Source organism: Thioclava sp. ISO4 (genome assembly GCF_058105145.1).
Genome location: NZ_CM176571.1, coordinates 3,974,805 through 4,020,205, shown reverse-complemented (window position 1 = coordinate 4,020,205; position 45,401 = coordinate 3,974,805). Strand labels below are relative to the sequence as shown.

The 45,401-nt window shown below is 65.1% G+C and carries 46 protein-coding genes (1 of these 46 only partly in view); 30 read left to right on the top strand and 16 right to left on the bottom strand.

Annotation, left to right across the window (positions count from 1 at the left end; genetic code table 11):
* Window positions 1–124 precede the first annotated feature (124 nt).
* The 3 genes from AC2TZ7_RS19565 to AC2TZ7_RS19555 all read left to right on the top strand — a co-directional run bounded on the left by AC2TZ7_RS19565 (window position 125) and on the right by AC2TZ7_RS19555 (window position 4,679).
* Entirely contained in the window at window positions 125–1,771 is a 1,647-nt protein-coding gene (locus tag AC2TZ7_RS19565) for an electron transfer flavoprotein-ubiquinone oxidoreductase (protein ID WP_489865457.1), read from the top strand.
* 165 nt (window positions 1,772–1,936) lie between these two features.
* Window positions 1,937–3,811, top strand: a complete 1,875-nt coding sequence (locus tag AC2TZ7_RS19560) for a tetratricopeptide repeat protein (protein WP_489865456.1) — start codon at window positions 1,937–1,939, stop codon at window positions 3,809–3,811.
* Complete coding sequence (locus AC2TZ7_RS19555; RefSeq protein ID WP_489865455.1) at window positions 3,798–4,679, top strand: 4-(cytidine 5'-diphospho)-2-C-methyl-D-erythritol kinase; 882 nt, start codon at window positions 3,798–3,800, stop codon at window positions 4,677–4,679. The genes AC2TZ7_RS19560 and AC2TZ7_RS19555 overlap by 14 nt, the downstream gene beginning before the upstream one ends.
* Window positions 4,680–4,725: 46 nt before the next feature.
* Here AC2TZ7_RS19555 and AC2TZ7_RS19550 read toward each other — a convergent pair whose 3' ends face one another.
* Window positions 4,726–5,760 carry a polyprenyl synthetase family protein gene (locus tag AC2TZ7_RS19550; RefSeq protein WP_489865454.1) on the bottom strand — a complete coding sequence of 345 codons (1,035 nt, stop codon included), beginning with the start codon at window positions 5,758–5,760 and terminating at the stop codon, window positions 4,726–4,728.
* 36 nt (window positions 5,761–5,796) lie between these two features.
* Here AC2TZ7_RS19550 and AC2TZ7_RS19545 point away from each other — a divergent pair, with 36 nt between their 5' ends.
* The 3 genes from AC2TZ7_RS19545 to AC2TZ7_RS19535 all read left to right on the top strand — a co-directional run bounded on the left by AC2TZ7_RS19545 (window position 5,797) and on the right by AC2TZ7_RS19535 (window position 7,068).
* On the top strand, window positions 5,797–6,009 hold the full coding sequence (locus AC2TZ7_RS19545; protein ID WP_075773958.1) for a putative signal transducing protein: 213 nt from the start codon (window positions 5,797–5,799) through the stop codon (window positions 6,007–6,009).
* Window positions 6,010–6,014: 5 nt separating this feature from the next.
* Complete coding sequence (locus tag AC2TZ7_RS19540) at window positions 6,015–6,782, top strand: tRNA1(Val) (adenine(37)-N6)-methyltransferase (RefSeq protein WP_489865453.1); 768 nt, start codon at window positions 6,015–6,017, stop codon at window positions 6,780–6,782.
* 118 nt (window positions 6,783–6,900) lie between these two features.
* Window positions 6,901–7,068 (top strand): DUF465 domain-containing protein, encoded by a 168-nt coding sequence (locus tag AC2TZ7_RS19535; RefSeq protein WP_134331375.1) that lies wholly within the window; start codon window positions 6,901–6,903, stop codon window positions 7,066–7,068.
* An 82-nt stretch (window positions 7,069–7,150) separates the two neighbouring features.
* On the opposite strand, the gene yddG is transcribed toward AC2TZ7_RS19535, so the two are convergent.
* From yddG to AC2TZ7_RS19515, 4 genes are all read right to left on the bottom strand, one after another.
* The gene (gene yddG / locus AC2TZ7_RS19530) at window positions 7,151–8,071 is read right to left on the bottom strand and encodes an aromatic amino acid exporter YddG (protein ID WP_489865452.1); all 921 of its coding nucleotides are present in this window, start codon (window positions 8,069–8,071) and stop codon (window positions 7,151–7,153) included.
* Window positions 8,072–8,138: 67 nt separating this feature from the next.
* The gene (locus tag AC2TZ7_RS19525) at window positions 8,139–8,861 is read right to left on the bottom strand and encodes a beta-ketoacyl-ACP reductase (protein WP_489865451.1); all 723 of its coding nucleotides are present in this window, start codon (window positions 8,859–8,861) and stop codon (window positions 8,139–8,141) included.
* 105 nt (window positions 8,862–8,966) lie between these two features.
* Window positions 8,967–10,142, bottom strand: coding sequence for an acetyl-CoA C-acetyltransferase (locus AC2TZ7_RS19520; protein ID WP_078548959.1), 1,176 nt, complete (start codon window positions 10,140–10,142; stop codon window positions 8,967–8,969).
* A 142-nt stretch (window positions 10,143–10,284) separates the two neighbouring features.
* Complete coding sequence (locus AC2TZ7_RS19515; RefSeq protein WP_489865450.1) at window positions 10,285–11,127, bottom strand: EAL domain-containing protein; 843 nt, start codon at window positions 11,125–11,127, stop codon at window positions 10,285–10,287.
* A 165-nt stretch (window positions 11,128–11,292) separates the two neighbouring features.
* On the opposite strand from AC2TZ7_RS19515, the gene AC2TZ7_RS19510 reads away from it, so the two are divergent.
* Both AC2TZ7_RS19510 and AC2TZ7_RS19505 read left to right on the top strand, forming a co-directional pair.
* Window positions 11,293–12,147, top strand: coding sequence for a PAS domain-containing protein (locus AC2TZ7_RS19510; RefSeq protein ID WP_489865449.1), 855 nt, complete (start codon window positions 11,293–11,295; stop codon window positions 12,145–12,147).
* Window positions 12,148–12,167: 20 nt separating this feature from the next.
* Window positions 12,168–12,533 (top strand): hypothetical protein, encoded by a 366-nt coding sequence (locus AC2TZ7_RS19505; protein ID WP_489865448.1) that lies wholly within the window; start codon window positions 12,168–12,170, stop codon window positions 12,531–12,533.
* Between the two features lie 225 nt (window positions 12,534–12,758).
* Here AC2TZ7_RS19505 and AC2TZ7_RS19500 read toward each other — a convergent pair whose 3' ends face one another.
* The gene (locus tag AC2TZ7_RS19500) at window positions 12,759–13,307 is read right to left on the bottom strand and encodes a TlpA family protein disulfide reductase (protein ID WP_489865447.1); all 549 of its coding nucleotides are present in this window, start codon (window positions 13,305–13,307) and stop codon (window positions 12,759–12,761) included.
* Between the two features lie 27 nt (window positions 13,308–13,334).
* Here AC2TZ7_RS19500 and argH point away from each other — a divergent pair, with 27 nt between their 5' ends.
* From argH to AC2TZ7_RS19480, 4 genes are all read left to right on the top strand, one after another.
* Window positions 13,335–14,741, top strand: a complete 1,407-nt coding sequence (argH, locus tag AC2TZ7_RS19495; protein WP_489865446.1) for an argininosuccinate lyase — start codon at window positions 13,335–13,337, stop codon at window positions 14,739–14,741.
* On the top strand, window positions 14,738–14,896 hold the full coding sequence (locus AC2TZ7_RS19490) for a hypothetical protein (protein WP_165756994.1): 159 nt from the start codon (window positions 14,738–14,740) through the stop codon (window positions 14,894–14,896). Before argH ends, AC2TZ7_RS19490 begins: the two co-directional genes overlap by 4 nt.
* Before the next feature lie 119 nt (window positions 14,897–15,015).
* A complete protein-coding gene (gene lysA, locus AC2TZ7_RS19485; protein WP_489865445.1) occupies window positions 15,016–16,281 on the top strand; it encodes a diaminopimelate decarboxylase in 1,266 nt (421 codons plus the stop codon).
* 39 nt (window positions 16,282–16,320) lie between these two features.
* Entirely contained in the window at window positions 16,321–19,098 is a 2,778-nt protein-coding gene (locus AC2TZ7_RS19480; RefSeq protein ID WP_489865444.1) for a DUF4175 domain-containing protein, read from the top strand.
* 53 nt (window positions 19,099–19,151) lie between these two features.
* On the opposite strand, the gene AC2TZ7_RS19475 is transcribed toward AC2TZ7_RS19480, so the two are convergent.
* Window positions 19,152–20,303, bottom strand: coding sequence for a zinc-ribbon domain-containing protein (locus AC2TZ7_RS19475; protein WP_489865443.1), 1,152 nt, complete (start codon window positions 20,301–20,303; stop codon window positions 19,152–19,154).
* Window positions 20,304–20,441: 138 nt separating this feature from the next.
* Between AC2TZ7_RS19475 and AC2TZ7_RS19470 the strand changes: the two genes are divergently transcribed.
* From AC2TZ7_RS19470 to AC2TZ7_RS19460, 3 genes are read left to right on the top strand one after another with little or no spacing between them, the layout of a single operon-like run.
* On the top strand, window positions 20,442–21,113 hold the full coding sequence (locus AC2TZ7_RS19470; protein ID WP_078542197.1) for a cell division ATP-binding protein FtsE: 672 nt from the start codon (window positions 20,442–20,444) through the stop codon (window positions 21,111–21,113).
* Window positions 21,114–21,121: 8 nt separating this feature from the next.
* Window positions 21,122–22,006 carry a cell division protein FtsX gene (locus AC2TZ7_RS19465; RefSeq protein ID WP_489866850.1) on the top strand — a complete coding sequence of 295 codons (885 nt, stop codon included), beginning with the start codon at window positions 21,122–21,124 and terminating at the stop codon, window positions 22,004–22,006.
* Window positions 22,006–22,782: a lysophospholipid acyltransferase family protein gene (locus AC2TZ7_RS19460; protein ID WP_489865442.1), complete on the top strand. Its 777-nt coding sequence runs from the start codon at window positions 22,006–22,008 to the stop codon at window positions 22,780–22,782. The genes AC2TZ7_RS19465 and AC2TZ7_RS19460 overlap by 1 nt, the downstream gene beginning before the upstream one ends.
* 100 nt (window positions 22,783–22,882) lie before the next feature.
* Here AC2TZ7_RS19460 and AC2TZ7_RS19455 read toward each other — a convergent pair whose 3' ends face one another.
* On the bottom strand, window positions 22,883–23,215 hold the full coding sequence (locus AC2TZ7_RS19455; RefSeq protein ID WP_078569839.1) for an ArsR/SmtB family transcription factor: 333 nt from the start codon (window positions 23,213–23,215) through the stop codon (window positions 22,883–22,885).
* An 83-nt stretch (window positions 23,216–23,298) separates the two neighbouring features.
* Between AC2TZ7_RS19455 and AC2TZ7_RS19450 the strand changes: the two genes are divergently transcribed.
* Entirely contained in the window at window positions 23,299–24,519 is a 1,221-nt protein-coding gene (locus AC2TZ7_RS19450) for an MFS transporter (RefSeq protein ID WP_489865441.1), read from the top strand.
* Between the two features lie 33 nt (window positions 24,520–24,552).
* Here AC2TZ7_RS19450 and AC2TZ7_RS19445 read toward each other — a convergent pair whose 3' ends face one another.
* Window positions 24,553–25,512, bottom strand: a complete 960-nt coding sequence (locus AC2TZ7_RS19445) for an acetyl-CoA carboxylase carboxyltransferase subunit alpha (protein ID WP_489865440.1) — start codon at window positions 25,510–25,512, stop codon at window positions 24,553–24,555.
* A 183-nt stretch (window positions 25,513–25,695) separates the two neighbouring features.
* Here AC2TZ7_RS19445 and AC2TZ7_RS19440 point away from each other — a divergent pair, with 183 nt between their 5' ends.
* Window positions 25,696–26,163: an AraC family transcriptional regulator gene (locus AC2TZ7_RS19440; RefSeq protein WP_489865439.1), complete on the top strand. Its 468-nt coding sequence runs from the start codon at window positions 25,696–25,698 to the stop codon at window positions 26,161–26,163.
* 197 nt (window positions 26,164–26,360) lie between these two features.
* Here AC2TZ7_RS19440 and AC2TZ7_RS19435 read toward each other — a convergent pair whose 3' ends face one another.
* Window positions 26,361–27,317, bottom strand: coding sequence for an L-malyl-CoA/beta-methylmalyl-CoA lyase (locus tag AC2TZ7_RS19435; protein ID WP_489865438.1), 957 nt, complete (start codon window positions 27,315–27,317; stop codon window positions 26,361–26,363).
* A gap of 289 nt (window positions 27,318–27,606) precedes the next feature.
* On the opposite strand from AC2TZ7_RS19435, the gene dgcN reads away from it, so the two are divergent.
* The 3 genes from dgcN to AC2TZ7_RS19420 all read left to right on the top strand — a co-directional run bounded on the left by dgcN (window position 27,607) and on the right by AC2TZ7_RS19420 (window position 30,521).
* Entirely contained in the window at window positions 27,607–28,608 is a 1,002-nt protein-coding gene (gene dgcN / locus AC2TZ7_RS19430) for an N-acetyltransferase DgcN (RefSeq protein WP_489866849.1), read from the top strand.
* A gap of 70 nt (window positions 28,609–28,678) precedes the next feature.
* A complete protein-coding gene (gene dgcA, locus AC2TZ7_RS19425; RefSeq protein WP_489865437.1) occupies window positions 28,679–29,641 on the top strand; it encodes an N-acetyl-D-Glu racemase DgcA in 963 nt (320 codons plus the stop codon).
* Between the two features lie 19 nt (window positions 29,642–29,660).
* Window positions 29,661–30,521 (top strand): D-amino-acid transaminase, encoded by an 861-nt coding sequence (locus AC2TZ7_RS19420; protein WP_489865436.1) that lies wholly within the window; start codon window positions 29,661–29,663, stop codon window positions 30,519–30,521.
* 91 nt (window positions 30,522–30,612) lie between these two features.
* On the opposite strand, the gene AC2TZ7_RS19415 is transcribed toward AC2TZ7_RS19420, so the two are convergent.
* From AC2TZ7_RS19415 to AC2TZ7_RS19405, 3 genes are all read right to left on the bottom strand, one after another.
* The gene (locus AC2TZ7_RS19415) at window positions 30,613–31,125 is read right to left on the bottom strand and encodes a hypothetical protein (RefSeq protein WP_489865435.1); all 513 of its coding nucleotides are present in this window, start codon (window positions 31,123–31,125) and stop codon (window positions 30,613–30,615) included.
* Window positions 31,126–31,340: 215 nt separating this feature from the next.
* Window positions 31,341–32,279, bottom strand: coding sequence for a calcium-binding protein (locus tag AC2TZ7_RS19410; RefSeq protein ID WP_489865434.1), 939 nt, complete (start codon window positions 32,277–32,279; stop codon window positions 31,341–31,343).
* Window positions 32,280–32,412: 133 nt separating this feature from the next.
* Entirely contained in the window at window positions 32,413–33,159 is a 747-nt protein-coding gene (locus tag AC2TZ7_RS19405) for an N-formylglutamate amidohydrolase (protein WP_489865433.1), read from the bottom strand.
* Between the two features lie 136 nt (window positions 33,160–33,295).
* Between AC2TZ7_RS19405 and pyk the strand changes: the two genes are divergently transcribed.
* The 9 genes from pyk (at window position 33,296) to AC2TZ7_RS19360 (ending at window position 42,966) form a co-directional block, all read left to right on the top strand.
* Complete coding sequence (pyk, locus tag AC2TZ7_RS19400; protein WP_098411958.1) at window positions 33,296–34,741, top strand: pyruvate kinase; 1,446 nt, start codon at window positions 33,296–33,298, stop codon at window positions 34,739–34,741.
* A 37-nt stretch (window positions 34,742–34,778) separates the two neighbouring features.
* Window positions 34,779–35,021, top strand: coding sequence for a hypothetical protein (locus tag AC2TZ7_RS19395; RefSeq protein WP_255266520.1), 243 nt, complete (start codon window positions 34,779–34,781; stop codon window positions 35,019–35,021).
* A 143-nt stretch (window positions 35,022–35,164) separates the two neighbouring features.
* Window positions 35,165–35,365, top strand: coding sequence for a 50S ribosomal protein L35 (rpmI, locus tag AC2TZ7_RS19390; RefSeq protein ID WP_078542184.1), 201 nt, complete (start codon window positions 35,165–35,167; stop codon window positions 35,363–35,365).
* An 18-nt stretch (window positions 35,366–35,383) separates the two neighbouring features.
* Window positions 35,384–35,749 (top strand): 50S ribosomal protein L20, encoded by a 366-nt coding sequence (gene rplT / locus AC2TZ7_RS19385; RefSeq protein ID WP_078522551.1) that lies wholly within the window; start codon window positions 35,384–35,386, stop codon window positions 35,747–35,749.
* Between the two features lie 403 nt (window positions 35,750–36,152).
* Window positions 36,153–37,226, top strand: coding sequence for a phenylalanine--tRNA ligase subunit alpha (gene pheS / locus AC2TZ7_RS19380; protein ID WP_489865432.1), 1,074 nt, complete (start codon window positions 36,153–36,155; stop codon window positions 37,224–37,226).
* A gap of 664 nt (window positions 37,227–37,890) precedes the next feature.
* Complete coding sequence (locus AC2TZ7_RS19375) at window positions 37,891–38,295, top strand: ASCH domain-containing protein (protein ID WP_489865431.1); 405 nt, start codon at window positions 37,891–37,893, stop codon at window positions 38,293–38,295.
* A complete protein-coding gene (locus tag AC2TZ7_RS19370; protein WP_098411955.1) occupies window positions 38,282–38,575 on the top strand; it encodes a YrhK family protein in 294 nt (97 codons plus the stop codon). The genes AC2TZ7_RS19375 and AC2TZ7_RS19370 overlap by 14 nt, the downstream gene beginning before the upstream one ends.
* Before the next feature lie 10 nt (window positions 38,576–38,585).
* Entirely contained in the window at window positions 38,586–40,994 is a 2,409-nt protein-coding gene (gene pheT / locus AC2TZ7_RS19365; RefSeq protein ID WP_489865430.1) for a phenylalanine--tRNA ligase subunit beta, read from the top strand.
* A 349-nt stretch (window positions 40,995–41,343) separates the two neighbouring features.
* Window positions 41,344–42,966 (top strand): GMC family oxidoreductase, encoded by a 1,623-nt coding sequence (locus AC2TZ7_RS19360; RefSeq protein ID WP_489865429.1) that lies wholly within the window; start codon window positions 41,344–41,346, stop codon window positions 42,964–42,966.
* On the opposite strand, the gene AC2TZ7_RS19355 is transcribed toward AC2TZ7_RS19360, so the two are convergent.
* The 3 genes from AC2TZ7_RS19355 to AC2TZ7_RS19345 are packed head-to-tail and all read right to left on the bottom strand — an operon-like array spanning window position 42,942 to window position 44,504.
* Window positions 42,942–43,328 carry a GFA family protein gene (locus tag AC2TZ7_RS19355; RefSeq protein WP_078548890.1) on the bottom strand — a complete coding sequence of 129 codons (387 nt, stop codon included), beginning with the start codon at window positions 43,326–43,328 and terminating at the stop codon, window positions 42,942–42,944. The two genes, AC2TZ7_RS19360 and AC2TZ7_RS19355, sit on opposite strands and share 25 nt — an antisense overlap.
* Window positions 43,328–44,056: a rhomboid family intramembrane serine protease gene (locus tag AC2TZ7_RS19350; protein ID WP_098411952.1), complete on the bottom strand. Its 729-nt coding sequence runs from the start codon at window positions 44,054–44,056 to the stop codon at window positions 43,328–43,330. The genes AC2TZ7_RS19355 and AC2TZ7_RS19350 overlap by 1 nt, the downstream gene beginning before the upstream one ends.
* Before the next feature lie 40 nt (window positions 44,057–44,096).
* Window positions 44,097–44,504, bottom strand: coding sequence for an META domain-containing protein (locus tag AC2TZ7_RS19345; protein WP_165756996.1), 408 nt, complete (start codon window positions 44,502–44,504; stop codon window positions 44,097–44,099).
* Window positions 44,505–44,671: 167 nt separating this feature from the next.
* Between AC2TZ7_RS19345 and AC2TZ7_RS19340 the strand changes: the two genes are divergently transcribed.
* Window positions 44,672–45,401, top strand: the 5' end (the start) of a protein-coding gene (locus AC2TZ7_RS19340; RefSeq protein WP_098411951.1) for a heme lyase CcmF/NrfE family subunit. 1,238 nt of this gene lie beyond the right edge of the window; 730 of the gene's 1,968 nt are visible here — the first part of the coding sequence; the start codon lies at window positions 44,672–44,674; its stop codon lies beyond the right edge, outside the window.

Below are 45,401 nucleotides of genomic sequence, written 5' to 3'. Positions count from 1 at the left end.
TGGGGGAGCGGCTGCAATTTGGCGCAAGATTGTTGCGCGGCATCGCAGCGTAACAATTGCCTCGTTACGCGAGGTAGGCTAGGCAGGACGCCAGCTAGGACGACCAGCAAGGGGTTCGACAGACATGACCGACGTGACGCGCGAGTCGATGGAATATGATGTGGTGATCGTGGGCGCGGGGCCTGCAGGGCTTTCGGCGGCGATCCGTCTCAAGCAGATCGACCCGGAGCTCGAGGTCGTCGTGCTCGAGAAGGGCTCGGAAGTGGGCGCGCATATCCTGTCGGGCGCGGTGCTCGACACCAGCGGTCTGGATCAGCTGATCCCCGACTGGAAGGACAAGGGCGCGCCGATCACCGTGCCGGTCAAGAAGGACAATTTCTACATGCTGGGCGAGGCCGGGGCGATGCGCATCCCGAACTGGCCGATGCCGCCCCTGATGTCGAACCACGGCAAATACATCGTCTCGATGGGCAATGTCTGCCGCTGGATGGCCGAGCAGGCCGAAGGTCTGGGCGTCGAGATTTTCCCTGGCATGGCCGCCTCGGAAATCGTCTGGGACGGCGACCGGGTGGCCGGTGTCGTCGCGGGCGAATTCGGCAAGGAAGCCGATGGCACGGAAGGCCCGGGCTACGAGCCGGGCATGGAGCTGCGCGGCAAATACGTGATGATCGCCGAGGGCGTGCGCGGCTCGCTCGCCAAAGTGGTGATGGAGAAGCACAACCTCTCCGACGGTCACTGCCCGCAGAAATTCGGTCTCGGCATGAAGGAAATCTGGGAGATCGATCCGGAGAAGCACCGCGAAGGCACCGTGACCCACACGATGGGCTGGCCTCTGGGCGGCAATGCTGGCGGCGGGTCGTTCATCTACCACCTCGAGAACAATCAGGTCTATGTCGGCTTCGTGGTGCACCTGAACTACGAGAACCCCCATCTCTATCCCTACATGGAGTTCCAGCGCTTCAAGCATCACCCGATGGTCGCGGAACTGCTCGAAGGCGGCAAGCGCGTGGCTTACGGTGCACGGGCGATTTCGGAGGGCGGCTGGCAGTCGATCCCGAAACTGACCGTGCCGGGCGCGGTGCTGCTGGGCTGCTCGGCGGGGCTCGTGAACGTGCCGCGCATCAAGGGCAACCATAACGCGATGCTGTCGGGTATCGCGGCGGCGGAAGCTGCGGCAGAGGCCATCAAGGGCGGTCGTTCGGGCGATGAGCTGACCGAATACGAGGCCGATCTGCGCTCGGGCCCGATCGCGAACGACCTCAAGAAAGTCCGCAACGTGAAGCCGATGTGGTCGAAATGGGGGATGATCCCCTCGCTCGTCCTCGGCGGGCTCGACATGTGGACCAACGACCTCTTCGGCTTCTCGCTGTTCGGCACGCTCAAGCATGGCAAATCGGATGCGAAATCGACCGGCGAGGCGAGCAAGTTCAAACCGATCGACTACCCCAAACCCGATGGCAAGCTGAGCTTCGACCGCCTGACCAATGTCAGCTTCTCCTTCACCAACCATGAAGAGAGCCAGCCTTGCCACCTGCAGCTGAAGGATCCGTCGGTCCCGATCTCGGTGAACCTGCCGAAATATGACGAGCCCGCGCAGCGCTACTGCCCGGCGGGCGTCTACGAGGTGGTCGGCGAGGGCGACGACGCGAAGTTCCAGATCAACTTCCAGAACTGCGTCCACTGCAAGACCTGCGACATCAAGGACCCGAGCCAGAACATCAACTGGACCACCCCGCAGGGCGGCGACGGGCCGAACTACCCGAACATGTGATCGCGAAAGGGGCCTGCGGGCCCCTTTTTCTTTTTCTCCCTCTCTTTGCGCCCATCACAACGCCGTGTCTGCGCAGGCGGCTTCCCGCGTGCGGTGGTACGGCTCATTGTAATGCCCGCATCGCGCCGTTACGCTCGATTTCAACCCGAATGAGAGGACCGTTTCGTGTCGAGTTTGAAGACCCCGCTGCGCCTTGCGCTCTTCGCCCTCTTGATGGGCTCCACCGCGCCGATGCCGCTGCTGGCACAGGATGCGCCCAAGGCGGGCAGCGCCGAAGATGCGGCGCAGGCCGCCGATGACGCCGCCGCGAAAGGCGATGCTGCCGACACCGCGAATGACCCGAGCCCGGCAGAGGCGGGGGCTTATCTCGCCGCGCGCATCGCGTCGCAGCAATTCGATTTCGCCGAGGCCGCGCATTACTACCGTCAGTTGATGGCCAGCGGCGATACCAGCGGCGCGACCGCGGAAGCGACGCTCGTTTCCGAGATCGCGATCGCCGATTTCGACCGCGCCACGCCGCTTGCGCAGCAGATGGTCGAGGCCGGAACCGGCAGCCAGATCGCGGCGCTCACCGCTTTGGCGGCCGATGCGCATGACAAGAACTGGACCGGGGCGCTCGCGCTTCTCGACAGCGGTGCCGATCCCGGGCCGCTCGTGGGCGGTCTGACCAAGGCCTGGGCGCTGGCGGGCGACGGCAAGATGTCCGACGCCTCCGCCGCCTTCGACGAGGTCGGCAAGCAGCAGGGCCTTGCGGCCTTCGCGGGCTTCCACAAGGCGCTCGCGCTGGCGCTGGTCGGCGATTACGAAGGCGCCGATGCGATCCTGAGCGGCGAGCATGGCGAGAAGATCACCTCGACCCGCCGCGGCGTGCTTGCCCATGTCGAAGTGCTCTCGCAGCTCGAGAAGAACAAAGAGGCGCTGAAGCTGATCGAGGATCGCTTCGGCAAGGATCTCGATCCGCAGCTGAAAGATATCCGCAAGAAGCTGGAGGCGAGCGATACGCTGCCCTTCGACGTCGTGCGCAACGCGTCCGACGGCGTGGCGGAGGTCTATTATTCGGTCGCGCAGGCGCTGATCGGGGATGCGCCCGACACGTTCACGCTGGTGCATTCGCGGCTGGCGAACATGATCCGGCCCGACATGGATGACGCGACGCTGCTGACCGCATCGATGCTCGACCAGCAGGGCCAGTACGATCTGGCTATCGAAGCCTATGCCGACATCAAGCCCGACAGCCCGATCTATCACGCCGCCGAAATCGGACGCGCGGAATCGATGGTGCGCGCGGGCCGCAACGATGCGGCGATCGAAGTGCTCGAGAACCTGTCGCGCAGCCGTCCCAACCTCGTGGGCGTCTGGACCGCGCTCGGCGATACGCTGCGTCGCGAGAGCCGTTTTGCCGAGGCCGCGAGTGCCTATGACAAGGCGATCGACCTGCTCGGCCAGCCCGAGCCGAAGGACTGGTTCGTCTGGTATTCGCGCGCCATCGCGCAGGAACGCTCGGGCAATTGGGACGAGGCCGAGAAGGGCTTCCGCGAGGCGCTGCGCCTTTCGCCCGATCAGCCTTCGGTGCTGAACTATCTGGGCTATTCCTACGTGGACAAGGGCGAGAATCTCGACGAGGCGCTCGACATGATCCGCAAGGCCGCCGCCGAGCGTCCGGATGCGGGCTTCATCATCGACAGTCTCGGCTGGGCGCTGTTCAAGCTTGGCCATTATCAGGAGGCGGCACAAAAGATGGAGCGCGCCGTGGAGCTCGAGCCGCGCGATCCGCTGCTCAACGACCACCTGGGCGATGTGCTCTGGGCCGTGGGCCGTCAGCGCGAGGCGAAATTCCAGTGGCGCCGCGCGTTGTCCTTCGCGACCGACGATGCGGAGACCACCGAGGAGCTCGATCCCGACGCGATCCGCCGAAAGATCGAGGTGGGTCTGGATCAGCTGCGTAAGGAGCAGGGTCTGCCGCCGCTCGAGGATAAGGGCCCGAGCAAGGATACTGCTCAGGCCGCCCCCGAAACGCCCGCGAGCGATGCGAATAATTGACGCCTTCGCGCCGGCGAAGATCAACCTGACGCTTCATGTCACCGGCCAGCGGGCCGATGGCTATCACCTGCTCGACAGCCTCGTGGCCTTCGGGCCGATGGGCGACCGGCTGGTGCTACGCGAGAGCGACGCGCTTTCGCTCAGCGTGGCTGGACCGGAGGCGGCGGGCGTGCCTGCCGATCCATCGAACCTCGCGCTGAAGGCCGCGTCCCTCCTGTCGCGCCCGGCGGGGCAGGGGGCCGAGATCCATCTCGACAAGCATCTGCCGCCCGCCTCGGGCATTGGCGGAGGATCGTCGGACGCGGCGGCTGCGCTGCGCGCGCTGGCTGCGCTTTGGGGCCAGCCCCTTCCGGCAGAGACCGCACAGCTTGGGGCAGACGTGCCGATGTGCCTGACGCCGCAGCCCCAGCGCGTGCGCGGTATCGGCGAGACGCTCGACCCCGTTGCCCTGCCGCCGCTGCCCGCGCTTCTGGTTAATCCGCGCGTGGAGGTGCCGACGCCTGCGATCTTCAAAGGGCTCGATTCGAAGGACAATCCCCCGATGCCGGAAGCGCTTCCGAGCTTCACTGGCGCGCCCGATTGCATCGACTGGCTCGCGACCCAGCGCAATGACCTGCAAGCCCCTGCTATCGCGTCCGCCCCGGTGATCGGGGAGGTTCTCGACGGGCTCATGACGCTGCCCGGCTGCCGCCTCGCGCGGATGTCGGGCTCGGGCGCCACCTGTTTCGCGCTGTTCGAAACGCTGGATGGGGCGCAGGCCGCCGAGGCGATGCTGGCCCAACGTCGCCCCGACTGGTGGCGCGCGTCCGGCATGCTCGGCGATCAGACGCAAAAGGCGCAGCCCCAAAGCCGCGCCTCTTCTTCTTGATCGAAATATCCCGGGGGGAGCCCGCAGGGCGGGGGGCAGAGCCCCCTCAGCGCAGCCGCGCCACCACGTAATCCGCCAGATCGTCGAGCATTTGCCGCAGCTCGCTCTCGGGCAGAACCTTGAGCCGCTCGCGCCCGCGATCGGCCCATTCGAGGGCTGCCGCGCGGGTCTCTTCCAGCGCGCCGGTCGCGTGCAGCAGCTCCAGCGCATGCTCCAGATCGCCCTCGCGCTGGTCGCCCTTGTCGATGGTGCGGGTCCAGAAGGCGCGGGCGTCCGCGTCGGCTTTCGCCAGCGCCTTGATCAGCGGCAGGGTCAGCTTGCGCTCGCGGAAATCGTCGCCCACATTCTTGCCCATCGTCTCGGCATCGCTGAGATAATCCAGCAGATCGTCGACCACCTGGAAGGCAATCCCGAGGCTTTCGCCGTAATCGTGCAGCGCCGCGATCTGATCCTCCGGCGCACCGGCCAGAACCGCGCCCGCCTCGGTCGCCGCCGAGAACAGCGCCGCGGTCTTGCCGCGCACCACCTTGTAATAGGTGTCCTCGGTCGTGTTCAGGTCTTCCGCGGCCGACAGTTGCAGCACCTCGCCCTCGGTGATGACGGCGGAGGCGTTCGACAGAATCGACAGAACCCGCAGGTTGTCAGTATCCGTCATCAGCTGGAACGACCGCGCGAAAAGGTAATCGCCAACGAGCACGCTCGACTTGTTGTCCCAGAGCAGGTTCGCGGTCGGGCGGCCCCGGCGCTGCTTGCTTTCGTCGACCACATCGTCATGCAGCAGCGTCGCGGTATGGATGAACTCGACCGCCGCCGCGAGGTTGTGATGCAGGCTGCCCTCGTAGCCGCACAGCCGCGCCGCCGCGACGGTCAGCATCGGCCGCAGCCGTTTGCCGCCCGCGCCGACCAGATGGGCGGTCACTTCGGGGATACGCGGCGCGTTTTCCGAAGCCATGCGCTCGGCGATCAGCGTATCCACCGCCGCCATGTCGCTGGCCAAGGCTTCCGCGAGCCGGTCATGCGGTTTCGCCGTGTTGTCGGGCTTGTCGTCGAGGCTCATGTTCATCCCTTCGATCTGCCTCATCTCGACAGCCCTCGCAAGGGGCCGTAAGTGAGGGATATGAAAGAGCTACTGCGCAGCACGGACCCGGTGAAACTGGCCATGGCGACCGCCCTTCTCGAGGGCGAGGGTATAAGCACGTTTCAACTCGACGTCCATACGAGCGTGCTGGAAGGCTCGCTCGGAATCCTTCCGCGCCGCCTGATGGTGCGCGACAGCGACATGTTCATGGCGCAGGCGGTTCTGCGCGATAACGAGATAAAATCGGATTGATGCCCATGGATCGGTTCGGGCCCGAGGATCTGACAGTCGATGGCTTTCTCGGCGGGCGGTTGCGCATCGCCCAGCCGCGCGCGGGCTACCGTGCGGCGATGGACCCGGTCCTGCTCGCGGCGGCCTGTCCGGCGCAGGCGGGCCAGTCGGTTCTGGAGCTCGGCTGCGGGGCCGGGGTGGCGAGCCTGTGTCTTGGCTGGCGGGTGTCGGGGCTTGCGCAAAGCGGGTTGGAGCTGCAGCCCGCCTATGCGGATCTCGCGCGGCGCAACGCGGCGGATAACGGGATCGCGCTGGAGGTGATCGAAGGCGATCTGGCGCAGATGCCCGCCGATCTCCGGGCGCGTAGCTTCGATCACGTCATCGCCAACCCCCCCTATTTCGGGCCCGAGGACGGCACGCCCGCCGCCGATCCCGGCCGCGAGCGTGCGCAGCGCGAGGCGACGCCGATCAGCGCATGGCTCGACGCGGGGCTGCGGCGGCTCAAGCCCGAGGGGCGGATCACGCTGATCCAGCAGGCCGACCGTCTGGCGGATCTGCTGGTGGGTCTGCACGGGCGGGCCGGCGCGATCACCGTTCTGCCGATCGCCCCCCGCACAGGGCGCGCGGCGCGGCGGGTGATCGTCACGGCTCGCAAAGGCGCGCGGACGCCGCTGCAGCTTCTGGCGCCGCTGATCCTGCATTCGGCGCCGGTGCATTCACGTGACGCAGAGGATTTGACGGATATTGCGCGCGAAATCCTGCGTGAAGGTCAAAAATTGCCGATTCCGCGTTAACGCTTTCGCAAGATTTCGCGAAAATGCTGGGGATAACCCGTCGCTATACGACATTTCCGTGACACGACTCAAAACCTGTGCTGCAATCGACGGGCTGACAACTGGAGAGGAGACTGCCATGTCGCTTGGTTCGCATATCACCGAACTTCGCAAAAAACATGAGGCTCTGTCGATGGAGGTCGAGCGCGCTGCGCGCAGACCCGGCATCGACGATCTCGAAATCGCTCAGATGAAAAGGCAAAAACTTAGGCTGAAAGAGGAAATCCGCCGCCTCGAAACGGCCTGAGGGCCCTCCCACGAGTTTAACCGGGCCGTCCTTCGGGGCGGCCCGTCTCTTTTTAAAAGGTCCGTTCGAGGAGGGCGCCGACTCAGACCGAACCTTTCCGCGGCAGATCCTGCCCGGTCATATCCGGCGGAGGGGGCGCGGCGCGCCGACGCCGACCGCCAAGCGCCGCAAGCCCCGCGCCCCCGGCGATCATCGCCGCCGCGATCAGTAGGGTAGGCCGCGCACTCGCGATCCCGACCGCGACCAGCACCAGCGTCGAGACCAGCGGGGCCGCATAGGAGGCCGTGCCCAGCAGCTGGATATCGCCGCGCTTCACGCCAAGATCCCATGTGTAGAAGGCAAGCCCGACCGGCCCCAGCCCCAAGCCGATCACCGAGGCCCAGCCGAGCGCGCTTTGTGGCCAGATCGTCGGCTCCAGCGCCAGATGGGCGACGGCCGACAGGGCCGCGCTCGCGAGGCAATAGACTGCGACCGCCGCCGTCGGCACCGCGCCGAAGCGCCGCGACAGCAGCGAGTAGCTCGACCATGTCAGCGCGCAGATCAGCGCCAGCCCATAGCCGGGCAGCGCCGCCGGATCGGCGGAAATCCCGCCCCCGAGGATCAGCGCCGCGCCCCCGAAGGCAAGCACCGCCCCCGCGACATGCCAAAGCGTCAGCCGCTCGCCGGGCAGCAGTCCTGAAAACAGCACGATCAGCAGGGGCCAGAGATAAGCGATCAGCCCGGCCTCGGCCGGGGGCGCAAGGCGCAGCGCCGAGAAATAGAGGAAATGATAGCCGAACAGCCCCGCCGTCCCGGAGAGATAAACCTTCCACGACACGTGCCGCAACTGCCCCAGCGCACCGGTCGCCACCAGCCAGATCACGCCCACCGCGCCGCCCAACGCGAAACAGAGCGCATTCAGCATCAGGGGCGGCACCGGGGCCGATCCCACCGTAAACAGTGCCAGCAGCGCCCAAAGCAATACCGCCGTGAACCCGATCGAAGTGGCCTTGCCGCGTGTCATGCTGTCCCCGCCAAAACAAAGAGGCCCGCAAAATGCGGGCCTCCGTCGAGAATGCCAAGAGGCGAAATCAGATGAAATACTGACCGCCATTCGCGGTGATCGTCGAGCCGGTGATGAAGCCCGCATCGTCGGATGCGAGGAACACCACGCAGCGCGCGATTTCTTCGGGCTCGCCCAGACGCCCGACCGGGATCTGGCCGATGATCGACTCGCGCACCTTCTCTGGCACCGCCATGACCATCTCGGTCGCGATATAGCCGGGGCAGATCGCGTTCACCGTGATGCCCGCGCGTGCGCCTTCCTGCGCCAGCGCCTTGGTGAAGCCCAGATCGCCCGCCTTCGCCGCCGAGTAATTCGCCTGCGCGAACTGACCCTTCTGGCCGTTGATCGAGGAGATGTTCACGACCCGGCCGAACTTGCGCTCGCGCATCTTCGTCCAGAGCGGATGGGTCATGTTGAAGATGCCGCTGAGATTGGTGTCGATCACCTGGGTCCACTGCTCGCGGGTCATCTTGTGGAACGGCGCGTCGCGGGTAATGCCCGCGTTGTTCACCAGAACGTCGATCGGGCCGACCTCGGATTCGATCTGCTCGATCCCCGCCGCGCAGGCGTCGTAATCCGCGACCGACCATTTGTAGGTCTTGATCCCCGTCTCCTCGGTGAACTTGGCCGCAGCCTCGTCATTGCCGGCATAGTTCGCGACGACCGTGTAGCCCGCCGCCTGAAGCGCCTTCGAGATCGCCGCGCCAATGCCGCGCGATCCGCCGGTGACCAATGCAACTCTCGCCATGATTCCTCCTCCAAATGGAATGCTCTTGAAATGCTGTTACCGAAAATGACAAGAGCGCGCAACAAAGTTGCGCGCTCTTTTTGCAGATGCAGCATTTTTTTGCCGTTAGAGGCCTTCAATGCACATTGCGACGCCCATACCGCCACCGATGCAGAGCGTGGCGAGGCCTTTTTTCGAGCCCTGACGCTTCATCTCGAACAGCAGGGTGTTGAGGATTCGCGCGCCGCTGGCGCCGATCGGGTGGCCGATGGCGATGGCGCCGCCATTGACGTTCACCTTGCTGACGTCCCAACCCATGTCCTTGTTCACCGCGCAGGCTTGCGCCGCGAAGGCCTCGTTGGCTTCGATCAGGTCGAGATCGGAGGCTTTCCAGCCAGCCTTCTCAAGCGCCTTGCGCGAGGACGGGATCGGGCCGCAGCCCATGATCGACGGGTCGAGCCCGGCGGTCGCGTAGGAGGCAATGCGGGCCAGCGGCGTGAGCCCGCGCTTCTCGGCCTCTTCCTCCGACATCAGCAGCACCGCGGCCGCACCGTCATTGATGCCGCTCGCGTTGCCCGCGGTCACCGAGCCGTCCTTGGCGAAGGCCGGGCGCAGCTTCTGCATGTTCTCGATCGTCGCGCCGTGGCGGATATATTCGTCCTGATCCACGACCGTGTCGCCCTTGCGCGTCTTCACGGTGAAGGCGGCGATCTCGTCGGCGAATTTGCCGGCCTTCTGCGCGGCCTCAGCCTTGTTCTGCGAAGCCAGCGCGAATTCGTCCTGCATCTCGCGCGAAATCTGCCACTGGGTCGCGACATTCTCGGCGGTCTGGCCCATGTGATAGCCGTTGAACGCGTCCCACAGCCCGTCCTTGATCATCGAGTCGATCATCTTCATGTCGCCCATCTTCTGACCCGCGCGCAGATGCGCGACATGGGGGCTGAGCGACATGCTTTCCTGACCGCCCGCGACGACGATATCGGCATCGCCGCACATGATATGCTGGGCGCCGAGCGCGACCGTGCGCAGGCCCGAACCGCAGACTTGGTTGATCGACCAGGCGGCGCTTTCGATCGGCAGGCCCGCGTTGATATGGGCTTGGCGGGCGGGGTTCTGGCCTTGGCCCGCGGTCAGCACCTGACCGAGGATCGTTTCGGACACATCGGACTTCTCGATCCCGGCGCGGGCGACGACGGCCTCGATCACGGCGGCGCCGAGGTCATGTGCGGGCGTATTGGCAAACGCACCCAAAAACGAGCCAACCGGCGTACGCGCGGCCGAGACGATGACGACATTGGTCATGGGATCCTCCTCATCACTTAAGCGGGCGCGAAAGCGCGTCCGTTCTGCTGCTGCGCAGCATGGCGGAAGGGAACGAGAGGTCAAGCTTAATCCCGTCGCTCGGGAAATTGTTAACGCAACTTTATTGCGCTCTGGCATGGGGTCATGCGCGTCTCCGTTGCGGTTCGCGAGACTCGCTCCACGGGGGGTGGATCGTCGGCGCGCCGAAGCAATAGCCCTGCATGCAATCAACGCCGAGGCTTGCCACATATTCGGCATCCTCCAGCGACTCGACCGCTTCGGCGATTGTGAACATCTCGAAATGGCGCGCCACGTCGAGCAGCGATTTCGTCAGCGCCTGATTGTCCGGATCGTGCGAGATGCCGCGAATGAACTGCCCATCGACCTTGATGATGTCGAAGTAGAAATCCCGCAGATAGCGGAGAGACGTGTAGCCCGCCCCGAAATCGTCGAGCGCGAAACTGACGCCGCGCGCCTGCAAATCCTCCATGAAGACGCTGACCAGCTCGGGAATTTCCATCGCCGAGCTTTCGGTAATCTCCAATATGAGACGCTCGCCGACGGTTTCATCGACCGCGAGGCCGCGATTGAGAACCTTGGTCCAGGGCGCGTAGCCGATCGAGCGCGCCGACATATTGACCGCCAGGCGCAGATCCGGACGCCCGAGGAGCGCTTTCAGCCCCAGTTCAAGCGAGAGGCAATCGAGTTTCCGCCCGACCTCCGTCCGTTCGATCGCATTGATGAATTCCTTCGCGGGAATGATGCGCCCGCGATCGTCGAGAACCCGGATCAGGCCTTCGTAAAACGCGGGTCGGTCGGGGCGACAGGTCTGGATCACGGGCTGATAGGCCAGCATGACGTCATGCCGGTCTATCGCCGCGCGCACCATGGCCAAGGCCTGCCGGCTTTGCTCGGCAGCCGCAAAGCTCAGCGGGCTATCTTCGTCACGATGCACCGGCATGGTCCTCGCGTCTCGATTCGTCATCTGCCCCTCCTTCGCCTTCGAGCCAAGCATCCGCGCAAGCGCCTAAGAAGCGGTAAAGACCGGGAAATACGCCGGACTCGTGGTTAACGGGAAATTCGCATCTGGCGTTAAGTCGATGGTAACCGGCAGGTGCCTAGGGTGGACCTCGATGGAACAGAATGGGCGATGACGAAAATGGGGCAGCCGGGACTGCGCGGCACCAACGAGGTGCCTTTCGCGCTGGAAGAATTGTTCTACTCGCGCACCGATACGCGCGGGGTGATCCAATCGGGCAACGAGATTTTTCGGCGCACCGCGGGGTTCGAGTGGTCCGAGATGATCGGGGCGCCGCATAAGATCGTGCGTCATCCCGATACGCCGCGAGCGGTGTTCAGGGTGCTTTGGGATGCGCTGAAAAAAGGCTATCCCATGGGCGCCTATGTGAAGAACAAGGCGAAAGGCGGCGGGTGGTATTGGGTCTTCGCGGTCGTCATGCCGATCGAGGGGGGCTACCTCTCGGTCCGGCTGAAACCGACGAGCGAGCTGTCCGATGAAATCCACCAGCTCTACCGTGATCTCTCTGCGCGCGAACGGGCGGAGTCACTCGACCCGGAGGAGAGCGCGACGCTGCTGCGTGATTTCGCGGAGCGTGGCGGTTATTCCAGCTACACCGCCTTCATGGCCTATGCGCTGGCGCTTGAGCTTACCGAACGGGATCGCCGCCTCAATCGAAATGCCGATGAGAATACGCGGATGCTGGCCGAATTGAACACCGCGATGGGGCGGCTCACGAAGGAGCAATTCGGACTTCTACGCAGTTTCGAAGCATTACAATCCGTGCCGAACAACATGCGGATCGTCGCCTCGCGGCTCGAGCCGTCCGGTGGGCCGGTGTCTGCGATCTCGGAAAACTACAAAGCCTCCTCCGCTGTGATCTCGGAGCGGCTGCGCAAATTCGTTGCCGGTCGCGGTAATCTCTGCGGTCAGATGGCCTTTCAGGTCGCGCGCGCCGTGTTCCAACTGGGCTGCGGCGCGTCCTAAACGAAATGAGTACCAACTTCATGGGCGAAGAGGTGCAGAATGATCAGCCTCGAGAGGACGAACGCGCTTTGCTGCAGTCGCTCGTCACCAAAGGCACTGCCGATGCGAATGCCGCGATGCGTCAAGCGGCCGAACTCGCCGACGATATGATGAACCAAAGCCGAGACATTCGTCGCCAGTTGCTCGGGCTCGACACGATCCGCGTCCTTGGGCGCGTCGAGTGTGGGCGCATGCGGGATGCAAATGGCGGCCTCGCGGCTACGATCGACCAGCTCGACAGTTTCCATGACGATATCAAAGGGCGTCTTGAGGCCATCCTGGCCCTGTCAGAAGAGATCGAACATTGGCTAGGGCGCTACCTGCGCGCGGGGAGAAGCGCAGCGTGAGGCTTGGCAGACCCGAGCGCCAAGGAAAACAATCTGCGTAGAACCGTGTAGAACATGGTTCGCGCGGGCAGAGACGTGGCTGGAAGTTCAGGTGCAGCCCGGAAGCCGGGCTCTGCAGAATGTTTCGACACGCGGAACCGGTTGCGCGGGATGCGATCGAAGAACGGGCGGCAACGGAAAACCGGCCCGGTGGCAAACGCCCGCGGCAGTCACGCAACTCTGCGCTTACTTCTCGTCGATCAGCGCCTCAATGACCTTCTTCGCCTCGGGCGAATCCCATTCCGCGCCGCCGATCATCCGGCCGACCTCATGGCCGTTCTTGTCGACCAGAATCGAGACCGGAAGCCCAAGAACGCCCATCGCGCGGGCGGCGAAATTGGCGTCGTCGTGGAAGCGGGGCAGGGCGTCGATGCCTTCCTTGTCGAAGAAGGCGGCGACTTTCTCGGGCGAGTTCGAGCCGCCCGTGGCAATCGTCATCACCTGAAACCCATTCTCGCCGAACTCTTTTTGCAGCGCATTCAGCGAGGGCATTTCCTCGCGGCAGGGCGGGCACCACGTCGCCCAGAAGTTGATCAGCACCACCTTGCCTTCGAAATCTTTCATCGAATGCTCTTCGCCGCTTTCATCGGTCACCGTGAAGGGCGGCAGCGGCAGCGGTTCGTCATAGGTGACGAGGGATTCCATCTGCCCCGATTTCACCGCATCTAGATCCGCGGCCTGCGCAACATTTGCACCCAGCGCCAGCGCCGTATAAAGGACGAGAAACCGTAACATATAGCCTCCTAGCAAGGGCCTCAGACCATGACCGATCAGACCGACGAGAACAAGTCCTCCAACGCGATGTGGGGCGGGCGTTTCGCCGCGGGACCTGACGCGATCATGGAGGCGATCAACGCCTCGATCGGGTATGACCAGCGGCTCTACGCGCAGGACATCCGCGGCAGCCGAGCCCACGCCGCGATGCTCGCCGCGCAAGGCATCATTAGTGATAAGGACGCCGAGGTGATCGGAGAAGGTTTGCTCACGGTTTTGTCAGAAATCGAAGCGGGCGGATTTCCCTTCTCGACCGCGCTCGAGGACATCCACATGAATGTCGAGGCGCGGCTGAAGGAAGTCATCGGCGAACCGGCGGGGCGGCTGCACACGGCGCGGTCGCGCAACGATCAGGTCGCGACCGATTTCCGCCTCTGGGTCCGCGAGCAATGCGACGCCGCGATCTCGGGTCTCGACACGCTGATCCGCGCTGCGCTGACCCGGGCCGAAGACGGCGCCGATTGGGTCATGCCCGGCTTCACCCATCTGCAGACCGCGCAGCCGGTGACCTTCGGCCATCACATGATGGCCTATGTCGAGATGTTCGCGCGCGACAAATCCCGCTTTGAAGACGCGCGCAAACGGATGAACGAATGCCCGCTGGGGGCTGCGGCGCTTGCCGGCACGGGATTTCCGATCGACCGCCACGCGACGGCCGAGGCGCTGGGCTTCGACCGGCCGATGGCGAACTCGCTCGACGCGGTGTCGGATCGCGATTTCGCGCTGGAATTCCTCTCGGCCGGGTCGATCTGCGCGGTCCACATGTCGCGCCTCGCCGAAGAGCTGGTGATCTGGTCCTCGGCGCAGTTCCGCTTCGTGGCGATGTCGGACAAGTGGTCGACGGGCTCTTCGATCATGCCGCAAAAGCGCAACCCGGACGCGGCAGAGCTGATCCGCGCCAAGATCGGGCGCATCCTCGGGGCCTCGGTCGCGCTGTTCACCGTGATGAAGGGGCTGCCGCTCGCCTATTCCAAGGACATGCAGGAAGACAAGGAGCAGGTCTTCGACGCCGCCGACAACTTGATGCTCGCGCTTGCCGCGATGGCGGGGATGATCGGCGATATGACGGTGAACGCGGACAAGCTGGAGGCTGCGGCTTCGGGCGGGTTCTCGACCGCGACCGATCTGGCCGACTGGCTGGTGCGCGAGGCGGGGCTGCCCTTCCGCGACGCTCACCACGTCACCGGCTCGCTGGTCGCGATGGCCGAGGAAAAAGGCTGCGATCTCCCCGATCTGAGCCTCGAGCAGATGCAGTCGATCAATCCGGCGATCACCGAGAGCGTCTTCGACGTGCTCGGGGTTCACAACTCGGTCGCCTCGCGCCAATCTTACGGCGGAACCGCGCCCGATCAGGTGCGCGCGCAGATCGCTCGCTGGAAGGAACAGCTTGGATGAAATTCGCGGCTCCGTTCCTGCTGATCGGTCTGCTTGGCGCCTGTGCCGCCGATCCGGAGCTACACACACATGTCGGCATCAACCGTGACGGCATCAAAGTTTATCCCGCCGCGACGGCGCGCGTTGGCATCATGACCCTTTCGGTGACCCCATGACCAAGACCCTGACCCTCGCCCTGACGCTTCTTCTCTCGCTCGCCGCCTGCGGTGTCGACGGCCCGCCCGTCCCGCCGTCCGAGGCGGATGGTAACCAGTCCCAGTAATCGAGACCTCTCATGGATCATTTCCTCTATCGCGACGGCGTCCTTCATGCAGAGGATGTGCCGATCCCCGAGATCGCGGCCGCTATCGGCACGCCTTTCTACGTCTATTCGACCGCGACGCTGGAGCGCCATTTCAAGCTGTTCGAAGAGGCGCTTGGCTGGACCGATCACCTGATCTGCTTCGCGATTAAGTCGAACTCGAACCTCGCGGTGCTGAAAGTTCTGGGCGATATGGGCGCGGGGATGGATGTGGTCTCGGGCGGCGAATATCGCCGGGCGCGGGCGGCTGGCGTGCCGGGGGATCGCGTTGTCTTCTCGGGCGTGGGCAAGACCCGCGAGGAGATCGCTTACGTCCTCGAGAACGGTATCCGCCAGTTCAACGTCGAATCCGAGCCGGAGCTGCTGGCGATCTCGGAAATCGCCGCGTCGATGGGCGTCACCGCGCCGATCGCGCTGCGGGTGAACCCGGATGTGGACGCAAAAACTCATGAGAAAATCGCGACCGGCAAATCCGAGAACAAGTTCGGCATTCCGATCGCCAAGTCCCGCGCGGTCTATGCCGAGGCGGCCCAGTTGCCCGGCATCGAGGTCGTGGGCATCGACGTGCATATCGGCTCGCAGCTGACCGATCTGGAGCCTTTCGAGGCCGCCTTCCTCAAGGTCCGCGAACTGACCGAGGCGCTGCGCGCAGATGGCCACGATATCCGCCGTCTCGACCTTGGCGGCGGTCTTGGCATTCCCTACGAGCGGTCGAACTCCGCCCCGCCGCTGCCCATCGAATACGGGCAGGTGATTCAGCGCACCGTCGGCGATCTGGGCTGCGAGATCGAGATCGAACCGGGCCGCCTGATTTCGGGAAATGCCGGGCTGTTGGTCACCTCGGTGATCTGGCTGAAAGAGGGCGAGGGGCGCGATTTCCTCATTCTCGACGCGGCGATGAACGACCTCGTGCGGCCCTCGATGTATGGCGCGCATCACGACATCGTCCCGGTGATCGAAGCCGCGCCGGGCACCGAATCCGCGCCTTTCGACATCGTCGGCCCGGTTTGCGAGACCGGCGACACCTTCGCCAAGGCGCGCAATCTGACGCCGCTCGGCCCGGGCGATCTGGTCGCCTTCCGCTCGGCGGGGGCCTACGGCGCGGTCATGTCGTCGGAATATAATTCGCGCCCGCTGATCCCCGAGGTTCTGGTGCGCGGCGGCGAATTCGCTCTCATTCGGGCAAGACCGAGCTTTGAGGAAATGCTCTCCCGCGATACGATCCCGGAGTGGCTCTGATCCGTAGGAAGGGAATCGGGGCCGACGGATAGGGAGAGTATGCCGGTCAGGAACTGGTTCAGCAAAGCTTCGCGCGACGCGGCGACGAAGGAGGACGGGCAGGCCGCTCTGGCCCCGCTCTCCCGGCCTATTGCGCTCACTCATGCCGGCATGATCGTCGAGCGGGGGCTGCGCGCCTTCTGGCCGCTTCTCTCCGTTCTCGCGCTGATCGCCACCGCCATCGCCTTCGCGCTGCCCGCCTATCTGGGCCCGGGCGGGCGCTGGTTCTGGCTGGTTGCGCTGATCTCGTCGCTCGCCGCGCTGGCATGGGGCGCGTGGCGGATGCGCTGGCCGCGCCGCACGGATGCGATCGCGCGGCTCGATGCGACGCTGCCGGGCCGCCCGCTTTCCGCGCTGACCGACGAGATGGCGCTGGGGCAGAACGATCCCGCCGCCCGCGCGCTCTGGATGGCGCATCTGCGGCGCATGGCCAAGGCCGCGCAGGCCGCCCGCGCGCCGCGTCCGAAACCCGATCTCGCCCGCCGCGATCCCTACGCGCTGCGTCTGACCGCGCTGACGGCCTTGGTCGTCGCGGTGATCTTCGGCGTGCCGCAGCGGCTCTTGCATCCGACCGAGGGGCTGCCGACGCCGGCGGGCTCTGCCGAGGCCGCGATGGGGCCAAGCTGGGAAGGCTGGGCCGCGCCGCCGCGCTATACCGGCAAGCCGGGGCTCTATCTGAACAAGGTCGAGGGCGACGAGCTGATCGTGCCCGAAGGCACCCGCTTCTCGATCCGGCTGTATGGCGCGTCCGGCGCGATTGGCTTTTCCGAGAGCGTCTCGAACCCGGCCGCGCTGCCCGAACAGGGTGCGGCGCAAACCGCCAGCGGCATCGAGACCCGCGAATTCGAGGCCGTCCGCGACGGGCTTCTGGAGTTCAAAGGCCCCGCCGCGCGGCGCTTCAACGTGGTGGTGCGCCCCGACGAGGCGCCCTCGGTCGCGCTGGCTGGCACGCCGGATCGCCGCGCCGATGGCAAGCTGAGCCTGCCCTTCACTGCGCAGGACGATTATGCCGTGACCAAGGGCCATGCGGTGATTTCGCTCGATCTGGCGAAGGTCGATCGCCGCTACGGTCTGCAAATCCCGCCCGAGCCGCGCGACGATCTGATCTATGATCTGCCGCTGCCGATTTCCGGATCGCGGGCCGATTTCACCGAGAGCCTCGTCGAGGATGCCGCGAAGCATCCTTGGGCGAATCTGCCGGTGAAACTGACGCTGGATGTCGAGGACGGGCGCGGCCAGACCGGCACTTCCGGCACGCAGGAGATCATCCTGCCCGGCAAGCGCTTCTTCGACCCGCTCGCCTCTGCCCTGATCGAAGTGCGTCGGGATCTGCTGTGGTCGCGCGACAATCGCTCCTATGCCGATCAGCTTCTGCGGGCGATCTCGAACCGCCACGAAGGCTTCATCAAGCGCGAGGACGTGTATCTGATGATCCGCCTCGTGATCGGGCGGCTCGACGATCCCGACCTGTCCTCCGAGGCCCGCGACGAGATTGCCGAGGCGCTGTGGAAGATGGCGGAGCTGGTCGAGGATGGCGGCTTGGCGGATGCGCTGGCCGCGATGCAGAAGGCGCAGGAAAAGCTCTCCGAGGCGATCCGCAACGGCGCCTCGAAGGACGAGATCGCCAAGCTCATGCAGGAGCTGAAAGAGGCGACCGACAATTACATCCGGATGCTTGCCGAGCGCTCGCAGGAGCAGGAACAGGGCCCGCAATTCGGTCAGCAGCCGCAGCAGGGCCAGCAGATCACCGGCGACCAGATCCAGCAGATGATGGACCAGATCCAGAAGCTGATGGAGGAGGGCCGGATGGCCGAGGCGCAGGAGCTGCTCGACCAGCTCGCGCGGATGATGGAGAACCTCAAGGTCCAGCAAGGGCAGGGCGGTCAGGGCGACATGCCGGGCGGTCAGGCGATGCGCGACATGCAAGATACGCTGCGCAAGCAGCAGGAGCTGTCCGACGATGCGTTCCGCGACCTGCAGGACCAGTTCATGACCCCGGAGGAGCGCCAGCAGCAGGCCGAGAACGGTCGGCAGGGCCAGCAAGGTCAGCAAGGACAACAGGGCCAGCAGCAGGGTCAGGACGGTCAACAAGGCCAGCAGGGCGAGCAAGGCCAACAAGGTCAGGGCCAGCAGCCCGGCGACCAGCCCGGTCAGGGCCAAGGCCAGGACGGGCAGGCGCAGCGCGACGGTCAGGGGCAGGGCGACCAGCCCGGCGTGAACGGCGGGCAGGGCGGCGTGGATGGTCAAAGCCTCGCGGATCGCCAGCGCGCACTGCGCCGCGAACTCGACCGCCAGCGCGGGCTGCTGCCGGGCTTCGGCAACGAGGCGGGCCAGCAGGCCGAGAAGCGTTTCGACGACGCCGGGCGCGCAATGGATCAGGCCGAGGAAGCGCTGCGCGAGGGCGACAATTCGGCGGCGATCGACCGTCAGGCTGACGCGATCGAGGCGCTGCGCGAAGGGATGCGCGCGTTGGGCGAGGCGATGCGCAACGAACAGGCGCGCCGCGACGGTCAGCAGCCCGGACAGCAGGGCAATCAGCAGGCGGGCCAACCCGGGCAACTGGGCGGGCGCGAGATGCCGCGCGATCCGCTCGGCCGCGCGCAGGGCGAGGGCAACCAGCTTGGCACGGATCGTCAGATGCTCAACGGCGAGGATGTCTATCGCCGGGCGCAGGATCTGCTCGATGAAATCCGCCGCCGCTCGGCCGATCGTCTGCGCCCCGAGGAAGAGCTCGACTACCTCAAGCGGCTGCTCGATCAGTTCTCGAATGCGGGCTGACGCCGCGCGCCCATAAGTTCAACTTATGCGCGGCGGCAGATTATTAGGAAAACTTATTCGGTGAAGCCGTCCGAGGTCGCTTCGGGCGAGAGGCGATGCGTCAGGATCTGCAACTGGTCGTCGAGCCAGATGCGCCCCTCGTCCACCGCGACGACATATTGCGTCAGCGGCGATTTCAGTACCGGGACCTTCGCGGCGATGTCCGGCGCGAAGGCATAGAGCAGCGCCAGTATCGCGGTGATCGCCATCACGAAGATGAAGCCGCGGCTGAAGCCCGAGCGGCGGCGGCGCGCCATCTCCGGCGAGAATTCGGCCACGCTGTCGCCCTCGCGATCCGAGGTCGCGGTGAGGGTCGAATTGATCTCGTCGATGTCGGGCAGCCGTTCGCGCCCGCGCATCGTGTGCATGTCTTCGTCGTCCTCGCCGAGCAGGTCGGCCACGCGATCCTCTTCCGACTCGCTGAGATCGGAGAAGTCCTGCGCGCCCTTGCGGCGGCGCGCCAGATCGGCGGTGGCGGCCTCGGCGGCGCGTTCCGCGTCTTCGCTAGTCTCGCGCTCTTCGAGGTTCAATTCGTCTTGCGTCTCCAGCTCGCTCGAGCCTTCGGCGCGGCGCTGCGCGGCTTCGCGCTCGGCCTCTTCGCGCAGGATCGACAGCAGCCCGTCATCGAGCGGTTTGCGCGGGGTGGCGCCGACACGCGGGGCGGGGCCGAGGCCCGGCTCGTCCTCCTCGTCGTCGTCTTCGCGTTCCTCGGGCTCCGCCGTCGAGACCATCGCCGCAATGGCGGCATCCGTGTCGTCCGTCTCCGGAGGCGTCACGACCGGCTCGGGCTCGGGCAGGGGCGTTGCGGCTTCGGGCTCGGGTTGCTGCTCTGGTTCGGGCAGCGGTTCGGGCTCGGAAACATGTTCGGGTTCGGAGGGTTGCTCGGGTTCGGAAACGGCCTCGGATTCGGTGGGCGTCTCCGCCGTCACCTCTGCCTCAGTCTCCTCAGGCGCAGCCTCTGCCTCGGCCTCCGTCTCGGCGTCGAGATCCCAACCTTCGGGCGGGGGCGCTGCGGTTGTGGTTTCGGGCTCGGCAGAGAGCATATCCTTGCTCGGCTGGAACCAGCCGTGCCCGCAATTGGAGCATTGCACATCCCGTCCGCCATCTGGGATGACAGCGTCATCCACTTCGTATTGCGCACCGCAATTGGGGCAAACCAACCGCATATTGTCCCATCCCTGCCCGTGTTGGCGTTTTGCCGTTCTGGCCAACCACTGTCTTATGTTGTAGCAAGCGCGGGCGGAATGTCCAAATGATTTGGGCCACTTAATTCGCGAAGCGCGCACCAAGTAGAGGGGCTGGCAGTGATCGAGCTGCAAAATGTGGCGATGAGCTATAGCGGGGCGGAGCTCCTTAGCGATATGTCCCTGACGCTTGCCCCTGGGTCATTCCATTTTCTGACCGGACCGTCGGGGGCCGGGAAGACCACATTTCTCAAATTATGCTACGCGGAATTGCTGCCGACGGCGGGGCATTTGTCGCTGTTCGGCAAGGATGTGCGCGAGATGAACCGGGACGAAATCGCCGGGCTGCGCCAGCGCATCGGCGTCGTTCATCAGGACTGCCAGTTCCTCGATCACCTTTCGGTCGAAGAGAACGTGGCGCTGCCGATGACGGTCAATCGCCGTACGCCCGACATGACCCAGCTGCGCGAATTGCTGGCTTGGGTCGGGCTGAAACGGCAGGCGAATGCGCTGCCGCCGCAACTGTCGGGCGGGGAGCGGCAACGCGTCGCTCTGGCCCGCGCGGTCATCATGTCGCCCGATGTGATCCTCGCCGACGAGCCGACCGGGAACCTCGATTGGGAGATGTCGCTGCGGCTGCTGTCGCTGCTGGTCGAGCTGAACAAGATGGGCAAGACGGTGGTGATCGCGACCCACGACCTGAACCTGATCCGGCAGGCGAAGCCGCAGGTTTCGGCGCGGGTTCTGCGCATCGCGAAGCGCCATCTGCATACGGCGGGGGCCGATCTGTGAAGCTGACCATGCTGACATTCGCCTCCGAGACGAACGGACCGGATCGGGTCGTGCCGCCGACCGGGTTCACCGCGCGGTTGACGCTGTTCACCGCGGCCGCGATGGCCTTCCTTGCGGTCTTCGCGCTGGCGCTGTCGCTGGCGACCGGGAGGCTTGCCGATCGCTGGGCGGATAGCCTCGCGCGCTCGGCCACGATCCGCATCTCCGCCCCGCCCGAGCAGATGGATGCGCAGGTCGCCGCCGTGCAGGAAGTGCTGAAGACGACGCCGGGAGTCGCCTCGTCGCGGGTGATGGGCGATGACGAGATGAAGGGGCTGCTGAAGCCGTGGTTCGGCCCCGATCTGCCGGTGGATGCGCTGCCGCTGCCGAAGCTGATCGCGGTGACCGAGACCGGCGCGGGCGTCGATGCCGAGGGGCTGCGGCTGCGGCTGCAGGCCGAAGCGCCCGGCGCGATCTTCGACGACCATACCCGCTGGCGGCGTCCGCTGGTGGCGGCGGCGGAGCGTATCCGCACGCTGGGCCTGCTGTCGCTTCTGCTGATCTTCGGCGCGATGGCAGGGATGATCACGCTGGCCGCACAGGCCGCGCTGGCCGCCAACGGTCAGGTGATCGCGACGCTGCGGCTGGTGGGGGCGAAAGACGCCTTCATCGCGCGGGCCTTCGTGCGCCGCTTCACCACGCGCGGGCTGATCGGCGCGGTGGCGGGCACGGTCTTGGGGATGCTCGCGGTGGCGCTGCTGCCCTCGACCGAGGCTGCGGGCGGCTTCCTCACCGGTTTGGGCTTTTCCGGGGCTGCATGGCTCTGGCCATTGATCATTCCGCCGATCGCCGCGATCGTGGCCTTTGCCGCCACCCGTTTCGCCGCGCTGCGTATGCTCAGGAGACTTCGCTGATGTCCGACCCTTCGCGCCGCCCCGGAAAGGTCACGCCGCTGACCCATGTGATGACCGGGCTTTACTACGTTCACATCTCGATCGCGACGGTGCTGATCGGGGCCTGGGGCCTTGTGTTTCAGGTGCTGCCCAAGGGGCGGGCCGGTGTGCATCGCACCGCCGGAATCTGGACGCAGCATCTGCTGGATATGGCGCGGGTCTATCTGGGGCTGCGCTATGAGCTGCGCGGCACGCCGCCCGAGGGCGACTGCATCGTCGCGGCCAAGCATCAGAGCTTTTTCGACATTCTGATCCTCGCAAATCACCTGCCGCGCCGGGCCTTCGTGATGAAGAAGGCCCTGTTGAACGTGCCGGTCATGGGATGGTTCGCGCATAAGGCGGGCTGCATCCCGATCGACCGTTCCAAGGGGTCGGAGGCGATGAAGGTGATGCTGGGCGCGGTCGAAGAGGCGCGCGCGACGCATGGGCTGGGGCAGCTGATCATCTATCCCGAGGGCACCCGCGTGCCGCCGGGCGAGAGGCGCCGTTACAAGCAGGGCGTGGGCGTGGTGGCGGAGGCCACGAAGCTGCCGGTGGTGCCCGCCGCGACCAATGCGGGCCTGTTCTGGAGCAAGCGCGGCTGGCCGATCCGGTCGGGCGTGGCGGTGACCGAGTTCCTGCCGGTGATCGAAGCGGCGGGCTCCGCCTCCGAGACGCTGGCGGCGGTCGAGGCGGTGGTGGAGCCGCACTCGGATGCGCTGATGGCGGAGGCCGGGTTCGAGCTGCCTAAGCCCTGAGCGGGTCGCGCCGGAGGGTGCCTCCGGCGGGGATATTTTTGCCAAGGCGAAGGGGGGCGGCTGCGCTGATGGACGCGGGCGCGGGAACACGTTGGCGTGATCAGCTCTCGCGCAGATCGGCGTCGAGGATCGGGTCGATCAGGCCGGGGAAGCGCGCTTCGAGGTCGTCCCGGCGCAGGGTGAGCAGGCGGCCGCGGCCGTTCGGGTTCGGTTCGTTCCGGATCACGCCGGATTCCCGCAAAACCTTGAGAATGTGAGATTTCGTCGACTTCGGGACATCCGCGGCAACGGCGCTGCAGGCCGCCGCTTCGAGCGGGCCGTCGCGCAGGTTGCGGGCGATTTCGCGCCGCGCCGGGTCGCTGAGCGCGAAGAGCACCTGCGACAGAGACAGCGAGTCAGCGGGGGGATGCGGGAGTTCGGGGGGCGTGCTCATGGTTCGATAATACTTGAACCATGCGTCCTGTCGAGTATGTGGAGGTTCGACAATTTTCGAACCAATCGCATCAGGAGACAGCGATGACCGACGACACGGATTTTGGCCCGCGCGCCGCATCTCCAAATCCGCCCGCGCGGAGCCCGGCAGGCTTCGTGCTGGCAATCACGGGGCTCGTTCTGATGTTGGCGGGCGCGAGCGCGCCGTCGCCCTTCTACCCGGTCCTGCAGGCGCAGATCGGCTTTTCCTCGGCGATGATGACGGGGATCTTCGCGATCTATGCCGGGGCGCTTCTGATAACCTTGCTGGTCTTCGGGCGGCTCTCCGATCATCTCGGACGGCGGCCCGTCCTGTCGGTGGGCTTCGTGCTGCTTGCGCTCGGGATGCTCGAATTTCTCTGGGCGGATACGGCGATGACGCTGCTGCTGGCACGGGTGTTGCAGGGCATGGCGAGCGGCCTGCTGATCTCGACCCTGAGCGCGAGCTCGACCGATCACGAGCCGCCCGCGCGGCCCGGTCTCGCGGCGGTCTGGAATGCGGTCGCGCCCTTGGCGGGGCTGGCGGCCGGGGCACTTGCGGGCGGGGCGTTGCTGGCCTACGCGCCTGCGCCGCGCGTCGCGACTTTCCTTGGTCTGGCGGTCGTCTATGGCGTGCTGGCCCTGCTGGTCTGGCTGCCGCCGGAAACCGCGCCGCGCCACGCGGGGACGCTGGCCTCGCTGCGCCCGCAGGTTTCTGTGCCGCCCCATATCCGTGCGGCTTTCCGGCGCGGTGCGCCCGCGGTGCTGGCGGGGTGGGGAACCGGCTCGCTGTTCCTGTCGCTGGGGGCGCCGATCGTGGCGCAGGTCTTCGAGGTTCACACCGCGCTGGCGCAGGGTGCGATCGTCGCGCTCCTGTCGGGGACCGGAGCGGCCTCGTGCTATGCGACGCGCAATCTGGCCCCGCGCCGTATCGCGCTTCTGGGGACGGACGGGCTGGTGCTGGGCACGGTGCTGTCGCTCGCGGCGCTCGCGACGGGGAGTTTCGCGCTCTATCTCGCGAGCGTCTTCATCGCGGGGATCGGCTTCGGCACCTGCTTTGCGGGGGTGTTGCGCTCGCTCGCGCCGCTGGCCGCACCGGACGAGCGTGGCGGGCTGTTCGCGGCACTGTTCACGCTGGCTTACTCGGCCTTCGGGGTGCCTGCGGTGCTGGCGGGTCTGGCGGTGCCGGAACTGGGGCTGCGGCTGACCACCGAGATTTACGGCGCGGTCATTATCGCGCTCGCGCTGGGGGCGGGGCTGATGCGCAGGCAGGCGGAACCGGCGTGAAGCCGGTTCGGAATGCGCGGGGGCTTCTTCGGTTTAGGCCGAAAGCCCCTTCGTGCCCATGTCGAGGAACTTCTTGCGGCGTGCCTTGATCAGATCGGCGGGCTTCTGGCCCTCCAGCTCTGCCAGCATCAGCGAGATTTCCGAGCCGACCGAGGCGATGGTCGCCGTGGCGTCGCGCTGTGCGCCGCCCATCGGTTCGGAGATGATACGGTCGATCACGCCGAGCTTCTTGAGGTCCTGCGCGGTCAGGCGCAGCGCCTCGGCGGCTTCGCGCATCTTCTCGGAATCCTTCCACAGGATCGAGGCGCAGCCTTCGGGCGAGATCACCGAATAGACGGAATGTTCCAGCATCGCGACACGGTCGCCGGTGGCGAAGGCCACGGCGCCGCCCGAGCCGCCTTCACCGATGATGACCGAGATCAGCGGCACGCCGATCTGCAGGCATTTCTCGGTCGAGCGGGCGATGGCTTCGGACTGGCCGCGCTCTTCCGCGCCCTTGCCGGGATAGGCGCCGGGGGTGTCGATCAGGGCGACGACCGGCAGGCCGAAGCGGGCGGCCATGTCCATCAGGCGGATCGCCTTGCGGTAGCCCTCGGGGCGGGCCATGCCGAAGTTGCGCTCGATGCGGCTTGCGGTGTCGTTGCCCTTCTCGTGGCCGATCACCATCACCGGCTTGTCGCCGAGACGGGCGAGGCCGCCCATCACCGCGTGATCGTCGGCGAAGTTGCGATCGCCCGCGAGCGGCGTGTACTCGGTGAAGAGCTGGTCGATATAGTCCTTGCAATGCGGACGGTCGGGATGGCGCGCGACCTGACATTTGCGCCAGGGCGACAGGTCTTTGTAGAGGTCGCGCAGCATCGTCTCGGCCTTCTTGTCGAGGGCTGACGCTTCCTTGTCGACATCCATCTCTTCGTTTTGCCGGGCCAGCGCGCGCAGCTCTTCGGCTTTGCCTTCGATCTCTGCCAGCGGCTTTTCGAATTCGAGATAGGTCATGGATCACTCCGCATCCGGAAACTCGCGCCCTTAATGTCTTCAACGCTCGGGAATTGCAACTGGGTGGCGCATGGCGGGCGCGTCCCGATTGCACGAGCGGCGGCGGCTTGCCTCATAGGCGCGGCGGATGGGAGGTGATAGACTGACTGAGGAAACGCGCGCTTTAACCGGATGAGGGTTAATTTGGCGTATGAAGTCGAGATCAAAGAGATGCCAGCGGTGCGGCTTGCCGGGCTGGCACATAAAGGGCCTTACCCGTCGGTGGGCCCGGTCTTTCAGAAACTTGTCTCGCTGATCCCGGAGCCGTCCTGGGCGGAAGTCGAGCACGCGGCGATGATAGGCCACGACAATCCGCGCAAAGTGCCGGCGGAGGAGCTGCGCTCGCATGCCTGTTTCGCGGTGGGCGAGGGGTTCGTGATCTTCCCGCCGCTTGCGGAGATTCGCTATCCGGCCGGAAAATATGCGGTGGTGACGGTGAAGGGGCCCTATGAGCAACTGCCCGAGGCTTATCGCTGGCTGGACGAGGAGTGGTTCCCGGCATCGGGCATGGCGCATCGCGATCTCGTGGCCTACGAGGTCTATCTCAACGATCCGATGAACACGAAGCCGGAAGATTTGCTGACGGAGATCCGATTGCCGCTGCAGGGCTGAGGCGCTGAGATTTGCAGAGCTGTCATCGGGCCGTCGCACAGCGCGGCTAGATGGCGTTTGCGTGGGGTGCCCGGCGCTAGAAAAACGGAAACGCCCCGGCCGTAAGCCAGGGCGCTCCTTTTCCCTCATGCGGCCGGGCCTCCCCTCCCAACCGCTCCGGGATTCGGTAACTGTACCGCGATTCGTTCGCGCGCGGCTTAATCTTTAATCATTTCGGCTTGTCTTACAATCACTTCGGCTTGTTTGATTGACGCAATGTCGACGAGACGGCCTTTGTAGACGGTCGCACCCTCGCCGCGTGCCTTGGCGTCTTCCATCGCAGCGAGGATTTCACGGGCCTCGGTCACGGCCTCATCAGAGGGCGTAAAGACTTCATTTGCAAGGGAAATCTGCTTGGGATGGATGGCCCATTTGCCCACCATGCCGAGCGTCGCCGAGCGCAGCGCCTGCGCGCGGAAGCCGTCATCGTCGGAGAAATCGCCGAACGGGCCATCGACCGGCAGGATGCCATGGGTGCGGCAGGCGGCGACGATCGCGGCCTGCGCCCAGTGCCACGGGTCGGACCAATGCTTCTCGCCATTGCGCAGCATGTAGTAGTTTTCCTGCGTCCCGCCGATGCCGGTGGTCTGCATGCCCATCGAGGCGGCGAAGTCGGCGGCGCCGAGGCTCATCGCCTGCAGGCGCGGAGAAGATGCTGCGATTTCCTCGACATGCGCGAGACCGGCGGCGCTTTCGATGATGACTTCGAGCGAGATTTTCTTGCTGCGGCCCTTCGCGGTTTCGATCGCGGTGACCAGCGCGTCGACGGCATAGACATCCGCCGCGCAGCCGACTTTCGGGATCATGATCTGGTCGATGCGCTCGGAGCCTTCTTCGAGCAGTTCGACCACGTCGCGATACCAATAGGGCGTGTCGAGGCCGTTGATGCGGACCGAGAGGTATTTATTGCCCCAGTCGATCTCGTGGCTGGCCTGAATGATATTGCGCCGCGCCTGCGCCTTGTCGTCGGGGGCGACCGAATCCTCGAGGTCGAGATTGATCACGTCGGCGGCGGAGGCGGCCATTTTCGGGAAGAGCTTGGTGTTCGAGCCGGGGCCGAAAAGCTGGCAGCGGTTCGGGCGGGCAGGGGGCGTGGGTTGAACGCGGAAGCTCATGAAGCGGCCTTTCGCAAGGAAGTTACGTTTTGGGTTGCGGATTGGGTATATTGTTGCGCGGCCTCATGCAAGGCAATTTTGCAAGCGCAGAATCAGGGCCGCGCTGCAGCATTGCTGGCATCTGGAAATCCGGGCGGTGCGCGAAATTGCGGCGAATAGGCGCTTTTGCCGAAGGATCTTCCGTTTTGCCGGAAATGTTGCACGGAAATCCCCAAGAAATTTTTGCGCCGCGCCCTAATATCATCAACAAACAAGACAAAACACAGACCACAGGGAGACACGCATGTCGCTGATCGACACCCCTTATCTACTGTTTCTGGGCGATGCCCCCGATCCCTTGTCCGCGAAGGTCGCGCAGGGGATCAAGGACTGGCGGCCCGAATATGCCGTCGGCCAGTACCGGATGGAGGGATGCCAAGCCGACATGGGCATCCCGGATCTCGATATCAAAGAAGCCGTTGCGAAGGGCTGCAAGACGCTGGTGATCGGCGTCGCGAACCGCGGCGGCGTGATCTCGCAGAGCTGGAAGAAGGTGCTGGTGGAAGCGCTGGAAGAGGGACTCGACCTCGCCTCGGGCCTGCACAACCTGCTGCGCGACGAGCCCGATCTGGTCGCTGTGGCCGAAGCCTGCGGGCGTCAGCTGCATGACGTGCGCATCCCGGCGGTGAAATACCCGATCGCCAATGGCGAGAAGCGCGCGGGCAAGCGCTGCCTTGCCGTGGGCACCGATTGCTCGGCGGGCAAGATGTATACCGCGCTTTGCATGGAGCGCGAGATGCGCGAGCGCGGCATGAAGGCCACGTTCCGCGCGACCGGCCAGACCGGCATCCTGATCACCGGCGACGGGGTGCCGCTCGACGCCGTGATTGCGGATTTCATGGCCGGCTCGATCGAATACCTCACGCCCGACAACGATTCCGACCACTGGGACCTGATCGAGGGGCAGGGCAGCCTGTTCCACGTCTCCTATTCGGGCGTGACGATGGCGCTGATCCATGGCGGTCAGCCCGACGCTCTGATCCTCGCCCATGAGCCGACGCGCACCCATATGCGCGGCCTGCCGGGCTACAAGCTGCCCTCGCTGCAGGAGCTGAGCGACATGGCGCTGGCGCTGGCGAAAGTCGCCAATCCCGCCTGTCAGGTGGTCGGCATCTCGGTCAACACCCAGAAGATGGGCGAGGACGAGGCCAAGGCCTATCTGGCGAAGGTCGAGGAAGAAATGGGCCTGCCCGCCACCGATCCGTTCCGCTTCGGTGCGGGCAAGCTGGTAGACGCGCTCGCCGCGATCTGATTGTCTCGCTTGTGACCCCTGCCGGATGCCTCCGGCGGGGATATTTGCACCAAGTCGAAGGGGGGCGCGGATGATCCGGGTGAGCCATGATACGTTCAAGCTGGCGCAGGTCTTTACCATCGCGCGCGGTTCGCGCACCGAGGCGCATGTGCTGAGCGTGACGCTGGAGCGCGAGGGCGTGACGGGGCGGGGCGAATGCGTGCCCTATGCGCGGTACGGCGAAAGCCTCGACAGCGTCACCGCGCAGATCGAGAGCCTGCCGCAAGGGATTTCCCGCGCCGAGCTGCAAGAGGCGCTGCCTGCAGGCGCCGCCCGCAATGCGGTCGATTGCGCTTTGTGGGATTGGGAAGCGAAGAAGAAGGGCGTTCCGGTCTGGGAGCTTGCCGGGCTGGACAAGCCCGTGAGCCAGGTGACGGCCTATACGCTGTCGCTCGACGAGCCGGAGAAGATGCGCGCGGCGGCCTCTGAGCATGCGCATCGCCCGCTTCTGAAGATCAAGCTCGGCACGCCTGAGGACATGCCGCGTCTGCGCGCGGTGCGCGAGGGCGCGCCGGAGTCGAAGATCATCGTCGACGCGAATGAGGGCTGGGAGATCGAGACTTTCCTCGACATTCAGGCAGAGTTGAAAAAGCTGGGCGTCGCGCTGGTCGAGCAACCTCTGCCCGCGGCAGGGGACGAGGCGCTGTCGGATATCCAGCGGCTGGTGCCGATCTGCGCCGATGAGAGCTGCCATACCCGCGACGGGCTTTTGAACCTGCGCGGCAAATACGACGTCATCAACATCAAGCTGGACAAGACCGGCGGGCTGACCGAGGCCCTGCAGCTGCGCGATCTGGCGCGCGCCGAGGGGTTCGGCGTGATGGTCGGCTGCATGGTGGGGTCGTCTCTGGCGATGGCGCCGGCGATGCTGGTCGCCCAGGGTGCCGATTACGTCGATCTTGACGGCCCGCTGCTTCTGGCCGAAGACCGCGATGTGCCGCTGCGCTACAAGGGCAGCGTGGTGGAGCCGCCGGAGCCTGAGCTTTGGGGCTGAGTTTGCAAGGAGCAAGAATATGAGCCGGATCGTCTATCTCAACGGAGAGTATATTCCCGAGGAAGAGGCCAAGGTCTCCGTCTTCGACCGTGGTTTCGTGATGGGCGATGCGGTCTATGAGGTGACTTCCGTTCTGGACGGCAAGATCCTCGAATTCGAAGGTCACATGAACCGGCTCGACCGCTCGATGGCGGAGCTGGAGATGAGCTGCGATCTGACCCGCGACGAATGGATCGAGATCCACCGCGAACTGGTCAAGCGCAACGACATCGTCGAGGGGCTGATCTACCTTCAGGTCTCGCGCGGCAATGCGGGCGATCGCGATTTCCACTACCCGCCGGAGGGCACGCCCCCGACCGTGGTGCTCTATACCCAGTCGAAGCCGAACCTCGCCGACGATCCGAAGGCGAAACAGGGCATCAAGGTGATCTCGCTGCCCGATCTGCGCTGGCATCGCCGCGACATCAAGACGGTGCAACTGCTCTATCCGTCGATGGCGAAGATGGCGGCCGAGAAGGCGGGCAAGAACGATGCGTGGTTCGTCGAGGATGGCTTCGTGACCGAAGGCTCGTCGAACAACGTCTATATCGTGAAGGGCAACAAGATCATCACGCGGCATCTGAGCGAGGACATCCTGCACGGGATCACCCGTGCCTCGCTGCTGAAATATGCCGCCGAAGCGCAGATGGAGATCGAGGAGCGTCCCTTCACCATCGAAGAGGCGCAAGGCGCGGACGAGGCTTTCTATACCTCGGCGTCGGCCTTCGTGATGCCGGTGGTGGAGATCGACGGCGAGACGGTGGCCGAGGGTGCGGTCGGCCCGGTGGCGGCGCGCCTGCGCGAGATCTATCTCGACGAGAGCCGCAAAGCCGCGATCTGACGCGCGCCGAGGCGCAACATCCAGAATTTAAAAAAGAAAAGACCCCGGCCAGCCCAACCGGGGTCTTTTCCTGTCATGCGGGCGGTGTCTCTCAGGCCGCCGCATGAGCGCGGAATTGGAAGGCATCTGGCGCGATTTGCTCGGGCGCGATGCCAGTGATGACCAGTTCGGCCTGGCCTTCGATCACGACGAGCGTGCCTTCGGCGCAGGTGCGGAAGGTGATGTCGTCGCGGCGCGGCGCAGAGCCGGTGAAATCGAGGGCGATGGCGTCGCCCGGTTCGAACCCGTTGATCCGCGGCAGCGGCTCGGGGCCTGCGGCGGGCGCAGGTGCCGGGGTGTGTTTCGCGCGGGTCTCGGCCTGTTGGTTCGGATGCGCCAGCAGCGCTTCGATGCGCATCATCACGGCGGCGTCGAGGTCGTCCGCGCCGTCCTCCGCATTGGCGGGGCGCGTGTCGAGCGTCTCTTCCAGCGGAGCGCCATGCGACGGCGCCGTGGCGGCCGCCCCGATGTCGGCGGTGGCGCGCGCTTGGCGCTGGCGCGGCAAGCCCTCGGCCCAGCCGAGAAGGCATAACGCGATGGTGGTGGCGATGAACAAGGCGAGCATGGTTTCTCCTGATCTTGCCTTGATCGTCGCGACATTTTGTCGGTTGCGCAAAAGTTTTGTGAGGCCGAAACCGCCCCATTGTTCAGAGGTCGTTAACCATCAGAGAGAATGTCGAGGATTAGTATCGCGATCGGATATGGTCGCGTTTTGGGGGCTTTACCAAAACGGAAGGAGGCCGCGCGATCGGCGGCCTCTCGCTGTGATTCGAGAATGGGTCAGGCGTAGGTCGGGTGTCCGTAATTCGTCCCGTCGGTCGCGTAGATCGCGCTGCCCACCGACTTGAGCGCGGCATATTCGACATTCTTGAGCGTCGCGACGTTCTCACCATTGATCGACACGATGGAGTCCTTGCCGCTTTGCGAGACGGTGAAGTCCGACAGGTGCGAGAGGTCATCCACCTCGATGCCGAGATATTCGCCGGACGCGTTCGGGTCCGGGTTCGGGCCGAGCTGTCCGAAATCAGTCACTGTCACCGGCGCATCGCCTTCGTTCCAGTTGACCGCGAACCAATCCGACCCGGTGCCGCCGGTCATCGTGTCGCCGTCATCGCCGTGGAGGTAGTCGTTATTCGCGCCGCCATCGAGCAGGTCGGGCGCGCCGTCCTGATCGACGGCATGGAGCTCGTCGTCACCATAGCCGCCATAGAGATCGTTCGACCCTTCCGCATCGAAGATATAGTCCGCGCCGAGATTGCCGCGTAGCGTGTCGTCGCCCTGGCTGCCCGTGATCGAGTCGTTGCCCGCGCCTGCATCTATATAGTCGTTGCCCGAGCCGCCGACCGCGCCGAAGACGCCGGACGCCTCGAAGGCGTCGAGGAGGTCGCCAAGGCTCGTCGCCTGATCCATCGCCTGCTGGGCCTCCGGCGAGAGGTCGCCGCCGTCGTTGCCATCGCCGAGATAGATGGTGTCGTCGCCCGCGTTCCCCATAACGGAGTCGGTCCCGTCGGTGCCACGGATCGTGTCGTCGCCCGACGTGCCTTCGGTCACCTGATCGGGCTCCGAGATGTCGATCTCCTCGCCTGCACCGGTGCCGTCTTCTTCCGGGCGCGTCTGGTCCTCTTCGTCACTGTGATCTTTATGGTCGTGGCCGCCGTCGAGGCCGACGCCGACAAGCAGCGCCATCGGCAGGAAGGCGAGTAGAAGAGTCGCAAGCATAGGTAATATCCCCCTGAAATCAGGGCTAGATATCCGATGCTCTTAGGAGGTCGTCAATAGAATGTGGTCAGAATGTGGCGGAAGCTGCGCCGCTTGGAAGCAATCGCGGGACCGGTGGAATTATTGTCGCCAATCAGAGGTCGCTCTGCTCCAGAACCCGCGTTAGAATCGGTGCGAGGCGGTCGGCCCATGCCGCTTGCTGCTCGGGTGTCGCGATCAGATCGTTGCGCAGCTCGAGCAGCACATTCGGGCGACCATCCGCCAGCGCGTGGCGGTCGATCGAGTCGCCTTCCAGATGCCCCAGATAGGGTTGGTTGTCGCCCACGCAGAGATCGCCCTCGGCTTCGAGCGCTGCGATCATCTCATAGGCGAGGCGCGGATCGGCCGGGGCGTGCAGGATGCCGACGTCCCACGGCCGGGGCGGCCGCCCGCGCAGGCGCGGCGTGAAGGAGTGGACCGCGCAGATCACCGTATCGTCGCGCCGGGCCGCGAGCCGGGCATATTCCGCATGATAGGGACGATAGAGCCGGTCCAGCCGCCGCTCGACCTCTGCCGCGTCGGCATGGCGGTTCGCGGGGATGATCGTGCCGTCATAAAGCTTCATCACCAGCGTCGGGTCGTCTTCGCCCCGGTTCGGGTCGATCACGAGGCGCGAAAAATCGCTCGCGATCATCGGCGAGTCGAGCCGCTCCGCCAGTGCTTCCGACAGCCCCAGCGCGCCGACGTCATAGGCGATGTGGCGCGCCATATCCTCGGCCTCGATCCCCAGATCGCCACCACCGACCCATTCGGGCACGGTGTTGCGCGCATGATCGCACGTGACCAGCCAGCGTCCGGTCCGTGCCTCTCCGGTGATCGAAAGGGGCTGTTTTTCGTTCATAGTCTCTTCACGCTTACTCGATATGGCCCAGATAACGGGAAAGATTGCGCCACGCCAGTTGCGGCCCGGGACAAATTGCGCCATACGCTTACTTGGCCCACGAAATGACATCAATTTGAACGGAAAACGAGGACGCATGAGACGCCTTCGCAACGTGAAGATCGTGGCTACGCTGGGCCCTTCTTCCTCGGACTATGACAGCATCAAAGCTCTGTTCGTCGCAGGCGCGGACGTGTTCCGCCTGAACATGAGCCATGGCACCCACGAGGAGCATCGCGCCCGTCACGCCATCATCCGCCAACTCGAAGCCGAATTCGGCCGCCCGATCGCGATCCTCGCGGATCTTCAGGGCCCGAAACTGCGCGTCGGCACCTTCGCCGCGCATGGGGCGGAGCTGGAAGACGGCGACAAGTTCCGCTTCGATCTCGAGGACAAGCCCGGCGCCACGCATCGCGTGTGCCTGCCGCATCCCGAGATTTTCCAGGCGCTCGAGCCGGGCTCGGAACTGCTGGTCAACGACGGCAAGATCCGTCTGGTGGTCGATGACTGCGGCGATGATTTCGCGAATTGCACCGTCACCGTGGGTGGTACGATCTCGGACCGCAAGGGCGTGAACGTCCCCGACGTGGTGCTGCCGCTGGCCGCGCTGTCGGAAAAGGACCGCAAGGATCTGGAATTCGCCTGCGAGATGGGCGTCGACTGGCTCGCGCTGAGCTTCGTGCAGCGTCCCGAGGACGTCGAAGAAGCCCGCGAACTGGCCAAGGGGCGCGCGGCGATCCTGTCGAAGATCGAGAAGCCCTCGGCGGTGCGCAGCTTCGACGAGATTCTTCAGGCTTCGGACGGGATCATGGTCGCCCGCGGCGATCTGGGCGTGGAGCTGCCCGTTCAGGCCGTCCCGCCGATCCAGAAACAGCTGATCCGCAAATGCCGCACCTGGGCAAAGCCCGTGATCGTGGCGACGCAGATGCTGGAATCGATGATCGAGAGCCCGATGCCGACCCGCGCAGAGGTCTCCGATGTCGCCACCGCGATCTACGAGGGCGCCGATGCGGTCATGCTGTCCGCGGAGTCCGCGGCCGGCAACTACCCGGTCGAAGCGGTCGAGACGATGAACAACGTCGCGATTTCGGTCGAGAAGGACCCGACCTATCGCGAAGTGATCGAAGCGTCGCGTTCCGCTGCGCGCCAGACCGTCGCCGACGGGATCGTGGCCGCCGCGCGCGAGATCGCCGAGACCACCGACATCGCAGCGATTTGCGCCTACACCCAATCGGGCAAGACGATCGCGCTCATCGCGCGCGAGCGTCCGCGCGTGCCGATCATCGCGCTCTCGCCGATCGAGGCGACGCTGCGGCGGGTCACGCTGACCTGGGGGGTGCATGCGGTGCCGTCCGGTGAGCTGGAGCGGTTCAAGCAGGCCGTCGTCAACGCCGCCCGCGCGGCGCGCGATTTCGGCTTTGCCGACGAGACGCAGCAGATCGTCGTCACCGCAGGCGTGCCGTTCAACGTGCAGGGCACCACGAACATCCTGCGCGTCGCACCTTGTGATGAGCGATTGATTTACCGCACTGACCCTGAGTAACCTTCCCTATCAGGGATGGTGAAACTGGGGGCAGGCGATGGATCTTTCTTCGATCGATACCGATCTCCTGCTGACGATCGGACTGGGGATCGCGATCTTCGCGATCCCGGCCGCGATCTCCGCCTTCTCCGATGGCCGCCCGCCGCGGGCGGCCACCTTCGGGATCGTCGTGGCGGTGGCCTTGATCCTGCTGGCCTTTCTTGCCCGCCCGGGCGGCTACACGCTCGAGATGGTGCCCGAGGCGGTGGCGCGCGTATTGGCCCGCGTGATCAATTACTAGCGTCCCCCTCCGGAACTGCGGCTGATCCGGACTTTTCCCTTGCCAAACCGCCCTGCGCCGTCTAACAGGCCCACTCTGAACCCGCGCGGCCGGCCGAAGTGGCATGCCGAGTCGCGCTTCCACACCCTGCAAAGGAGCTGTAAATGCCCAAGATGAAGACGAAATCCGCTGCCAAGAAGCGGTTCAAGTTCACCGCGACCGGCAAGGTCAAGGTGGGTCCGGCCGGCAAGCGTCACGGCATGATCAAACGCTCGACGAAATTCATCCGCGAAACCTCGGGCACCATGGTGCTCTGCGAGGCGGATACGAAGATCGTCAAGAAATACATGCCCTACAACCGCTGAACTCGGGAGACTTGAACAATGGCACGCGTCAAATCCGGTAAGGTCACCCACGCCGCGCACAAGAAAGTGCTCAAGAAGGCGAAAGGGTATTATTCCTCGCGCTCGCGCAACTTCCGCACTGCGACCCAGGCGGTCGACAAGGCGAACCAATACGCGACCCGCGACCGTAAAGCCCGTAAGCGTAATTTCCGCGCGCTCTGGATCCAGCGTATCAACGCCGCCGTGCGCGCCGTCGATGCCGATCTGAGCTACTCGAAGTTCATCTTCGGCCTCAACCAGGCTGGCATCGAAGTGGACCGCAAGGTTCTCGCCGATCTCGCCGTGCACGAGCCCGAAGCCTTCGGCGCGATCGTCGAGCAGGCGAAAGCCGCCGCCGCCGCGTAATCGGCTGACGATAGAATTCGGGAAGGGCCGCTCCATCTGGGGCGGCCTTTTTCGTTTCGGATGGGTGGCCTGCCGGGGAGGGGGCTCTGCCCCCGCTCGTTTCACGAGCCCCCCGGGATATTTCCACCAAGAGGAAGAAAAAACGCCCGGCTCGGGCCCATCGTCGGGCAGCTGACCGGGCGCTTCTCCTCGAGCGGTCATCGGCGTCCCCGCCTGTACCGCGTCTCCGAGACAATCCGATTCTGGTTAAGGATGTCTTGCGCGTCTTCTCGAGCGAAATATCCCGGGGGAGGCCGCAAGGCCGGGGGCAGCGCCCCCATCCGCCCTTTGCCTGCAAGCGCGAGGTTGCAAAGGCGCGCCGGCGCGGCTAACCCGTGGGCCAAGCAAATTCCCGGGGAATGATATGCAAGAGCTTCGCGATAAATACCTGAGCGCCGTGGCCGATGTGACCGACGAGGCCGCGCTGGAAGAGATCCGTCTGGCCGCCTTGGGCAAGAAGGGCGAGATCAGCCTGAAGATGCGTGAGCTGGGCAAGATGACCCCGGAGGAGCGCCAGACCACGGGCAAGGCGCTCAACGTGCTGAAGGACGAGATCGACGCGGCGCTGCGCGCGAAGAAGGCGGCGCTGGCGGATGCGGCGCTCGATGCGCGGCTGCGCGAGGAATGGCTCGACGTGACGCTGCCGGGCCGTCCGCACCGCGCTGGCACCATTCACCCGGTCTCTCAGGTGATGGACGAGGTCACCGCGATCTTCGCCGATATGGGCTTTGCGGTCGCCGAAGGCCCGCAGATCGAGGACGACTGGCACAATTTCGACGCGCTTAACATCGCGCCCGAACACCCCGCGCGGCAGGAGCATGACACGTTCTTCATGCATCGCGACGAAGGTGACGAGCGTCCGCCCCATGTGCTGCGCACCCATACCTCGCCGGTGCAGATCCGCGCGATGCTGGAGCAGGGCGCGCCGATCCGCGTGATCGCGCCGGGCCGCGTCTACCGCATGGATATGGACCAGACCCACACGCCGATGTTCCATCAGGTCGAAGGTCTGGCGATCGGCAAAGACATCTCGATGGCGAACCTGAAATGGGTGCTGGAAGAGTTCTGCAAGGCCTTCTTCGAGGTGGACGGCGTCGAGCTGCGCTTCCGCGCCTCGCATTTCCCCTTCACGGAACCGTCGGCCGAGGTCGATATCCGCTGCTCGTGGGAGGGTGGCAGCCTGAAGATCGGCGAGGGCGACGACTGGATGGAAATCCTCGGCTCGGGGATGGTGCATCCGAAAGTGCTCGAATCCGCCGGGATCGACCCGAATGAATGGCAGGGCTTTGCCTTCGGCATCGGGATCGACCGCCTCGCGATGCTGAAATACGGCATCCCGGATCTGCGGGCGTTCTTCGAGAGCGACCTGCGCTGGCTGAAGCATTACGGGTTCAGCGCGCTGGACCTGCCGACGGTGGCTGGTGGGTTGAGTCGGTGACATTTTCCGGCTTGGGCACGACTTTTTTTCTCGTTGCTTTAGTCCTCGAGATCGGCTGTTTGTTTGCGATCAGCGCGACCAACCGTTTTTCATGTCCGAGAACTCGGCATAGGTTCAAAGAGAGAAATGAAGCCTATGCGTTGCTCAAGCCTGACGAGACTTTTTGCGACTATCACGCGAACGCGAAGCTATGCGCTAGGGATCGTTTCGAGCTTAGCCCGGCTGCACATGAGATCTTGCTGGGGACTTTGAAGAAAGTTGAAACAAAAAGCGCGGGTCTAACAGCGATTTTGATTTTCGCGATCAGTGCGTTCATGGCGTATGGCTTTGGAGCAAAAAACTATGTTCTGGGAGTCGGTTTCACAGCTGGTACAATCATTTTGCTGTTGGCTCCGCTCGTTTTGTCTTTTCGAGGAATTTGGCATCTGGACATAATCTCAATCACAAATGTTCAGCCCGATATATCTCGAGAAGGCCTCGCTAAACGGCTTCAAGAAGATCTGATGCGTGACCTCTTCGCGAAGGAGAAGTGGTTCCGTTTCTCCCTCGTTTGTTCCGCGCTAGTAATCTGCTCTGCGCTGCTAATTATTGTCGGCAATGCGTGGCTGTCGCAGTGTTCTGAACTAAACCAATCGAAACCTTATTCAGTCATTAATCGAGCCCCATGCCCGACCCCATCACCTTCACCTTCGGCGACAGCCGCGAACTCTGCGTCCAGCTCCTCGGCCTGATCCGCCAAGGCAAGAAGACCGCCACCTGCGGCGCGCTCACTTACTTCACCGAAGGGGGCGAGGATATGCCGGTGGTGGGGCGGCGCGATATCGCGCTCGACTGGGACGGCAAGCCCGCGGTGTTGATCGAGACCGTCGAGGTCACGATCCGGCGGTTTTGCGATGTCGATGAGGATTTCGCGCTGGCCGAGGGGGAGGACGAGACGCTGGAAGGCTGGCGGCAGGGTCATCAGGCCTATTTCGAGCGTAACGGAGGTTTTACTCCCGAGATGGAACTCGTTTGCGAACGGTTTCGCTTGGTAAAGGATTATCAAGGAGAGACCGATGGCCAAAAGTAACTTCATCTTCGACACCCCATCGCATGAGCAGACCCCCGAGCAGCGCCGCTTCGTCGCGCTCACGGAGATCGCCTATACGGTGGTCGATTTCGGCGCGGCCTTCTGTTTCGTCATCGGCTCGATCTTCTTCTTCTACGAGAGCCTGATGATCCCCGGCACGTGGTTGTTCCTGATCGGGTCGCTCCTTTTCGCCGCAAAACCCTCGATCCGGCTTTGGCGGGAGTTGAAACTCCTTGAGATGGGGGATTACAAGGACCTCGCGCAGCGCAAGCAATCCTGAGGGAAGTCCGATGAAATTCACCCTGTCCTGGCTCAAGGATCATCTCGAGACCGAGGCCACCGTCGATCAGATCGCCGAGGCGCTCACCGATCTCGGGCTTGAAGTCGAGGAAGTCGTCGATCCGGCGGCGAAGCTGGAGACGTTTACGCTCGCGCGTGTGCAGTCCGCCGAGCAGCACCCCGACGCCGATCGTCTGCGGGTCTGCATGGTCGAGACGGATGAGGGTGTGACGCAGATCGTCTGCGGTGCGCCGAATGCGCGGGCCGGGATCACGGTCGTGCTGGCCAAGCCCGGCGATTACGTGCCCGGCATCGACGTGACGCTGTCGGTGGGCAATATCCGCGGGGTGGAGAGCCACGGGATGATGGCCTCCGAGCGCGAGCTGGAACTGTCGGACGAGCATAACGGGATCATCGAACTGCCGTCGGGCGAGGTTGGGCAGAAGTTCACCGACTGGCTGGCTGCGAACCGTCCCGAGGCGGTCGATCCGGTGATCGAGATCGCGATTACGCCGAACCGCCCCGACGCGCTTGGCGTGCGCGGGATTGCGCGCGATCTGGCGGCGCGCGGTCTGGGCAAGCTCAAGCCGCTTGACGTGCCGAAGGTGGAGGCTGCGTTCGAGGCACCGATCTCGGTGACGATCGACCCGGCACTGAAGGACAAGGGCTGCCCGCTCTTTGCTGGTCGCGTGATCCGGGGCGTGAAGAACGGGCCGAGCCCCGAGTGGCTGCAAAAGCGGCTCAAGGCGATCGGTCTGCGTCCGATCTCGACGCTGGTCGATATCACGAACTACTTCACCTATGACCTGAACCGGCCGCTCCACGTCTTCGACATGAAGAAGGTGGCGGGCAATCTGGTGATCAAGCCGGCTGAGGGTGGCGAGGAATTCCTCGCGCTCGACGAGAAGACCTATACCGTGCGCGCAGGCGACATGGTGATCTGCGATGACAAAGGCGTCGAGAGCCTTGCCGGGATCATGGGCGGCGAAGAGTCCGGCGCCGATGAAGACACGGTGGATGTATTCCTCGAGAGCGCCTATTGGGACCCGATCACCATCGCGGCGACGGGCCGTGCGCTGAAGATCAACTCGGATGCGCGCTACCGCTTCGAGCGCGGTGTCGATCCGGCTTTCACGCTGCCGGGGCTCGATTTGGCGGCGAAGATGGTCGTGGATCTCTGCGGTGGCGAAGTGTCGGAGCTGGTGATGGACGGCGCGGTGCCGGATGTCAGCCGCGCTTACAAGCTGGACCCGGCGCGGGTGATCTCGCTCGTCGGCATGGACATTCCCGAGGCCACGCAGCGCGAGACGCTGGAGGCTCTGGGCTTCACGCTCGACGGCGACATGGCGACGCCCCCGACCTGGCGCCCCGACGTGCTGGGCGCGGCCGATCTGGTCGAGGAAGTGGCGCGGATCGCCTCGCTGACGAAGCTGATCGGCAAGCCGATGGGCCGCGAGACGACCGGTGTGCCCGGCGCGATCCTCACCCCGATGCAGCAGCGCGAGCGGATGGCGCGGCGCACGACGGCGGCTTTGGGCTACAATGAATGCGTGACCTACAGCTTCATCGACGAGGCGTCCGCCAAGCTGTTCGGCGGGGGCGCGGATGCGACCAAGCTGGAGAACCCGATCAGCTCGGAGATGACGCATATGCGCCCCGATCTGCTGCCGGGTCTGCTGCAGGCGGCTGCCCGCAATCAGGCACGCGGTTTGAACGATCTGGCGCTGTTCGAGGTCGGCCCTGCGTTCAACGGCGGCGAGCCGGGCGAGCAGGTTCTGCAGGCGACCGGGCTTCTGGTCGGTCACTCCGCGCCGCGCGATCCCTTCGGCTCGCGTCGCCCGGTGGACCTCTATGACGCGAAGGCCGATGCCGAGGCCGTGCTGGCCGCGGTCGGCGCGCCGGCGCGTGCGCAGATCAACCGCAAGCTCGATGCGTGGTGGCATCCGGGCCGGGCGGGCAATGTGGCGCTTGGCCCGAACCTGCTGGCGACCTTTGGCGAAGTGCATCCCAAGGTGCTGCGCGAACTGGGCGTGAAGGGCCCGGCGGTCGCCTTCACGATCCGTCTGGCAAACATCCCCTTCCCGAAGAAGAAGGGCGCGACGCGGCCCGCGCTGCAGATTTCCGACCTGCAGGCGGTCGAGCGCGATTTCGCCTTCGTCGTCGATGCGAATGTCGAGGCGCTGACGGCCGTGAATGCGGCGATGGGCGCCGACAAGAAGCTGATCGAGAGCGTCAACGTCTTCGACCAGTTCACTGGCGCCAAGGCCGAGGAGCAGATGGGCGCGGGCAAGAAGTCGATCGCGCTGACGGTGCGGATGCAGCCTGCCGACAAGACGCTGACCGATGCCGAGATCGAAGCGGTGAGCAAGAAGATCGTCGAGAAGGTGAGCAAAGCCACCGGCGGCACGCTGCGCAGCTAAGGTTGCCCGCGAGAGAGTTTGGAGCGCCCGGTCGGAGAGACCGGGCGTTTTCTTTTGCGTGCAGCGGAGGGCGGGGCCCGACCGCCGGGTGGGCGCGCCGCCCTCTGAGGTTGGCGCTTTATCTTCGTCACGTCCGGGCGACCTCGGCCCGCGCGCTGCCGTCACAAAAGCGCCCGCCCGAGGGGGCGGTCGGGCGCTGCCCGGGCCGCTCCGCGGCTGATCCGGGCAATCAATTCCAGTCGTTGTCACCCAAGGCTCGGGCACGTCCCTGACCCGTCCGACCCAGCGTAATCCTTCCTTATCTTCCGAAACCCGTTAGGCTTTTCGCGAACGAGGGAAGGAGGAGCCCTTGCGTTTCGATTATCTCATTCTGGGCGGCGGCTCGGCGGGCTCGGTGCTGGCGGCGCGGCTGTCGGAGGACCCGGCCGTGACCGTCTGCCTCGTCGAGGCGGGCCGCGAGGCGCGCGACATCTTCGTGCGTGCGCCTGCGCTGGTCGCCACGATGGTCGCCGGGCGACCGCCGATCCACAACTGGGCGCTGCGCACCGTGCCGCAGCCGGGGTTGAACGGGCGGCGCGGATTCCAGCCGCGAGGTAGGGGGCTTGGCGGCTCCTCGGCGATCAACGCGATGCTCTATGCGCGCGGCCAGCCCGAGGATTACGACGGCTGGGCCGAGGCGGGCGCCGAGGGCTGGGACTGGGAGGCCGTGAAGCCGTGGTTCCTCGCCTCCGAGCGCAATGCCCGCGGAGCGTCGGACTGGCATGGCGCGGCGGGGCCGTTGCAGGTCGGCGATCAGCGGCGGCCACGGGCGATCAGCCGCGCTTTCATCGAGGCCTGCGCGGCCGTGCAATGCCCGCCGAACGAGGATTTCAACGGGCCACGACAGGAGGGGGCGGGGCTCTATCAGGTCACGCAATTCTGGGACGGTCCGCGCAAGGGCGAGCGCTGTTCGGCGGCGGCGGCTTATCTGCATCCGGTGATGGCGCGGCCCAATCTGACCGTGCTGACGCGCGCGCGCGCCGAGAAGATCGAGATCGCGGAGGGGCGCGCGACGGGGGCAATCGTCCGGCAAGGCCGCAAGCGGATGAAGATCGAGGCGGCGCGTGAAGTCATCGTCTCGGCGGGGGCGTTCGGCTCGCCGCAGCTGCTGATGCTGTCAGGGATCGGGCCTGTGGATCATCTGCGCGAGGTCGGGATCGAACCGCGTCTCGATCTGCCGGGTGTGGGCGCGAACCTGCAGGACCATCTGGATTACGTCATCAGCTACACGTCGCCCCGGCGCGACGTGGTGGGGCTGAACCCGCGCGGGCTGATGCGGCTGGCGCGGGCGGCGGGCGCGTGGCGCAAGCATGGCGAGGGGCTGTTCGCCTCGCCCATGGCCGAGGGCGGGGCGTTCCTGCGAAGCGATCCGAGCCTTACCCGACCCGATCTGCAAATCCATTTCGTCGTGGGCATCGTCGACCAGCATATGCGCAAGCCGCATCTGGCCGATGGCTGGTCCGCTCATATCTGTCCGCTGCGGCCTCAGTCACGCGGGACGCTGCGGCTGGCCTCGAGCGATCCGCGCGCGGCACCCTTGATCGACCCCGAATACCTGTCCGATCCGCGCGATGCAGAGCTGCTGCTGAAAGGCGCGCGGCTTCTGGACCGGATCGCCGAGGCGGAGCCGCTTCGCCCATGGCGGGGGCGCAGGTTCTATCCGCATGACGGGACGGATGAGGGGCTGATGGCCGATATCCGGGCGCGGGCCGATACGATCTATCATCCGGTCGGCACCTGCGCGATGGGGCAGGGCGACATGTCGGTGGTCGATCCTCAGCTGCGGCTGCGTGGGATCGACGGGCTGCGCGTTGTCGATGCCTCGGTGATGCCGCGTCTGATTTCGGGCAATACGAACGCGCCGACGATCATGATCGCCGAGCGCGCCGCCGCGTTCATTCGAGAGGATCAGTCGGCGCGATCGGTCGGGTGATTGACGCCGTCATTCCACGGCACCGGATCGAGATCGCGCGGGTTCACCCCTTCCAGACAGGCGGCGTTCACACCGTATTGGTTCGGGTTCGAGCGGCGCTGGTGATGGGTGTAGATGCCGCAGGTTTTGCAGAAGTAATGCTTCGCGGTCATCGTGCCGAATTGGTAGAGCGTCAGGTTGTCCTCGCCCTTCACGATGCGGATGCCCGAGAGCGGGGCCGAGACCGCCACCGCGCCGCGCCGACGGCAGAAAGAGCAGTCGCAGCGCCGCTTGGTGTTGAGCCCGTCGGAGAGGGTCACCTCCATCTCCACCGCGCCGCAATGGCAGGTCAGGCGGTGGGGCGATTGAATCTCGGGCAGCATCAGCGTCTCCGTGTGACTGTGGGAATGTTGGTCTGGCGCTCGCGGGCCTCGGGGAAGGGCGGGTGGCCATGGGTGAGCCGCCAGAAGAGCGGCCCGCCAAGGCGATACCACAGCGGCAGCGTCAGAAGCGCGCCCGCCACGAAGCCGCCGATATGGGCCATATGTGCCACCCCGCCTGCCGTGCCGCTAGTGACTTCATTGAACAGCTGAATCACGAACCAGAGACCGAGAACCAGCCACGCAGGCGTGGCCCAGATCTTGAAGAAGACGAGGAAGTAGAACAGCACGTCGATCCGCGCTTTCGGATAGAGCAGCAGATAGCCCCCCATCACGCCTGCGATCGCCCCCGAGGCGCCCACCATCGGCACGGTCGCATTCGGGTTCGCGGCGATCTGCGCGAAGGCGGCGGCCAGCCCGCAGGCGAGATAGAAGATCAGGAACAGGCCACGCCCCATCCGGTCTTCGAGATTGTCGCCGAAGACCCATAGAAACAGCATGTTGCCCGCCAGATGCAGGATGCCCGCATGCAGGAACATATGGGTGAAAAGCCCGTGCCACGCGACGCCATGCGTGATCGCAGCAGGCCAGAGCGCGTTGTCGAGCCAGAGCTCCCGCATATCGCCGCCCCAGGGCGCGGTCATCACATAGACCACGATATTGATCGCGATCAGCGTCCATGTGACCCATGGGGTGCTGTAAGAGGGGTTGTGATCGCGGATCGGGAACATCGCCCGAGAGGGCCACGCCCCGCATCGCCGGTCAAGGCGCTTATTGCGTGGCTTCAATCACCGTGTCGCCCTGCGAGATCAGCTCCAGCCGGTCCTGCGACAGTTTCACCGTATCGACGCGGGCCATGGCCGAGTGGAAGGCCTTCTCGACGCCCATTGCGGGCTCGGGGCACATCATGCGCGTTCCGGCCAGCTCGCCGACGCGCACCCGGCCATCCTTCTCCGAGATCCGGCCGTTATAGTGATTGCAGCCCGCCTTGCCCGCGATCAGGCCCTTTTCGGGATGGGTCAGCGTGACCTCCACGCCGTCGGGCAGGGGCTTGCCGTCGATCGACACCACTTCCCAGATCGCGTTCGGCGCGATGGCCTCGAGAGGGTCGCCCGGCTCCGACTGGCATCCTGCCACAAGGCCCAAGGCCAGCAGCGGCCCGATCACGATCGCACGCATTTTCAGCATCCCTTCTGGTCTCACGCGCCTTGCTTAGACCTTGAGAATGGGCTGTGCCATTCACGCCCCCGTGAGCGGCTGTCGGAAAGTTGCGACATCGGCGCGCATCCTCCTTGGCCCGAAGGCCGTATATCTCTATGCTCTCGCCCCGCGACAGGAGGAGTCCCATGATCAACGAACTCGGGCATTTTGCCCTGATTCTCGCCTTTGCGGTGGCCATCGTGCAGGCCATCGTGCCCATCGTCGGCGCGCAAAAAGGCTGGCGCGGCTGGATGGCGGTCGGCGAACCCGCCGCAACAGCGCAGTTTTTGCTCATCGCGGTGAGCTTCGCGGCGCTGACCCACGCCTTCGTCGTATCGGACTTCTCGCTGAAGCTGGTCTGGGCGAATTCCCATACCGACAAGCCGATGCTCTACAAGATCACCGGCGTGTGGGGGAATCACGAAGGCTCGATGCTTCTGTGGGTGTTGATCCTGTCGCTCTTCGGGGCGGCGGCGGCCGTGTTCGGTGGCGCTCTGCCGCCGCGGCTGCGCGCCCGCGTGCTGAGCGTTCAGGCCTGGATCGGCGTGGCCTTCCTCGGCTTCATCATCTTCACCTCCAACCCGTTCCTGCGTCTCGCGGAGCCGCCGTTCAACGGTGAGGGGATGAACCCGCTGCTGCAGGATCCGGGGCTCGCCTTCCACCCGCCCTTCCTCTATCTCGGCTATGTCGGCCTCTCGATGTCGTTCTCCTTCGCGGTGGCGGCGCTGATCGAGGGCCGGGTCGACGCGACCTGGGCGCGCTGGGTGCGCCCGTGGACGCTGGCGGCCTGGATCTTCCTGACCATCGGCATCGCGCTGGGCTCTTGGTGGGCCTATTACGAGCTTGGCTGGGGCGGTTTCTGGTTCTGGGACCCGG

What these genes read in the sequence shown, in the direction of transcription:
- AC2TZ7_RS19565 (WP_489865457.1), top strand. Translation starts at nt 125, where the DNA reads ATGACCGACGTGACGCGCGAGTCGATGGAATATGATGTGGTGATCGTG.
- AC2TZ7_RS19555 (WP_489865455.1), top strand. Translation starts at nt 3,798, where the DNA reads ATGCGAATAATTGACGCCTTCGCGCCGGCGAAGATCAACCTGACGCTT.
- AC2TZ7_RS19550 (WP_489865454.1), bottom strand. Translation starts at nt 5,760, where the DNA reads ATGAGGCAGATCGAAGGGATGAACATGAGCCTCGACGACAAGCCCGAC.
- AC2TZ7_RS19545 (WP_075773958.1), top strand. Translation starts at nt 5,797, where the DNA reads ATGAAAGAGCTACTGCGCAGCACGGACCCGGTGAAACTGGCCATGGCG.
- AC2TZ7_RS19540 (WP_489865453.1), top strand. Translation starts at nt 6,015, where the DNA reads ATGGATCGGTTCGGGCCCGAGGATCTGACAGTCGATGGCTTTCTCGGC.
- AC2TZ7_RS19535 (WP_134331375.1), top strand. Translation starts at nt 6,901, where the DNA reads ATGTCGCTTGGTTCGCATATCACCGAACTTCGCAAAAAACATGAGGCT.
- yddG (WP_489865452.1), bottom strand. Translation starts at nt 8,071, where the DNA reads ATGACACGCGGCAAGGCCACTTCGATCGGGTTCACGGCGGTATTGCTT.
- AC2TZ7_RS19525 (WP_489865451.1), bottom strand. Translation starts at nt 8,861, where the DNA reads ATGGCGAGAGTTGCATTGGTCACCGGCGGATCGCGCGGCATTGGCGCG.
- AC2TZ7_RS19520 (WP_078548959.1), bottom strand. Translation starts at nt 10,142, where the DNA reads ATGACCAATGTCGTCATCGTCTCGGCCGCGCGTACGCCGGTTGGCTCG.
- AC2TZ7_RS19515 (WP_489865450.1), bottom strand. Translation starts at nt 11,127, where the DNA reads ATGACGAATCGAGACGCGAGGACCATGCCGGTGCATCGTGACGAAGAT.
- AC2TZ7_RS19510 (WP_489865449.1), top strand. Translation starts at nt 11,293, where the DNA reads ATGACGAAAATGGGGCAGCCGGGACTGCGCGGCACCAACGAGGTGCCT.
- AC2TZ7_RS19505 (WP_489865448.1), top strand. Translation starts at nt 12,168, where the DNA reads ATGGGCGAAGAGGTGCAGAATGATCAGCCTCGAGAGGACGAACGCGCT.
- AC2TZ7_RS19500 (WP_489865447.1), bottom strand. Translation starts at nt 13,307, where the DNA reads ATGTTACGGTTTCTCGTCCTTTATACGGCGCTGGCGCTGGGTGCAAAT.
- argH (WP_489865446.1), top strand. Translation starts at nt 13,335, where the DNA reads ATGACCGATCAGACCGACGAGAACAAGTCCTCCAACGCGATGTGGGGC.
- AC2TZ7_RS19490 (WP_165756994.1), top strand. Translation starts at nt 14,738, where the DNA reads ATGAAATTCGCGGCTCCGTTCCTGCTGATCGGTCTGCTTGGCGCCTGT.
- lysA (WP_489865445.1), top strand. Translation starts at nt 15,016, where the DNA reads ATGGATCATTTCCTCTATCGCGACGGCGTCCTTCATGCAGAGGATGTG.
- AC2TZ7_RS19480 (WP_489865444.1), top strand. Translation starts at nt 16,321, where the DNA reads ATGCCGGTCAGGAACTGGTTCAGCAAAGCTTCGCGCGACGCGGCGACG.
- AC2TZ7_RS19475 (WP_489865443.1), bottom strand. Translation starts at nt 20,303, where the DNA reads ATGCGGTTGGTTTGCCCCAATTGCGGTGCGCAATACGAAGTGGATGAC.
- AC2TZ7_RS19465 (WP_489866850.1), top strand. Translation starts at nt 21,122, where the DNA reads ATGCTGACATTCGCCTCCGAGACGAACGGACCGGATCGGGTCGTGCCG.
- AC2TZ7_RS19460 (WP_489865442.1), top strand. Translation starts at nt 22,006, where the DNA reads ATGTCCGACCCTTCGCGCCGCCCCGGAAAGGTCACGCCGCTGACCCAT.
- AC2TZ7_RS19455 (WP_078569839.1), bottom strand. Translation starts at nt 23,215, where the DNA reads ATGAGCACGCCCCCCGAACTCCCGCATCCCCCCGCTGACTCGCTGTCT.
- AC2TZ7_RS19450 (WP_489865441.1), top strand. Translation starts at nt 23,299, where the DNA reads ATGACCGACGACACGGATTTTGGCCCGCGCGCCGCATCTCCAAATCCG.
- AC2TZ7_RS19445 (WP_489865440.1), bottom strand. Translation starts at nt 25,512, where the DNA reads ATGACCTATCTCGAATTCGAAAAGCCGCTGGCAGAGATCGAAGGCAAA.
- AC2TZ7_RS19435 (WP_489865438.1), bottom strand. Translation starts at nt 27,317, where the DNA reads ATGAGCTTCCGCGTTCAACCCACGCCCCCTGCCCGCCCGAACCGCTGC.
- dgcA (WP_489865437.1), top strand. Translation starts at nt 28,679, where the DNA reads ATGATCCGGGTGAGCCATGATACGTTCAAGCTGGCGCAGGTCTTTACC.
- AC2TZ7_RS19420 (WP_489865436.1), top strand. Translation starts at nt 29,661, where the DNA reads ATGAGCCGGATCGTCTATCTCAACGGAGAGTATATTCCCGAGGAAGAG.
- AC2TZ7_RS19415 (WP_489865435.1), bottom strand. Translation starts at nt 31,125, where the DNA reads ATGCTCGCCTTGTTCATCGCCACCACCATCGCGTTATGCCTTCTCGGC.
- AC2TZ7_RS19410 (WP_489865434.1), bottom strand. Translation starts at nt 32,279, where the DNA reads ATGCTTGCGACTCTTCTACTCGCCTTCCTGCCGATGGCGCTGCTTGTC.
- AC2TZ7_RS19405 (WP_489865433.1), bottom strand. Translation starts at nt 33,159, where the DNA reads ATGAACGAAAAACAGCCCCTTTCGATCACCGGAGAGGCACGGACCGGA.
- pyk (WP_098411958.1), top strand. Translation starts at nt 33,296, where the DNA reads ATGAGACGCCTTCGCAACGTGAAGATCGTGGCTACGCTGGGCCCTTCT.
- AC2TZ7_RS19395 (WP_255266520.1), top strand. Translation starts at nt 34,779, where the DNA reads ATGGATCTTTCTTCGATCGATACCGATCTCCTGCTGACGATCGGACTG.
- rpmI (WP_078542184.1), top strand. Translation starts at nt 35,165, where the DNA reads ATGCCCAAGATGAAGACGAAATCCGCTGCCAAGAAGCGGTTCAAGTTC.
- rplT (WP_078522551.1), top strand. Translation starts at nt 35,384, where the DNA reads ATGGCACGCGTCAAATCCGGTAAGGTCACCCACGCCGCGCACAAGAAA.
- pheS (WP_489865432.1), top strand. Translation starts at nt 36,153, where the DNA reads ATGCAAGAGCTTCGCGATAAATACCTGAGCGCCGTGGCCGATGTGACC.
- AC2TZ7_RS19375 (WP_489865431.1), top strand. Translation starts at nt 37,891, where the DNA reads ATGCCCGACCCCATCACCTTCACCTTCGGCGACAGCCGCGAACTCTGC.
- AC2TZ7_RS19370 (WP_098411955.1), top strand. Translation starts at nt 38,282, where the DNA reads ATGGCCAAAAGTAACTTCATCTTCGACACCCCATCGCATGAGCAGACC.
- pheT (WP_489865430.1), top strand. Translation starts at nt 38,586, where the DNA reads ATGAAATTCACCCTGTCCTGGCTCAAGGATCATCTCGAGACCGAGGCC.
- AC2TZ7_RS19355 (WP_078548890.1), bottom strand. Translation starts at nt 43,328, where the DNA reads ATGCTGCCCGAGATTCAATCGCCCCACCGCCTGACCTGCCATTGCGGC.
- AC2TZ7_RS19350 (WP_098411952.1), bottom strand. Translation starts at nt 44,056, where the DNA reads ATGTTCCCGATCCGCGATCACAACCCCTCTTACAGCACCCCATGGGTC.
- AC2TZ7_RS19345 (WP_165756996.1), bottom strand. Translation starts at nt 44,504, where the DNA reads ATGCGTGCGATCGTGATCGGGCCGCTGCTGGCCTTGGGCCTTGTGGCA.